At 63.8% G+C, this 55,429-nt stretch carries 56 protein-coding genes and 1 tRNA gene; 33 read left to right on the forward strand and 24 right to left on the reverse strand.

Annotated features, from left to right (window positions below):
* The first annotated feature begins 466 nt into the window (after positions 1-466).
* Entirely contained in the window at positions 467-1,516 is a 1,050-nt protein-coding gene (locus ACRECX_RS12515) for a beta family protein (protein ID WP_431559170.1), read from the forward strand.
* Here ACRECX_RS12515 and ACRECX_RS12520 read toward each other — a convergent pair.
* A complete protein-coding gene (locus ACRECX_RS12520) occupies positions 1,504-2,160 on the reverse strand; it encodes a sce7726 family protein (RefSeq protein ID WP_431559171.1) in 657 nt (218 codons plus the stop codon). The two genes, ACRECX_RS12515 and ACRECX_RS12520, sit on opposite strands and share 13 nt — an antisense overlap.
* 946 nt (positions 2,161-3,106) lie before the next feature.
* Here ACRECX_RS12520 and ACRECX_RS12525 point away from each other — a divergent pair.
* The 10 genes from ACRECX_RS12525 (at position 3,107) to ACRECX_RS12570 (ending at position 11,881) form a co-directional block, all read left to right on the forward strand.
* On the forward strand, positions 3,107-3,739 hold the full coding sequence (locus ACRECX_RS12525) for a hypothetical protein (RefSeq protein ID WP_431559172.1): 633 nt from the start codon (positions 3,107-3,109) through the stop codon (positions 3,737-3,739).
* A gap of 102 nt (positions 3,740-3,841) precedes the next feature.
* Positions 3,842-4,306, forward strand: a complete 465-nt coding sequence (locus ACRECX_RS12530) for an Ivy family c-type lysozyme inhibitor (RefSeq protein WP_431559173.1) — start codon at positions 3,842-3,844, stop codon at positions 4,304-4,306.
* A gap of 75 nt (positions 4,307-4,381) precedes the next feature.
* Positions 4,382-4,783 (forward strand): Ivy family c-type lysozyme inhibitor, encoded by a 402-nt coding sequence (locus tag ACRECX_RS12535; protein WP_431559174.1) that lies wholly within the window; start codon positions 4,382-4,384, stop codon positions 4,781-4,783.
* Positions 4,784-6,163: a TRAFs-binding domain-containing protein gene (locus ACRECX_RS12540; protein WP_431559175.1), complete on the forward strand. Its 1,380-nt coding sequence runs from the start codon at positions 4,784-4,786 to the stop codon at positions 6,161-6,163.
* 17 nt (positions 6,164-6,180) lie between these two features.
* Positions 6,181-7,179, forward strand: coding sequence for a zinc-dependent alcohol dehydrogenase family protein (locus ACRECX_RS12545; RefSeq protein WP_431559244.1), 999 nt, complete (start codon positions 6,181-6,183; stop codon positions 7,177-7,179).
* A gap of 487 nt (positions 7,180-7,666) precedes the next feature.
* The gene (locus ACRECX_RS12550) at positions 7,667-8,713 is read left to right on the forward strand and encodes a hypothetical protein (protein ID WP_431559176.1); all 1,047 of its coding nucleotides are present in this window, start codon (positions 7,667-7,669) and stop codon (positions 8,711-8,713) included.
* Positions 8,714-8,816: 103 nt separating this feature from the next.
* The gene (locus ACRECX_RS12555; protein WP_431559177.1) at positions 8,817-9,968 is read left to right on the forward strand and encodes a hypothetical protein; all 1,152 of its coding nucleotides are present in this window, start codon (positions 8,817-8,819) and stop codon (positions 9,966-9,968) included.
* A 123-nt stretch (positions 9,969-10,091) separates the two neighbouring features.
* On the forward strand, positions 10,092-10,694 hold the full coding sequence (locus ACRECX_RS12560) for a hypothetical protein (RefSeq protein WP_431559178.1): 603 nt from the start codon (positions 10,092-10,094) through the stop codon (positions 10,692-10,694).
* Positions 10,695-10,859: 165 nt separating this feature from the next.
* Positions 10,860-11,426 carry a hypothetical protein gene (locus tag ACRECX_RS12565; protein WP_431559179.1) on the forward strand — a complete coding sequence of 189 codons (567 nt, stop codon included), beginning with the start codon at positions 10,860-10,862 and terminating at the stop codon, positions 11,424-11,426.
* Entirely contained in the window at positions 11,414-11,881 is a 468-nt protein-coding gene (locus ACRECX_RS12570; protein ID WP_431559180.1) for a hypothetical protein, read from the forward strand. The genes ACRECX_RS12565 and ACRECX_RS12570 overlap by 13 nt, the downstream gene beginning before the upstream one ends.
* 125 nt (positions 11,882-12,006) lie before the next feature.
* Here the strand turns inward: ACRECX_RS12570 and ACRECX_RS12575 are convergent, their stop codons facing one another.
* Positions 12,007-12,219: a hypothetical protein gene (locus ACRECX_RS12575; protein ID WP_431559181.1), complete on the reverse strand. Its 213-nt coding sequence runs from the start codon at positions 12,217-12,219 to the stop codon at positions 12,007-12,009.
* Positions 12,220-12,368: 149 nt separating this feature from the next.
* On the opposite strand from ACRECX_RS12575, the gene adh reads away from it, so the two are divergent.
* The 4 genes from adh (at position 12,369) to ACRECX_RS12595 (ending at position 17,155) form a co-directional block, all read left to right on the forward strand.
* A complete protein-coding gene (adh, locus tag ACRECX_RS12580; RefSeq protein WP_431559182.1) occupies positions 12,369-13,889 on the forward strand; it encodes an aldehyde dehydrogenase in 1,521 nt (506 codons plus the stop codon).
* A gap of 251 nt (positions 13,890-14,140) precedes the next feature.
* Positions 14,141-15,637 carry an AAA family ATPase gene (locus ACRECX_RS12585; protein WP_431559183.1) on the forward strand — a complete coding sequence of 499 codons (1,497 nt, stop codon included), beginning with the start codon at positions 14,141-14,143 and terminating at the stop codon, positions 15,635-15,637.
* A 174-nt stretch (positions 15,638-15,811) separates the two neighbouring features.
* The gene (locus tag ACRECX_RS12590; protein ID WP_431559184.1) at positions 15,812-16,180 is read left to right on the forward strand and encodes a DUF779 domain-containing protein; all 369 of its coding nucleotides are present in this window, start codon (positions 15,812-15,814) and stop codon (positions 16,178-16,180) included.
* Positions 16,181-16,264: 84 nt separating this feature from the next.
* A complete protein-coding gene (locus ACRECX_RS12595) occupies positions 16,265-17,155 on the forward strand; it encodes a response regulator (RefSeq protein ID WP_431559185.1) in 891 nt (296 codons plus the stop codon).
* Between the two features lie 40 nt (positions 17,156-17,195).
* Here the strand turns inward: ACRECX_RS12595 and ACRECX_RS12600 are convergent, their stop codons facing one another.
* The 3 genes from ACRECX_RS12600 to ybaL form a co-directional block, all read right to left on the reverse strand.
* Positions 17,196-17,426, reverse strand: coding sequence for a hypothetical protein (locus tag ACRECX_RS12600; RefSeq protein ID WP_431559186.1), 231 nt, complete (start codon positions 17,424-17,426; stop codon positions 17,196-17,198).
* Positions 17,427-17,434: 8 nt separating this feature from the next.
* Positions 17,435-17,977, reverse strand: coding sequence for a hypothetical protein (locus ACRECX_RS12605; protein WP_431559187.1), 543 nt, complete (start codon positions 17,975-17,977; stop codon positions 17,435-17,437).
* A gap of 87 nt (positions 17,978-18,064) precedes the next feature.
* Positions 18,065-19,819 carry a YbaL family putative K(+) efflux transporter gene (gene ybaL / locus ACRECX_RS12610; RefSeq protein WP_431559188.1) on the reverse strand — a complete coding sequence of 585 codons (1,755 nt, stop codon included), beginning with the start codon at positions 19,817-19,819 and terminating at the stop codon, positions 18,065-18,067.
* 395 nt (positions 19,820-20,214) lie between these two features.
* Between ybaL and ACRECX_RS12615 the strand changes: the two genes are divergently transcribed.
* The 5 genes from ACRECX_RS12615 (at position 20,215) to ACRECX_RS12635 (ending at position 23,002) form a co-directional block, all read left to right on the forward strand.
* Positions 20,215-21,504 (forward strand): DEAD/DEAH box helicase, encoded by a 1,290-nt coding sequence (locus ACRECX_RS12615; RefSeq protein WP_431559189.1) that lies wholly within the window; start codon positions 20,215-20,217, stop codon positions 21,502-21,504.
* Positions 21,501-21,743 (forward strand): hypothetical protein, encoded by a 243-nt coding sequence (locus tag ACRECX_RS12620; protein ID WP_431559190.1) that lies wholly within the window; start codon positions 21,501-21,503, stop codon positions 21,741-21,743. Before ACRECX_RS12615 ends, ACRECX_RS12620 begins: the two co-directional genes overlap by 4 nt.
* 33 nt (positions 21,744-21,776) lie before the next feature.
* A complete protein-coding gene (locus ACRECX_RS12625) occupies positions 21,777-21,956 on the forward strand; it encodes a hypothetical protein (RefSeq protein WP_431559191.1) in 180 nt (59 codons plus the stop codon).
* 17 nt (positions 21,957-21,973) lie between these two features.
* Positions 21,974-22,216, forward strand: a complete 243-nt coding sequence (locus tag ACRECX_RS12630; protein ID WP_431559192.1) for a hypothetical protein — start codon at positions 21,974-21,976, stop codon at positions 22,214-22,216.
* A 162-nt stretch (positions 22,217-22,378) separates the two neighbouring features.
* Positions 22,379-23,002, forward strand: coding sequence for a hypothetical protein (locus ACRECX_RS12635; protein ID WP_431559193.1), 624 nt, complete (start codon positions 22,379-22,381; stop codon positions 23,000-23,002).
* 81 nt (positions 23,003-23,083) lie between these two features.
* Here ACRECX_RS12635 and ACRECX_RS12640 read toward each other — a convergent pair whose 3' ends face one another.
* The 6 genes from ACRECX_RS12640 to ACRECX_RS12665 form a co-directional block, all read right to left on the reverse strand.
* Positions 23,084-23,521: a hypothetical protein gene (locus ACRECX_RS12640; protein ID WP_431559194.1), complete on the reverse strand. Its 438-nt coding sequence runs from the start codon at positions 23,519-23,521 to the stop codon at positions 23,084-23,086.
* Between the two features lie 195 nt (positions 23,522-23,716).
* Positions 23,717-24,148, reverse strand: coding sequence for a hypothetical protein (locus tag ACRECX_RS12645; protein ID WP_431559195.1), 432 nt, complete (start codon positions 24,146-24,148; stop codon positions 23,717-23,719).
* Positions 24,149-24,344: 196 nt separating this feature from the next.
* Entirely contained in the window at positions 24,345-24,962 is a 618-nt protein-coding gene (locus ACRECX_RS12650; protein ID WP_431559196.1) for a sarcosine oxidase subunit gamma, read from the reverse strand.
* Positions 24,955-27,939 (reverse strand): sarcosine oxidase subunit alpha family protein, encoded by a 2,985-nt coding sequence (locus ACRECX_RS12655; RefSeq protein ID WP_431559197.1) that lies wholly within the window; start codon positions 27,937-27,939, stop codon positions 24,955-24,957. Before ACRECX_RS12655 ends, ACRECX_RS12650 begins: the two co-directional genes overlap by 8 nt.
* 2 nt (positions 27,940-27,941) lie before the next feature.
* Positions 27,942-28,205, reverse strand: coding sequence for a sarcosine oxidase subunit delta (locus ACRECX_RS12660; RefSeq protein ID WP_431559198.1), 264 nt, complete (start codon positions 28,203-28,205; stop codon positions 27,942-27,944).
* 9 nt (positions 28,206-28,214) lie between these two features.
* Entirely contained in the window at positions 28,215-29,465 is a 1,251-nt protein-coding gene (locus ACRECX_RS12665) for a sarcosine oxidase subunit beta family protein (protein ID WP_431559245.1), read from the reverse strand.
* Positions 29,466-29,533: 68 nt separating this feature from the next.
* Here ACRECX_RS12665 and ACRECX_RS12670 point away from each other — a divergent pair, with 68 nt between their 5' ends.
* The 6 genes from ACRECX_RS12670 to glnT (ACRECX_RS12695) all read left to right on the forward strand — a co-directional run bounded on the left by ACRECX_RS12670 (position 29,534) and on the right by glnT (ACRECX_RS12695) (position 35,635).
* Positions 29,534-30,481, forward strand: a complete 948-nt coding sequence (locus ACRECX_RS12670) for a GlxA family transcriptional regulator (protein WP_431559199.1) — start codon at positions 29,534-29,536, stop codon at positions 30,479-30,481.
* Between the two features lie 85 nt (positions 30,482-30,566).
* Complete coding sequence (locus ACRECX_RS12675) at positions 30,567-31,286, forward strand: helix-turn-helix domain-containing protein (RefSeq protein ID WP_431559200.1); 720 nt, start codon at positions 30,567-30,569, stop codon at positions 31,284-31,286.
* Between the two features lie 94 nt (positions 31,287-31,380).
* The gene (locus ACRECX_RS12680) at positions 31,381-32,271 is read left to right on the forward strand and encodes a class II glutamine amidotransferase (protein WP_431559201.1); all 891 of its coding nucleotides are present in this window, start codon (positions 31,381-31,383) and stop codon (positions 32,269-32,271) included.
* Between the two features lie 2 nt (positions 32,272-32,273).
* Positions 32,274-32,963, forward strand: a complete 690-nt coding sequence (locus ACRECX_RS12685; RefSeq protein WP_431559202.1) for a protein glxC — start codon at positions 32,274-32,276, stop codon at positions 32,961-32,963.
* Positions 32,963-34,291, forward strand: coding sequence for an FMN-binding glutamate synthase family protein (locus tag ACRECX_RS12690; RefSeq protein ID WP_431559203.1), 1,329 nt, complete (start codon positions 32,963-32,965; stop codon positions 34,289-34,291). The genes ACRECX_RS12685 and ACRECX_RS12690 overlap by 1 nt, the downstream gene beginning before the upstream one ends.
* 39 nt (positions 34,292-34,330) lie before the next feature.
* Entirely contained in the window at positions 34,331-35,635 is a 1,305-nt protein-coding gene (gene glnT, locus ACRECX_RS12695; RefSeq protein WP_431559204.1) for a type III glutamate--ammonia ligase, read from the forward strand.
* A gap of 111 nt (positions 35,636-35,746) precedes the next feature.
* On the opposite strand, the gene ACRECX_RS12700 is transcribed toward glnT (ACRECX_RS12695), so the two are convergent.
* Both ACRECX_RS12700 and ACRECX_RS12705 read right to left on the reverse strand, forming a co-directional pair.
* Complete coding sequence (locus ACRECX_RS12700) at positions 35,747-35,959, reverse strand: hypothetical protein (protein WP_431559205.1); 213 nt, start codon at positions 35,957-35,959, stop codon at positions 35,747-35,749.
* A 32-nt stretch (positions 35,960-35,991) separates the two neighbouring features.
* A complete protein-coding gene (locus ACRECX_RS12705; RefSeq protein WP_431559206.1) occupies positions 35,992-37,359 on the reverse strand; it encodes an ammonium transporter in 1,368 nt (455 codons plus the stop codon).
* Between the two features lie 342 nt (positions 37,360-37,701).
* Here ACRECX_RS12705 and ACRECX_RS12710 point away from each other — a divergent pair, with 342 nt between their 5' ends.
* The gene (locus ACRECX_RS12710; RefSeq protein WP_431559207.1) at positions 37,702-38,283 is read left to right on the forward strand and encodes a hypothetical protein; all 582 of its coding nucleotides are present in this window, start codon (positions 37,702-37,704) and stop codon (positions 38,281-38,283) included.
* Here the strand turns inward: ACRECX_RS12710 and ACRECX_RS12715 are convergent.
* From ACRECX_RS12715 to ACRECX_RS12740, 6 genes are read right to left on the reverse strand one after another with little or no spacing between them, the layout of a single operon-like run.
* On the reverse strand, positions 38,280-38,711 hold the full coding sequence (locus tag ACRECX_RS12715; protein ID WP_431559208.1) for a hypothetical protein: 432 nt from the start codon (positions 38,709-38,711) through the stop codon (positions 38,280-38,282). The two genes, ACRECX_RS12710 and ACRECX_RS12715, sit on opposite strands and share 4 nt — an antisense overlap.
* A gap of 12 nt (positions 38,712-38,723) precedes the next feature.
* Entirely contained in the window at positions 38,724-40,103 is a 1,380-nt protein-coding gene (locus ACRECX_RS12720) for an FMN-binding glutamate synthase family protein (RefSeq protein ID WP_431559209.1), read from the reverse strand.
* A 19-nt stretch (positions 40,104-40,122) separates the two neighbouring features.
* The gene (locus tag ACRECX_RS12725; RefSeq protein ID WP_431559210.1) at positions 40,123-40,995 is read right to left on the reverse strand and encodes a hypothetical protein; all 873 of its coding nucleotides are present in this window, start codon (positions 40,993-40,995) and stop codon (positions 40,123-40,125) included.
* Entirely contained in the window at positions 40,983-41,984 is a 1,002-nt protein-coding gene (locus ACRECX_RS12730; protein ID WP_431559211.1) for a hypothetical protein, read from the reverse strand. The genes ACRECX_RS12725 and ACRECX_RS12730 overlap by 13 nt, the downstream gene beginning before the upstream one ends.
* Positions 41,948-43,450, reverse strand: a complete 1,503-nt coding sequence (locus ACRECX_RS12735; protein WP_431559212.1) for a glutamine synthetase family protein — start codon at positions 43,448-43,450, stop codon at positions 41,948-41,950. The genes ACRECX_RS12730 and ACRECX_RS12735 overlap by 37 nt, the downstream gene beginning before the upstream one ends.
* An 18-nt stretch (positions 43,451-43,468) precedes the next feature.
* Entirely contained in the window at positions 43,469-44,815 is a 1,347-nt protein-coding gene (locus ACRECX_RS12740) for an NAD(P)/FAD-dependent oxidoreductase (RefSeq protein ID WP_431559213.1), read from the reverse strand.
* Between the two features lie 173 nt (positions 44,816-44,988).
* On the opposite strand from ACRECX_RS12740, the gene ACRECX_RS12745 reads away from it, so the two are divergent.
* From ACRECX_RS12745 to ACRECX_RS12760, 4 genes are all read left to right on the forward strand, one after another.
* Positions 44,989-45,735: a FadR/GntR family transcriptional regulator gene (locus tag ACRECX_RS12745; protein WP_431559214.1), complete on the forward strand. Its 747-nt coding sequence runs from the start codon at positions 44,989-44,991 to the stop codon at positions 45,733-45,735.
* A 102-nt stretch (positions 45,736-45,837) separates the two neighbouring features.
* Positions 45,838-47,193, forward strand: a complete 1,356-nt coding sequence (gene glnT / locus ACRECX_RS12750; protein ID WP_431559215.1) for a type III glutamate--ammonia ligase — start codon at positions 45,838-45,840, stop codon at positions 47,191-47,193.
* Positions 47,194-47,425: 232 nt separating this feature from the next.
* On the forward strand, positions 47,426-48,745 hold the full coding sequence (locus ACRECX_RS12755) for an ammonium transporter (protein ID WP_431559216.1): 1,320 nt from the start codon (positions 47,426-47,428) through the stop codon (positions 48,743-48,745).
* A 42-nt stretch (positions 48,746-48,787) separates the two neighbouring features.
* A complete protein-coding gene (locus ACRECX_RS12760; protein WP_431559217.1) occupies positions 48,788-48,955 on the forward strand; it encodes a hypothetical protein in 168 nt (55 codons plus the stop codon).
* Positions 48,956-49,113: 158 nt separating this feature from the next.
* Here ACRECX_RS12760 and ACRECX_RS12765 read toward each other — a convergent pair whose 3' ends face one another.
* Entirely contained in the window at positions 49,114-49,761 is a 648-nt protein-coding gene (locus ACRECX_RS12765; RefSeq protein ID WP_431559218.1) for an MEDS domain-containing protein, read from the reverse strand.
* A gap of 233 nt (positions 49,762-49,994) precedes the next feature.
* Positions 49,995-50,071, reverse strand: a tRNA-Arg gene (locus tag ACRECX_RS12770).
* 181 nt (positions 50,072-50,252) lie between these two features.
* Between ACRECX_RS12770 and ACRECX_RS12775 the strand changes: the two genes are divergently transcribed.
* A complete protein-coding gene (locus ACRECX_RS12775) occupies positions 50,253-50,621 on the forward strand; it encodes a hypothetical protein (protein ID WP_431559219.1) in 369 nt (122 codons plus the stop codon).
* A 9-nt stretch (positions 50,622-50,630) separates the two neighbouring features.
* On the opposite strand, the gene ACRECX_RS12780 is transcribed toward ACRECX_RS12775, so the two are convergent.
* The 3 genes from ACRECX_RS12780 to ACRECX_RS12790 form a co-directional block, all read right to left on the reverse strand.
* Positions 50,631-52,070: a sensor histidine kinase gene (locus tag ACRECX_RS12780; RefSeq protein WP_431559220.1), complete on the reverse strand. Its 1,440-nt coding sequence runs from the start codon at positions 52,068-52,070 to the stop codon at positions 50,631-50,633.
* Between the two features lie 110 nt (positions 52,071-52,180).
* Positions 52,181-53,605, reverse strand: coding sequence for a dihydrolipoyl dehydrogenase family protein (locus tag ACRECX_RS12785; protein ID WP_431559221.1), 1,425 nt, complete (start codon positions 53,603-53,605; stop codon positions 52,181-52,183).
* Positions 53,606-53,630: 25 nt separating this feature from the next.
* On the reverse strand, positions 53,631-54,422 hold the full coding sequence (locus ACRECX_RS12790; protein WP_431559222.1) for a TVP38/TMEM64 family protein: 792 nt from the start codon (positions 54,420-54,422) through the stop codon (positions 53,631-53,633).
* A gap of 278 nt (positions 54,423-54,700) precedes the next feature.
* Between ACRECX_RS12790 and ACRECX_RS12795 the strand changes: the two genes are divergently transcribed.
* Positions 54,701-55,414: a hypothetical protein gene (locus tag ACRECX_RS12795; protein WP_431559223.1), complete on the forward strand. Its 714-nt coding sequence runs from the start codon at positions 54,701-54,703 to the stop codon at positions 55,412-55,414.
* Positions 55,415-55,429: the final 15 nt, after the last annotated feature.

A 55,429-nucleotide genomic window follows, 5' to 3' on the forward strand; every position in this document is an offset into this window, starting at 1 on the left:
TTCCAGAGGGGGGTGGCGCGCCGAACGGCGCAGTCCGTAATGGTGTCGTGTCCTTGCGAGGACACGCGGGCGCCTTCCGGCGCGCCACTCGCGGCGTCTTACTCGGCATCGGGCCCCGCTTTCCGTTGGCCGGCGATGGGCTCCGGGCGGTCAGTCAGCTCCTGACAGGGGCCCGTGGTGGCCCCGGGGGGAGCCCCGATGCGGCCCGAGTGCCTCGCAGCGTACGAGGCCCGCAGGCGCCGCACCCCGTCCCGCCACTCAAGACGCCTCTAGAGCAACGCCCCTTCAGAAGGACGAGGTGGGAGCATTGTAGCGGGGAGAGAGGCGGAGGTCTAGGAATATTTTCCCGATAGGAGGCGAGGCCTATTTTCTAAGTATTGGGTGGTTGACAAGGAGCCTATGAGCAGCCATTTTAGAACGTATCATGAACATATGCGCCGGAGCATTTCGTGAACGGGGGTTCAGGATGCCGAAGAATTTCACCGACTATCAATACTATCCAGCCCTACGCTCCAGACTATGGGAGATGCGTGGCCACACGGAGCTCGATAAAGAAACAAAGTCAAAAATCATTCCAATAATCGCTTTAGCAAAGTACCAGAAAACAACCACTGCAGCAGCCGTAATTGAAACTGTAGCCAAGCTACTTGATGGCGGCCCATTCATTTTAGATGTCGAACCTTCGGTATATTACCGGTGCGACGACGCCCAAACGCTGTATGATCCTGATCAAGACTACGGTGCTTGGAGGAAACACGTTGCTAGCATACCCAATGTCATCCCATCCGTCCTGGTAAGAGCGAGTGGTGGCAAGCGTCCCATTATCCAACAAGCACTTAAGTTGGAGCAGAGCTTCGGCCAAATCGCGATCAGATCACGTAACCCCAGCAGCGATCTCGAGGTCTTATCGAACGTTCTTTCATCGATAGATGATGCGAAAAATCTGCTTGTCATACTGGACTATCAGTACGTGCGTGGAGCCTCGTCTGAGCTAGCCGACAAGGCGACCAACCTGATCGCCGGCCTTCGGGAAGTTAATAACGACGCGGTTATAGCACTAATAGGGTCCAGCTATCCTCAGGCGGCGGCGTCTTACGGTGACGCTGGGGCAACGCTCGAAATTTACGAGCGAAGCTTTCATGCGTCTGTCGCGTCAACGACAGACGTGATCTATGGCGATTATGCCTCTATTCATCCAATTGCCTTCGCGCCGCAGAAAAGCCTTTACGTCCCACGCATCGACTATCCCACGGCTACAACCTGGACGTTCAGGCGCTACCGCGACGATGACGGTGGATGGAAGAAGTGCGCTCAGGAGATAACAGACCTGCCTCAGTGGGATAAAGCTTTAGTGGAACAGTCGTGGGGTGCACAAAAAATCGCGGCCGCGAAAGCAGGTGACCTCACAGGTATGGGAGCACCGGGACCTTGGATTGCGGCACGCGTGAACATGCACATTTTACGTCAACTCGATTTTGATCCTGGCATTCCGAATGATGAAGATCAGGACGAGTAGCTACCCCAAGCTGACTTTCGCAGACTCGCCATTGCTATACTCGTGCCGACACACGATCTCGCCGATAAAAAGCGGTCATAAGTACGGGAGTGTCGCCGCTTGATCGCCTCTATCGCCGCAATTCGTAGAGATGCAAGCGGTAGCTCGGAAACAATAACCTCCAAGGTTTGGCGGTGGCCGCATGCGCGGCTGGTCAATCCCTGAGACTTCGCTACGCGCCCCAAGTCAGCAGTTGACATGTGCCGCAGCGCGGCCTCTCTCCCGAGTGAAGCAAGCCTGATCGGACGAACCCGGCGAATAGAGACAGCTCCCTCTTCTACAGACGCAGTGAATACGCCAACGCCATCTTCGATGCTGGCCAAGACGTTTTGCACGTGCTTAGGAGCCACAACAACAGCAACACCTTCAAACCAACGGGTGAAGCTGTCGATTTGTCCAGGCAGCCGGGCCAAGCTATCGGCCTCCGACTTGATCTCGTATGCAACAAGTTGCCCGTTCGCATGCACCAGGTCCGCGCGACGGCGCCAGCCCGGTACCAGCATCTCATTCACGATGACCGACGCGTCGTCAACCGCACCAGTCTCAAACAGATCGTCGATTAGAGCGGCCTTTATTCCGACCTCTCGTAGAGCGTAACGACTCATGTCGTTCCACGCGCCAATTCCATTGGTGATCTCTCCTCAAGCAATGCCTACTGGCTGTCTGCCTGATTTGCGATTACCCGTTTATTAAGAATAGGTCAATTTTCCTTACCTATCCCGCCGCTGGCGGACCCGGATTGCGCTGCGCTTATCCGGGCTACACAAAAAAGGGAGCCCGGCGGGGGCGCCGGGCTCGCAAGGATACTCCTTAAGGCTACTCTTAAGGCCTCGGCGCAGGTCGGAGGGATGGGATGAGCGCTGGCGCCGCTGCCAGAAAACCGAACGCCGGGCGATGCGGATGGTTCCGGGCGCAACCCCCGGTTTTCCCCCGCCCCGCCGTCACGGCAAGCGGAACGCTTGGAAGGAAGCCCGGCCCACGGGGGGAGGAGCCGGGCTTCCGCACTCATTTCCAGACAAGCACCGGTAAGGGGGGGTTGGGGGGGACTTTTCCCGGTGCCGAGGGTCTTAACGTGACGCGACGGCGATTGTTCCGCCGGCGGTGCAACGATAGATCCTGCCTGCCAGCCCCTAGAAAGAAGCCCCGGTCACCGATCGGGGACCAGGGCTTGGCAGGGCATTATCAGGAGCCGGCACGCTAGCGGCTTCTCGTGACAGATTTGCAACAAGACCGCGGCAAGTCGCGTTGGCAGATTTGCCCGTCGCGAGGGGGACACATTTCGCCGCTTCACTCATTCCCGGATGGGCGCATGGGAGCGGCGGCCGTTCCACGATCGAGGACGGGCGCGCGCCTCTCTTCCTCGCCCACCGACCCCCAAAGGAAAGGACCAGCTCGGACTTTGCATCCGGGCAGACGTTAACCTTTGGCGTCGCGAAAATGGACGGCGGTCAAGCCTTCTTTAACCCGGCCCGGGCTATGCATGACCTGGACAGGGCCAAGCGCCACTAGCGTCTGCCCGGCAGCCACTTCCACGAGATGCAAGGGGGAAGCATGCGCGTTGCGGTCGGTTCGGACGTTTCGAGGGATTCCAGACAGGCAGAGTTGGACCGGCATCTCGAAGCGATGTCGTTGTTCGTCGAGCGCGCGAGCGGCCAAGAGTGCGGCGCGCGGCGCTGCACCATGATCCTGCGCGCGGCAGACTCGGCACCGGCGCGCGCTCTGATCGCCATGAAGGATACGCTGGTTGGCGCGCGGGTCGGCGCACAAGCGATCCTCGCCAAGCTCGAGCCACAGGACGACCTCCGCCAGTTGTTCGCCGCGTTGTCGGAGCTTTCGCCGGAGGAGCCCGCGAGCCGGCTGATCCGCTGGGCGCGCAACCCCCGCCTGCTCAACGCCCATGAGCAAGCGACCTATGGCAGCTCCATGTGCTGGTCGGGCGACGCCATGCGGCGCGACGCCGACAAGCGCAACCCGCTCGTGCTGTTCGATCTGGAGTCGGCCGACGCGGCAGAGCTGGCGCGGCTGTCGTTCCAGGCGCTGTGGGGCGTCTCGGCGCCAGTGCCGGCGCGGCACCTCGTGGCGCGCGCGCACGCCAAGCCGTCGGGCGCCTATGAGCAGGCGCCAGAGGCGCCTGTGGCGGCGCTCCGCCGGAGCTTTCAGGGCTGGCCCCTCGTCCGCCACTAGGCGCAGCCGTTATAATATCGTCATCTTGCTCGCCTAGGCGAAGCCGGCGCAGCCTGGGGATGCGAGACGTTCGCCTCGCCCAAGACTGACGGAGTTTTTTGGATGCTCGCCAGATCGTTGCTCGTCCTGCTGCTGGCCGCGGCGGCGCCTGCCCTCGCCGAGGAGCCACCAAAGGAGCCGGTCCCCGCCGGGGAGCAGGCGAAGGCGCCGGAAGCTGCCGCTGAGAAGCCAAAGGGCCCGGTTCTCGCCGAGCTGATGAAGCAGTCGGGCTATGTCTACGCCTGGCAAAGCATGGTGGCGGGAGAGACCCTGCCGCAATGGGTCGGCGACTACGTCAAGACCCTGGACGGGCCGCCGATCCCGACGATCTCGGTGCCGCTCGACGGCGAGACCTACACGCTCGGGTTCACCTGCAAAGCCAACGCATGCGAGACCGATCAGCTCTATGTGCTGTTCGGGCCCGGGGCGCGGGATGCCTGGGGACTCCTGGTCGGCGGCGGCGGCCTCATCTGGCTCGGCAAGCCGGACGAGCGCATCCAACAGGCCATCCTGAGCGTCCTCGAATAGGTTCGCACTTCGGCCGTCGCCGGAACGGCGCTTGTGATACCGTCCTGTCCTCACTTCGACGACGGAGTCACGTCAATGCTCGCCAGATTGCTGCTTGCTTTTGTGATTTTTGGCGCCGCGCCGGCGCTGGCGCAGAATGAAGGTCCTTATCTCTTCGATCTCCTCGGCGACGGCGCCTATCGCGCCGCGTGGAACGGCATGCTCAACGGCGAGGCGGTGCCCGATTGGGTCGCGGCCTACGCCGAGGATTTCGACGGCCCGTCGTCGCCGTCGACCAAGGTCAGCGTCGGCGGGGAACCCTACACGCTCGCCTGGGTGTGCAAGGCGCATGATTGCGGCGACAACCAGCTCTACGTGCTGTTCGCGCCGGCCGGGCGGCAGGCCTGGGGGCTTTTGATCAGCGGCGGCGATCAGCGCCAGTGGCTCGGCAATCCCGACGCCGCCGTACAAGCGGCGATCCTGAGCGGCGTGCAGTAAATGACGATGGACGACACGGATCAGCTCGCGCCGCTCTGCTTCGTGCTGATGCCGTTCGGCAAGAAGCTCGACGCGGCGGCGCGGCTGACCAATTTCGATTCCGTATATAGCCAAGTCATCGCGCCGGCGATCGACCGCGCGGGGCTTGAGCCGATCCGCGCCGACGAGGAGAAGATCGGCGGCACCATCCACAAGCCGATGTTCGAGCGGCTGATGCTGTGCCACTACGCCGTCGCCGACATCACCGGCGCCAATCCCAACGTGTTCTACGAGCTTGGCATTCGCCACGCGATGCGGCCGCGTTCCACGGTGATCGTGTTCGCCGAGGGAACGGTGCTGCCGTTCGACATCGCGCTGGTGCGCGGCATCGCCTACAGGACCGACCAGAGCGGCGAGCCGGTCGACGCGGAGACGACCATCGCGGCGATCGCCAAGCAATTGATCGCGGCGCGCGGCAACCCGCTCGACGACAGCCCGATCTTCCAGCTGGTCGACGGCGTGCCGCGCTGGGAAGTGGACCACGCCAGCACTGACATTTTCCGCAAGAGCCACGATTACACGAAGAAGTACAAGGACCGGCTGGCGGTGGCGCGGGCGCAGAAGGATAAGGCGGCCGGCGAGGTCCAGAAGATCGCGGTGGAGCTATCCTCGGCCAATCTGCTTGAGATCGAGACCGGGGTCATGGTCGATCTGTTCCTGTCGCTGCGCGAGGTCAAAGCCCACGGCGCGATGATCGCGCTTTACGGGCGCATGCCGGCGCCACTGCAACGCGCCAAGATGATGCGCGAGCAGCTCGCCTTCGCCCTGAACCGCGAGGGCCGCTCGGCCGAGGCGGAGACCGTCCTGCGCGAGGTGATCGCCGAATTCGGGGCGTCGAGCGAGACCAACGGGCTGCTTGGCCGGGTGTACAAGGACCGCTGGGACAAGGCCAAAAAGGACGACCTGCCTGAGGCGCCCGCCCTGCTCAGAAGCGCCGTCGACACCTATCTCGCCGGCTTCGAGGCCGATTGGCGTGACGCCTATCCCGGCGTCAACGCCGTGACCTTGATGGAGATGATGGCGAAGCCGGACCCGCGCCAGGCGGCGATCCTGCCGGTGGTGCGCTACTCGGCGCGCCGCAAGATCGCCCGCGATCCGGACTATTGGGACCATGCGACCCTGCTCGAACTTGCCGTGCTGGCGCGCGACGCCGACGACGCGGGGGAGAAGCTCGGCGAGGCGCTCGCGGTGGCGCGGGCGCCGTGGGAGCTCGAGACCACTTCACGCAATCTCGGCCTGATCCGCGAGATGCGGGAAGGCCGCGGCGAGGACGCCGGCTGGATCGGCAAATTGGAAAAGACGCTGCTCGACCGCGCGGCCAAGCTCGCCGGCGCGGCCTGACGATGCCGCCTTTGACCATGCAGGCCATGGTGCTGGAAGCGGCGGGGCGGCCCCTCAAGGCGGTGGAGCTGAAGGTGCCAGAGCCGGGACCAGACCAAATCCTCCTCAAGGTACTGGCCTGCGGCGTGTGCCGCACGGACCTGCACATCGTCGACGGCGAGCTGTCCGATCCGAAGCTGCCGCTCGTGCTAGGGCACGAGATCGTCGGGCGGGTGGAGGCACTGGGCGCGAACGTGGAAGGCTTCGCTGTTGGCGACCGGGTGGGCGTGCCGTGGCTCGGCTATACCGACGGCACCTGCCGCCATTGCCGCGAGGAGCACGAGAATCTCTGCGATCACCCGCGCTTCACCGGCTACCAGATCGACGGCGGCTATGCGGGCTGGACGGTGGCCGACGCACGCTATTGCTTCACGCTGCCGGAGGGCTATTCGGACGCCGAGGCCGCGCCGCTCTTGTGCGCTGGGCTGATCGGCTATCGCTCACTGAAGATGGCGGAGGAGGCTCTCACAGGCGAGACCAAGCGGCTCGGCATTTATGGCTTCGGCGCGGCGGCACACATTGTGGCACAGGTAGCGCGGGCAAAAGGGTATGAGGTCTTTGCCTTTACCAGCCCCGGTGACACGGCGGCGCAGGAGTTTGCCCGCGAGCTCGGGGCGGTGTGGGCCGGAGGGTCCGACGAGATGCCGCCACAAGAGCTCGACGCCGCCATCATCTTCGCGCCGGTGGGGACGCTCGTGCCGGCGGCGCTCCGCGCGTCACGCAAAGGCGGAGTCGTGGTATGCGGCGGCATCCATATGAGCGACATCCCGGCCTTCCCCTACGACATCCTGTGGGAGGAGCGGGTGCTGCGCTCTGTGGCCAATCTCACCCGCGACGACGCGCGCGAATTCCTGGCGCTGGCGCCCACCATCCCAGTAGAGACGCGGGTGGTGCGGATGAAGCTATCCGAGGCGAACGAAGCGCTTCAGCGCTTGCGCCGGGGCGAATTGACCGGCGCGGCGGTGCTGATCCCGTGACGGCTAAGGCCGGGGCTCGTCCCGGGAAGTTCTCTATGACATAACCCCGATGAACTAAGGGGCTACCATAGGAACGAACGTCGCGATCCAATCAGGGCGTCGCAAGGCAAAGCCTTACCTCGAGGGCAAGTGGGCGAGCTATTACGTCGTTCTTCAAGGAGATTTCCTGAACGCGGTCAAATCGGCAGGGCCCCCAGAATCAGTAGCAGCGCGCGAGGCCGACGGTCGAAGGCGCGTCGCCTACAACCGCCTCGCAGGCTAACCGCCGCCACGATCCGTCTTGAGCGAAGCGCGGTTGTGTAGGATAGTCTTGCACCACAACAGCCCGTCGTGAGCTACGCGGCCCATGGTCCACCCTCGACGCCCTCTTGGTCTCTGGCACCGCCTGTGGCGCCTCACCTTATTCCCACTCATCGGCACACTCGCCATACTTCCCGCAACGGCCAACATCGTTGGCGAGGAGAACCGGCGCTATCTCACGCCCGAGGTGGCGGCCGAGCTCGGCCTGACGCCGGAGGAATACGAGCAGGCGCTCGCCTGTAACGTCGTGGTCGATTGCCCCGACAAAAAAAACCCAACGTCAGGCGCCATCGCCGGCGAGGCGGGCAAGATCGCGACCGGGAGTCATCTCTTCATGAACCCCGAGGGCAAGCCGCATCCTCACCGAGCGGGTTGCCGCATCCACAATTTCAAATATCCAAGGGATTTCATCGAGGTCTCGGTCGACGCTGCCGAACTGGCGCTGAGAAAAAGCTGGAAGGCGGATATGACGCAGGATGGCCTCTCTGCGACGCCGAAGAAGCGGCCCAAGGGCTGTACGAAGCCCTATCCTCTAGACGAGACCGAAACGGTGCTCGAGCCCGGCCATGAGGTCTTGGTCATCTCCGCTCATCCGGAAGGCATGTTGGGTGAGGACGGCTTGCCGATTGCCCCGAGGTACGATCTGCCGGTGGCCCAACTGTGTCACATAAAGAGGGCTATAAGGCCATCCAATCCGAAGCCCACAGTCTACTATACGGATTGCGACGGTGGCAATGGCGCTTCCGGAGGGCTTCTGTTTGCTGATATGGGTGGACGCCGTTACCCGAAGGCCGTCGTTAGCAGAGGCGGTCCGGCAGACGTCGATGGCGAGGATTACAGCGAGGAGCGGGGCAGCGGCACTGCCTTCGTGGCGATCGACTTTGACTTTCTCGACTTGGTCATGGGCCGTCCTATCCGTAGTGCCATCCCGGACACCTCCGCCGCCGCGGTTTCCGAATCACCTCACCCCGCGTTTTCGATCTCTCAGATGATCATCGACTACCGCGGTCCAGGGAATCCTCCGGAGGTCGGACGCATCGTAAAGACGGACAAAAGCTCGTGGTGGGATCCGGGACAAAACAAGCGATACAAGGAGAGCATCGACTCCGGCTCAATCATTCTCACCGAAGAAAGCATCGGAACAAAACTGAAGATCGACACGAACGAAAATCGCATCTTCAAGGCCACCGGTAGCGGCTGGGAAGTTCTCTATGACATAACCCCGATGAACTAAGGGGCTACCATAGGATTAAGATATGAGAGGTTCGCACGAAGGCCACAACAGCTCGCAAGTATTTGAGGTCATGTCAGCGAGTGGCTCAGCGGCGTTGGCTTTTATGCCGACCCGCTACGTTCTCGCTGCGGCTCTGATGGTGGTCGGCGTTCTGCCGGTGGCGGCCAACATCGTCGGCGAGGAGAGCCGGCGCTATCTCACGCCCGAGGTCGCCGCCGAGCTCGGCCTGACGCCGGAGGAATACGAGCAAGCTCTCGCCTGTAACGTCGTGGTCGATTGCCCCGACAAAGTACGCCCATTGTCAGGCACCATCGCCGGCGAGGCGGGCAAGATCGCGACCACGAGTCATCTCTTCATGAACCGCGAGGGCAAGCCGTATCCTCACCGAGCGGGTTGCCGCATCTACAATTTCAAATATCCAAGGGAGTTCATCGAGGTCTCGGTCGATGCGGCCGAACTGGCGCTGAGAAAAAGCTGGAAGGCGGATGCAACGCAGGACGGCCTCTCGGCGACGCCGAAGAAGCGGCCCAAGGGTTGTACGAAGCCCTATCCTCTAGACGAGACCGAAACGGTGCTCGAGCCCGGCCAGGAGGTCTTGGTCATCTCCGCTTATCCGGAAGGCATGTTGGGTGAGGACGGCTTGCCGATTGCCCCGAGGTACGATCTGCCGGTGGCCCAACTGTGTCACATAAAGAGGGCTATAAGGCCATCCAATCCGAAGCCCACAGTCTACTATACGGATTGCGACGGTGGCAATGGCGCTTCCGGAGGGCTTCTGTTTGCTGATATGGGTGGACGCCGTTACCCGAAGGCCGTCGTTAGCAGAGGCGGTCCGGCAGACGTCGATGGCGAGGATTACAGCGAGGAGCGGGGCAGCGGCACTGCCTTCGTGGCGATCGACTTTGACTTTCTCGACTTGGTCATGGGCCGTCCTATCCGTAGTGCCATCCCGGACACCTCCGCCGCCGCGGTTTCCGAATCACCTCACCCCGCGTTTTCGATCTCTCAGATGATCATCGACTACCGCGGTCCAGGGAATCCTCCGGAGGTCGGACGCATCGTAAAGACGGACAAAAGCTCGTGGTGGGATCCGGGACAAAACAAGCGATACAAGGAGAGCATCGACTCCGGCTCAATCATTCTCACCGAAGAAAGCATCGGAACAAAACTGAAGATCGACACGAACGAAAATCGCATCTTCAAGGCCACCGGTAGCGGCTGGGAAGTTCTCTATGACATAACCCCGATGAACTAAGGGGCTACCATAGGATTAAGATATGAGAGGTTCGCACGAAGGCCACAACAGCTCGAGGCATTTGAGATCATGTCCAGTGAGTGGCGCTGGACCTTTGTCATCACCAACACCGATTGAATAGCGATGCGATACGGTCTCACATCGATTGCGGCGGCGTTGGGATTCTTGGTTTTGGCGGTATGGCCCATAAATGCACTCGTGATCGGCGAGCTCGACTACCGCACCGAGGAGGAATACGCCAAGGAGCACGGGCTCAGCCTCGACGAGGTACGCGGGCGCTACGCCGCGACGGGCGTCGTTGAGTGCGGGGGAAAAGCTGTTGGATCAGCGCAGTTGACCGCGTGGGGTGACGTCGTGACGACGGCCGCGCATATTTTTGTAAATCCCGATAACTGCGCGAAGTGGCCGTTTTCGATTCTACGTAAGACCTATTGGGTCATGCTGCACGGCGAGTTTCTACAAGCGGTGAAGGCGGCCTCAGGAGCAGAAGGCGAGTTCATCGAATATAGTGTCCGGGGTGACACCATACAGTCAGGGATCTTGGAAAAGACCAGTTCCGGCTGGCTCCACAACGGAAAAGGCCATTTCGCGGAAATGGCTAGCAATGATGGAATGTTAATTCTCAAGGAAGTTGGTGGAGATACTCAGTTTGAAATCCATCTTGACCAGAGAACAATCGTACGCGCGGCGCGGTCACTCGCAGACATTCGAGATTATTTCCGGTGAGTGATATTACGGGACCGCTGGAGCTTTGGGTTGGCCGACCAACGCGGCCTTAGACTGAGTTATGGGGCTGATGTATCGGTACCTCCCAACTGCCAGAGATCCGCTGTCCATCATTGGGAGCGCCGACACCGTCTGCGGGGCGCGCCGATGACATCGCATCGATCAATGAGTGAATTGGAGCCAGACCGCATGACAGGGTGCAGCCGTTTTCCGGCAATAACCATCCCTCGGCTACCCAGCGGCTTACTTCGAGTTGCTGCCCTTGGCCTTGCCATCGGTTCGACCCCGATCGTTCCCTTGACTGCTCATATCGTTGATGGAGCCGACAGTCGCACCGAACAGCAGTTCGCCGAAGAACACGGGTTAAGTTTGGAAGAGGTTCAGCGGCTCTTTGCCGCTACTGGGAAACTCGAATGCAACGGAAAAACATTATCCACGGCTCAGCTCACTGTATGGAACGACGTAATAACCGCCGCCGGACATGCCCTGTGGAATGACGAGTGTCAGAGACTATCTGAGCCAGAGCAATGTACGTTTCAGCTCAGCGGGCGAAAGCCGGTGCGCGTCTCTGAATTGATTGCGACAGGGTTGCGATGTCCCGACAAATTCTATCGAACGGACGATTGGCTAGTCTTGAAACTTGAGCAAGCCGTCGAGGATGTAAAGCCCTACCAAATTGCCAACAGGCGGAGAATGAGTCTGCCCCGCGAGGATGGGCAGTGTTTGCCTTAGCTGAGGAGTTTAGCGCCGGACGCGAGAAGGTTATTGCCGAATGTAATATCTTTAATAGAACTGCACATCCTCTCCTTTGGGGCACGGACTGCGATGCTTCGGCGGGAGCCTCTGGTGGCGCGTTGCTCGATACAAATGTTACAGAACCAGCGATACTGGCGATCTTGGTAGCAACCAGCAATAGCGAGAAAGGTATCGTGGAGCCGAAGCAGCAGGGTCGGCCTGACCGCAAACGCTTTGACTACTCCCACGGAGCTACCTACTTCGTGCCCCTCAGATTCTATTTCGTGCGGGCTGTGCTCGATGCACACGGCGCACCAGGGGCAAAGGTTCCGGGGGAAGACGGGACCAGCGGTGAGGAAAAGACTAACGACGATCCGCCTGCCCCCGAACGAAAACTTCCTCGAGAGCCGCTGCCCGCGCGCATTGAACCCGACGATCAAATCGAGCTTTGAGCCATGTCGACCCTCCGGGGATATTGACGCGGGTGGTGCCGATGAAGCTTGCGGACGCCAATGAAGCGCTACAGCGCTTGCGCAAAGGTGAATTGACCGGCGCGGCGGTTCTCATCCCGTGACGGCTAAGGCCGGGGCTGGTCCCGGTCCTTGCCGATCTCGATGTCGACGCCCTTGTCCTTGGTGATCTCGCCGGAGAAGCCGGGCACGTCGATCTTCACCACCTCCTGCTGCTGGCGGTAGTAGAGATAGCCGAGAACACCAAGGCCGATCAGGGCGATGGCGAGCAGAACGACGAGCACCGCGTTGGGCCCGCTCTGTGTGCGTTCACCAGCCATGACAACTCCTCCCAGGTAATTGCCTGGAAATGAACGCCCTCGCGCCGGTCCGGTTCCAGGGGCGGCAAGTCCCCCTTGACCCAGGTCAATGCCGGGGATCAGATTGATGAGAAATAACCATAAGTGACAGTCCCTAAGGGAGGAGTTCCATGCTGCACCAGGTCATCGAGACCCTGAATTCGCGGGCGGCCTTGCGGCCCCGCTACGACAACTTCATCGGCGGCGACTGGGTCGCCCCGGTGGACGGACGATATTTCGACAATATCAGCCCCATCACCGGCAAGCCGGTGTGCCAGATCGCCCGCTCGCAGGCGGCCGACGTCGAGCTTGCGCTCGACGCCGCGCATAAGGCGCGCGAGGGGTGGGGCAAGATGGCGCCAGCCCAGCGCGCCGCCATCCTCAACAAGATCGCCGACCGCATGGAGGAAAATCTCGAGCTGATCGCCGCGGTCGAGACCATCGACAACGGCAAGCCGATCCGCGAGACGCGGCTCGCCGACATCCCCCTCGCCATCGACCACTTCCGCTATTTCGCCGCGTGCGTGCGCGCCCAGGAAGGCACGCTTGGCGAGCTCGATCACGACACGGTCGCCTATCACTATCACGAGCCGCTCGGCGTGGTCGGTCAGATCATCCCGTGGAACTTCCCGATCCTGATGGCGGCGTGGAAGCTTGCACCGGCACTTGCGGCCGGCAACTGCGTGGTGCTGAAGCCGGCCGAGCAGACGCCCATGTCGATCATGGTGCTGATGGATCTCGTCGGCGATCTGCTGCCGCCCGGCGTGCTCAACATCGTCAACGGCTTCGGCGTGGAAGCCGGCAAGCCGCTCGCCCAGAACAAGCGCATCGCCAAGATCGCCTTTACCGGAGAGACCACGACCGGCCGTCTGATCATGCAATATGCTACTGAGAACCTGATCCCAGTGACGCTGGAGCTCGGCGGCAAGTCGCCGAACATCTTCTTCGCCGACGTCATGCAAGAGGACGACGACTTCTTCGACAAGACGCTCGAAGGCTTCACCATGTTCGCGCTGAATCAGGGCGAGGTCTGCACCTGCCCGTCGCGGGCGCTGGTGCAGAAGTCGATCTACGACCGCTTCATGGAGAAGGCGATCAAGCGCGTCGAGAAGGTGAAGCAGGGCAACCCGCTTGACGCCGACACCATGATCGGGGCGCAGGCCTCCAACGATCAGCTGGAGAAGATCCTGTCGTATGTCGACATCGGCCAGAAGGAAGGCGCCAAGCTCTTGACTGGCGGCGAGCGCAACAAGCTGAACGGCGACCTCGCCGAGGGCTACTACATGCAGCCCACGGTGTTCCAGGGCCACAACAAGATGCGCATCTTCCAGGAGGAAATCTTCGGCCCGGTGCTGTCGGTCACCACCTTCGAGGACGAGGACGAGGCGCTCGAGATCGCCAACGACACGCTGTACGGCCTCGGCGCCGGCGTGTGGACTCGCGACATCAACCGGGCCTACCGGTTCGGCCGCGGCATCCAGGCCGGCCGAGTGTGGACCAACTGCTACCACCTCTATCCGGCTCACGCGGCGTTCGGCGGTTATAAGAAGTCGGGCATCGGGCGTGAAAACCACAAGATGATGCTCGACCACTACCAGCAGACCAAGAACGTGCTGGTGAGCTATAGCCCGAAGGCGATGGGCTTCTTCTAGGCGCGGCGTCTTAAACTGTTTGACCTCGTCATCGCCGGGCTCGACCCGGCATGGCGAGGAGGATAAGCTGAGCCCCCACCCGGCGCGTGCTCTTGACATGAACGCGGCATAGGGACCATTACCTCTGGGGCATCCCTGAGTGATGGAACCTGCAATCCTCACGATCCCCACGTCGACGTTCCTATTCTTCTTCTTCCTGTCTTTTAGCTTGCGATGCTCGCGTACAGAGACTTGCTCGCCACAGAGCAAAAATGGAGGAACGAGAGTTGAGGATTTTGCTGGTCCGCCTGGATCACTTTCGACGTTTCACCCAACTGGAGATAAGAGATATCCCGGACACGGTTCGACTCGTGGTGCTTGCTGGACCAAATGGCTCGGGGAAATCGTCTTTATTTGATGCGTTCGCCCTCTGGCACCAAATTAACGCGCACCACAGCTGGAAGGGCGACCTCAGCTATTATTCCAAACTTTCGAACCTGCAACTTGAAATCCAGAAGCGAACAAAAGTTGCGGTTTATCCAGGTTCGGACCCCCTGCGGAAGGAGGCCTTCTATTTTCGCACGGCATACCGCAATGATCCCGAGTTTACGCTGAACCGTCTGGACCGAGTGGGACCCGCCGTCGATGAGTTTCGCTTTCGTCGCATGATCGAAGGGGACGCAACGGTAACTCAAAATTATCAGCGACTTGCCTCTCAAGCTTTTGAAGACGTTTTTGACCGGGAGTCGCCCACAACCACCATCGGGGACTTTCGCGAGCGCGTGGTCGGCAACATCAGGGATTCGATCAAGAGACTCTTTCCTGATCTAATTTTAAACAGCCTAGGCAATCCGCTCGATCACGGAACATTCAGGTTCGACAAAGGCGGCTCGAAGGCTTTTGAGTATAAGAACCTATCTGGAGGGGAAAAGGCTGCCTTCGACCTAATCCTCGACGTCATTGTAAAAAGGGATGTTTACGGGGATGCAGTCTATTGCATCGATGAACCTGACGCTCACATGAACAGCCGACTTCAAGGAGCCCTACTTGAAGAACTCTATAACCTCGTTCCTGGCGCTTCGCAGTTGTGGGTAGCCACCCACTCCATTGGCATGATGAGCAAGGCTCGAGACCTTTACGCGAAATTTCCCGGAACCGTAGCCTTTCTGGATTTTGGTGATCACGACTTCGACAAACCGGTAATTATTACTCCCTCGCGGCCAACACGCCAATTTTGGGAGCGGGTGCTGGCCGTTGCATTGGATGACCTCGCCAACCTAGTAGCGCCCAGAGAAGTCGTGATCTGCGAAGGCAATCCCGGAGGGGCAATACCCGGCAAAAACGCTGAACACGATGCGACCGTCTTCAACACGATATTCGGGGAAGAGATGCCGGATGTGAAATTCATAGCCGGCGGAAACGCCAAGGATGTAGCGGCCGATAGGTTAGGATTCGTGGCCGCGCTACCCAAAATGGCCTCTGGGATTAGAGTGCGGAGATTGATTGATCGAGATGATCACGCTCCAGCAGACGTTTCCAAGATGGCTTCCGAGGGGATCACTACGTTAAGCCGCCGCAATATCGAGTCTTATCTCTATGACGATGAAGTTTTGAACGCGTTGTGCACCTCGGTGGGAAAAGCAAGCGAAGCTGCAACCCTGATCGCGGAGAAGCAAAGGGCGATTACCGCAAGCGTCGGGCGAGGCAATGCACCCGACGACATCAAATCCGCCGCCGGACAATCTATTCGGAGGCGAGGCGAATCTTAAAGCTGACAGCTGTCGGTAACGATCAGATGGCGTTTGCTCGTAGCACGTTGGCGCCCTTAGTGAAGCCGGGCACAGGCGTTTATGAGCAGCTTAAGATAGATATCTTCGGCATAGCCTAGATAGCGATGAACAAGCTGGAGTATGCTGTGGCGTTGGTCCGCTATGGAGGCCTTGATGGTTGAGCGAGTGCTGGCGACGGAGGCGACGCTCGAATTGATCGAGCGGCTGAAAGAGAAGCATGGGCCGCTGATGTTCCATCAGTCTGGCGGCTGCTGCGACGGCTCGGCGCCGATGTGCTACGTCCATGGCGAGTTCAAGGTCGGCGGCAACGACGTCTATCTCGGCGACATCGGCGGCTGCCCGATGTACATGGACGCCGACCAGTTCGAATATTGGAAGCACACGCAGCTCACCATCGACGTGGTGCCGGGCCGCGGCCACGGCTTCACCCTGGAGGCGCCCGAGGGCCTGCGCTTCCTCACGCGCAGCCGCGTGTTCACCGACGAGGAGGTCGACGAACTGGCGGCCGCCACTCAGAATTAACGAACCCTTAAGCGGCTTTGGCAGCACCGTGTTAGCAATTCCCGCATAGAATTTTGACACAGAAATCAAATCGATAGCCATCCGATGCCGACGGCCCCCACGCCTGCCAATCCGCGGCAAAGTCCGCAAGCGCTCGCAGGTAAGTCCGTACTGATCGCCGACGATGACCCGGTCTTGCTGCGGGCACTGGAGAATCGTTTCCGTTCACTCGGTCTGCGGGTCGAAACCACGGGCGATGGCCTCCGTACGCTGCTTGCGGTCGCGAAGGGAAAGCCTGATCTTCTGATCCTCGACCTCAATCTGCCGGATGTCGACGGCTTCAGAGTGGTCGAACGCCTTACAGACACCAAATTTCCGCCTCTTCCGGTCATAGTGCTCACCGGGACGGAAGACGACGCGGCGATTCAGCGGTGTGAGGACCTTGGCGTTCTCTACGTTCACAAGGACGCGGATGTCTGGCCAGCACTTCTTTCGGCGATCCAGCAGATCTTCGACCAGAAGAAGGTCGTGGACAATGTCCCCGATACAATCAGGGACGAGTTGCCCGCCCGGACGCCCCGCATTCTTCTGGTCGACGACTCCCGGACCGTACTGAAGGCCCTCACCAGCGGACTGGAGAAGTACGAGCTCGACATCGTGCAGGCATCGAGCGGAATGCAAGGCTACTGGTTGACCCTAAAGGAACGGCCAGATTTGGTAATCACGGATCACAACATGGAGCAGGGCAGCGGACACTACCTTCTCAGCCGGATCAAGAGCACGCCTTCGACACGGCATATCCCCGTGATCGTGTTCACAGCTGAGGCATTAACGGAAGGGCTGCGCCACTCTATCCAGCGTGACCTCAAGGGGCGAGGCCAAGCCGCAGCCTTCCTCACCAAGCCTATAAACGTTGCCGCGCTAGCCGATGTGATCGGGCAGTACGTGCCACTGCGCCGCAGGCCCAGCACAACGCCCAGGTCCACCTTCGGCTAGCCCTTCGCCGCACGAACGTGCCAAGGCCTTTTAGCCGCGGCTAGTCGGTGAAGAAGCGGCGCAGGCGGCCCACCTCGCGCTGAAACGCGCGCTTCGCCGATTTCGTCCGCGATGTAGCTTTTGCCGGCTGGGGGCCGGGCTTGGCCGCGGACAGGTCTGGCTTCGGATCGGGCGCCGGCACCGTCTCGGTCGCCGGCGTGGTCGAGCCCGTCGCTTCAGGGTCCGCGGCGGCGGTTTCGGAGTGTTGCTTGCAGGCTTCGCCCTCCGGCACCCCGTCCTCTACGGACGGCGTGCCGGGGCCACAAAAGGGTTGGTTTCAACGGCCCTTTCGTTCTTGGCAACACATTCCTCGAGACGGTCGAGCGCCGCCCCGCTCTTGTCGAGCGGCACGCGGATGGTGGCGCCCGCCGCAACCACATCGAGGGCGCTTGCCGCGCGCAGGCCCGAGGCAAACTTGTCGTCGCCGATCTCGGTGGAGACGGAGCTTGCCTCGGCCGCGACCTCCATGTCGAAATTCCTCGGGCCGAGTTTCATGGTCACCGGATATTGCTTGCCGGATTCGAGCTTCCAGTTCGGCGAGGTGAGCAGGAGCGTAAGCCCCTCCCCTTTGCGCACGAATGTCACGACGACGTCGTCATCGAGCTTGCGGCTGATAGTGCAGCGATCGAAATTGTCGGCCTTGTAGGTCGCCTCGATTTCCCATGGGCCGATGCTCTCGGTCTTGGCTTCCTCGCCCTCAACCGCTGCGACCGACGGCGCGAAGGCAAGCACCGACGCGGCGGACACGAGGAGCCCGAGGGTTGGGCCGGTCTGGTTGCGCATGATTCCCTCCTGCGAAGGGCTGGCTAGCGATGGGTCCTCCACCCCCAAATCAACGCCGATTCGCCAAATGCGTTCCAGGCCTAACTCTCACGCGTCGGGTTCCAAAGCCGGAACATGCTCGCCGGCGCCCGGCTTGGTGGGCGAGCGCACCGACCCCACGTCCTCGATCATCGCCTTGGCGATCTCATGCTCGCCCATGACCACAAGGTTGGCGCCGAGCTTGATGAGATGGTCGATCTCCGCTTCCGAATGCGCCCGGGCAATGATCGGCAAGGTCGGGTTGAGCGCGCGTGTCTGCTCGACCACCTGCCCGCCCTCGAACGCGTTGGGGATGGCCACCAGCAGGCAGCGGGCTTCGCCCACGTTCGCGGCCTGAATAATCTCGGGATCGGCGGCGTTGCCGCTCACCGCTTCGATGCCCTGCTCCCGCAGTTGCGCCACGTCGTCGGCGTTGTCCTCGATGATGAAGACCGGCGTGCCACGCTCGCGCAGCGCATTGCTGATGAACTTGCCGACGCGGCCATGGCCGATGAGGACGACGTGATCCTTCAGCGCCGTCGGGCGGATCGGCTCGCGCGCCGGCATTTCCTCCTCTTCCTCCTTCTCGGCCACGCTCGGCGACGCCGCCTCGGCGGCTTCGGCGGCGGCTCGTTCACGCCAGGCGTAATAGGCATCAAGGGCGGCGAACAGCAGCGGGTTGAGCAGGATGGAGATGATGGCACCGGCGAGGATAAGGTCGCGGCCCTCGCCCGGAAGTATGCCGAGCCGCATGCCGAGATTGGCGAGGATGAAGGAGAACTCGCCGATCTGCGCCAGCGAGGCGGCGATGGTGAGCGCCGTGGTGCGCCCGTGGCCGAACAGGCGCACGACGACATAGGCGGCGGCCGATTTGGCGATGACGATGATGAACACGGTGGCGAGCACTGCCAGCGGCGCCTCGGGAATGATCGTCGGGTCGAACAACATGCCGACCGAAACGAAGAACAGCACGGCGAAGGCGTCGCGCAACGGCAGCGACTCGGTCGCCGCCTGCTGGCTCAGTTGCGACTCGCTCAGCATCATGCCGGCGAAGAAGGCGCCGAGCGCCAGCGACACGCCGAACAGCTCGGCGGCGAGGAAGGCGAAGCCAAGGGCGATGGAGAGCACGGCCAGGCGGAACAGCTCGCGGCTCCCGGTGTGCGCCACATAGTGCAGCAGCATGGGGATCAGCTTCTTGCCGATAAGCAGCATGGCGGCGACGAAGATGGCGAACTTGCCGAGCACACTCGCCACCTGGCGTACGATCTCCATAGCGTCGGGCGCGGGCGCGCCCTCGCGGAACAGTCCGGTGAGCCCCGGCAGGACGACGAGGGCGAGCACCATGGCGATGTCCTGCACGATCAGCCAGCCGACGGTGATGCGCCCGCGTTCGGTCTCCACCAGCCGGCGCTCCTGCAGAAGGCGCAAGAGCACGACGGTGCTGGCCACCGACAAGGCCAGGCCGAAGATGAAGCCGGCGCCGGGGCTCCAGCCGAGCCCCCAGCCGACTGCCATGCCGAGGGGGGTTGCCACGAGGCCTTGCGCCACGGCGCCAGGGATGGCGATGGCCCTGACCGACAACAGGTCCTTGAGCGAGAAATGCAGGCCGACGCCGAACAGGAGGAGGATGACACCGACTTCGGCCAGCTGGTTGGCGATGTTCTGGTCGGCGATGAAGCCGGGGGTAAACGGCCCAATGAGAATGCCTGCGACCAGATAGCCGACGAGCGGCGGCAGCTTGAGGCGGTGCGCGACGACGCCGAGGCTGAAGGCGAGCACGAGGCCAATCGTCAGGGTGGAAACGAGCGGCGGTACGTGCAGCATTTGGAAGCCTCGGCTAGAGTCCGGCACGGACGCTCGGAGGTCCGCGACCTCTACCGTGACAATGAATTGTCGCGCCGACAATCCCTCCGTGCCACCAGGGATAGCGAAACGTGGTCGCGACCGCCTGAAGGGCGCCCTGAGGGCACGGCGGCGCCATAGGGCGTTTACGCCGTTCGGTATCTTTCCTTGACAGCCGGGGACCCAGTCTCCATGTTGCGGGCACATCGATTGCTCGCGATCGCGCGTAGCTGCCGCAAGAAGCGGCACCTCTCATCCGAGACAATTTCCCGATTTTCGTCTGCCCCCAGACAGCGCGTGGGGTGAGGCAAACGTCCTCACGATTCGCGCGTGCCATGCGTGCGCGCCCCGTGTCCGGCGGTAAGGAACATTAATAAGTGACCTCTTCTTTCGATTCGCTCGGCCTCGTCGAGCCGCTGCGGCGTGCGCTTAACGCCGAGAAGTACCTCAAGCCTACCCCCATCCAGGTGCAGGCCATTCCCGTCCTCCTCGAGGGCAACGACCTGCTCGGCGTGGCCGAGACCGGCACCGGCAAGACGGCGGCGTTCTCGCTCCCCCTCCTGCACCGCCTGTCGCGCCAGCCCGGGCCGCGCGTCCCCGGCGCGCCGCGCGCCTTGATCCTGGCGCCGACCCGCGAGCTGGCCCGCCAGATCGGCGAGCGCATCGACGCCTACGGGCGCCACCTCAGCCTGCGCGGGGCCGTGATCTTCGGCGGCGTCGGCCAAGGACAGCAGGTCAAGGCGCTCAGGGCGGGCGTGGACATTCTGGTCGCGACACCAGGCCGGCTGCTCGACCTCTGCGGCCAGCGCCACGTCCGATTGGACAAGGTTTCCATCCTCGTGCTGGACGAGGCCGACCGCATGCTCGACATGGGGTTCATCCACGACGTGCGGAAGATCGTCGGGCTGTGCGGCAAGGAGCGCCAAACCCTCCTGTTCTCGGCGACCATGCCGCCGCCGATCGCCAAGCTCGCCCACGACATCCTGCGCGAGCCGGTGCGCATCGACGTGTCTCCCGTCAAGGTCGCGGTCGAACGCATCGAGCAGCGCGTCTACTTCGTCGGCGCCAAGGACAAGCGGACATTACTCACCGAGCTGATCAAGGACCCCGCCATGGGACGGGTGCTCGTGTTCACGCGCACCAAGCGGGGCGCCGACCGCGTCTGCCGGTTTCTCGTCCAGGCCGGCATCGCCGCCGATGCGCTGCACGGCAACAAGGCGCAGAACGCACGCGTGCGGGCCCTTGACGGCTTCCGTAACGGCAAGGTGCGCGCGCTCGTCGCTACCGACATCGCCGCGCGGGGTATCGATGTTCCCGGCATTTCTCACGTCATCAACTACGAGCTGCCGAACGAGCCGGAGAGCTATGTGCACCGGATCGGGCGCACCGCCCGCGCCGGCGCGGGAGGAGCCGCCTTATCTCTCTGCGATAACAGCGAGCGAGCCTACCTTACGGCGATCGAGCGCCTAATGCGCGCCCGGGTGGATGTAGCCGAGCACCGCCTTGCTGAAACGCTCGACGAGCCTGTGGCGCGGGCGCCGGCACGAATTGCCCCCGCCCGTCCTGCCGACAAGCGGCGGAGACGGCAGCGTAGCCGGCGGCCGGCCCGGGCAGCTACGTCCAATTCCTTTCGCGAGATCCTCGATCACCTGGAGGCGCGCCAATGAGCAAGACGACCTCACGTGTTTCCGCAGCGCGGCGCAACGCCGAGACCATCCTCAATCAAGGCCAGAAGCGGCAAGAGAGCTTCAAGCTTGAGCAGAAGCTTGCGCACGACGCCATGATGCAGAAGACGGCACGTTTGCGCGAGCTTCGCCTGGCCAAGGAGGCCGCCGACAGGGAAGCCGCCGCATCCGCGCCGGTCACCCCGAAGACCCGCAAGCCGCGGCGATCCAAGCAAACCTAGCCTTAGGATCGCCAAGGAGAGAGGAGAGCGCAAATGGCGTTCAAACCCAACTACAACTTCCAGAAGGCCGAGCGGAACCGGGCCAAGGCCCAGAAGAAGCAGGAAAAGCTGCAGCGTCTCCAAGAGGAGACCGCCAAGCGCAAGGCAGCGCGCGGCGACGAACCCGACGCCAGCGGCTCGCCTGCCGCCGATAAGAGTTCCGACGATGCCTAGCCGAAGGTTGAAGCGTTATGGCTAAGAAGCAACAGGCCCGACCGAGCGGCTTCGTGTTGTTCGATGTGATCTACGAGGACGGCACGCAGACATCCAACCGGAAGGTGCCCGTAACCGAGCTTGGCGGCTTGGATGGCGATGCGCCCGCCCGCACCTTCGTCGAGATCCAGGACCGCAAGATCGCCGAAATGTCCGGGAGCGCCCGAGGCCGGATCAAGTCGATTGCCCGGTCGCGCAGGCCCCGACCCAGCGCCGGCTAGACACCCCTCCCAAGCGCGAAGTGCCGTAATCCGTTGCCGGAATGTACCCTTCCGCGACGTTCGGGCGGCCAGTTCCCTTGCGCCCGGCGTCGACTATAGTGTGGCCACCGCCCCATGCGGCGGCTCCGTATTCAAATCAACTCTGTCCTGGGAGGTAGGTACATGCAGGTTCTCTTCGCCGCCGTGAAGGGGATGTTGGCGTTAGGCGTGGCGATGATCTTCGCCGACGAGGCAAGGGCTCAGATTCCGATCGAGGAAGAGGCCGGGGTCATCCAAATGACCGGCACGGTCGAGGCCATCGAAATCCCTGAACGCTTGATCACCGTGGTCGGTCCCGGCGGCAACACCATCGTCGCCGTAATCAGCCCCGACGTGAAGGACATCAAGGTCATCAAGCTCAAGGAGACGGTCACCATCAGCTACACCCAGGAAGTTGCCGTGGCGCTGCGCAAGGCAGACGGCCCGCCCCAGACCAAAGAGCAAGACCTGGTCGCGGCGGAAGAGTCCGGCATGGACATGAACGCGCCGACCGTCGCCGAGCAGGACTGGACCGAACTCACCCCCTCGGGCGGCGCGAGCGAGCTGACTACCATCGAGGTCACCGACACGATCAGCGCCATCAACCGCAACAAGCGCACCGTGACGTTCGCCGGCACCGGCGGCAAGACCCGCACCATCGTGGTCCCGCCGAACGTGCCTGGCTTCGACTCGCTCGAAGTCGGCGACATGGTGGTGCTCGAGGTGACGCGCGCCGTCGTCGTCAACATCCAGGTGAAGCGCGCCTAGCGGAATTTGCTTTCGTCGCAATAAGCGAGGGCAGGAGTCGTCCTCCTGCCCTCATAGCTTGCCGTTCAACAATTCTCAGAACTACATCGTCGAAGCGCCAACCACCTCGTGGTCGGTGATGACGCATTGCCAGGCGCCGACCGTCGGGAAGTCGCGCAGATCCTGACGCTGCTCGAGGAACTGCATGGCCGCGAGATAGCCGCCATGGCCCATGCAGGCGCTTGGCGACATGAGGTCGGCGAGAAACTCCATGGGCACAGGCACGTCGATGCAGCCCAGGGCGATGAGCGCCGCCTTGCGCTCATCGAGCGTCAAGGCCTTCTCGTTGTCGTAGACCTTGCCGTGACCGGTGGGCTCGAGCGGAATCTCGGCGCGATGGCAAGCCTTGACGATGAGCTGCACGTAAACGGTCTTGTCCTTGTCTTCGCCCATCCTGGTCGGCTGCGACGGGTCGCCAGCGGCGGCAGGGGCACAAATCGCGAAGCTCAGCGCGAGGGCGGCGATCGAATTGCGAGTCATGGCGGCGTCCCACATTCCAAGAGCGAGCCGGCCGCGCTCCTCGTTGCCTTCAACAAGCGGCCGGCCGGGGCCGCCATCAGGTACCAACAATCCTATACAGCTTTGCGAAGCGCCGCGACCGGCGCGTTTTGGCGCGACAGGGCCAGCTCCCGCTGAATCGGGCGTGTTCACGCGCTTGTGACCCTCGTGGCAGAGCTACATCGTCGCCGCGCCGACCACCTCATAGTCGGTCACCATGCACTGCCATGCGCCGACGGCGGGGAAGTCGGCGAGATCCTGCCGCCCCTGCAAGAAGCGCATGGCGGCGACATAGCCGGCGTGCCCGCGGCACGCCGTCTCGCTCATGTCCGCGACATGCTCCATGGGAATTGGGACGTCGATGCAGCCCATCTCAGTGAGAGCCGCTTTGCGCTCCTCAAGTGTCTTGGGCGCCTCGTCGTTATAGATTTTTCCCTGGTTGGTAGGCTCGAGCGGCACCTCTGCTTGCGGGCAAGCCTTGATAATAATCTGCAGATAGGTCGACCCGTCGCCGCCAGAACTCCATTCCTTGTGGGCGACTCGATCCACGGCCCACGACGGAAGTGACAATCCGGCGACGGCAAATGCGGCAAGCAACGGACGTATCATGGCGACGCCCCATGTTCCTGAGTGCGCACCGGCCCGCGCTCTGATTGATGCGTGTCTGAACGACAGACCGGCGCCGCTCAGGAACTTCCTGCTAATGGCCCGTCGCAAAACTTGCGGGCCTGCTACCAAACGCGGCAGGGTCGTAAAGGTTGCGCGTTGCCCGATGAACTGGGCATGAGGAGATGCGGCGCTGTGGTTAAGTCGAGTTGCGCGACGCGACTTGGTAACCGAATTCCGCCGCTGACGATGTGAGCCAGCGCCAGAAGCTCGGCGCGACACTGCGGAAGATGGCGATGTCATAGCTTTGCGTGTCGTCCAGCTGCCAGATCTGCACGCCCATATGCGAGATGGTGCTGGTGGCGGCGCTACCGGGCGGAAAGGCGCGTGGGTCGAGGTCGATGGCGAGCCCCTTGGCGAGCACGTCGCGCGCGCGCGGCCCGCTTAATCCGATCACTGCTCTCCCGCCGCTCTGATCGGAGATCGATGCGAGGCCCGCGAGCTTCGCGGCAAGATCCTCGGCGAGGGTTTCGTTGCCAAGCGTTTCGGACACGGCGAGCCATTGGCCAGGGCCCGTGCCGATGAAGCTCACGTCCTTGCCTCGCGTCACGGTAGAGGTCAGCGGCAGCTCGACGCCATAGGCCTCGCGTACGCTCGCCTTCAAGCCGTCGTCCTGGCCTTTCCGGCAGGCGACGGTGGCGACGCCGAGGCCAACACGTTCGCCGATGACGACCCCCGGCTCGCCGTCGGTCCGACCGTAACGGCCGGGAAGTGCAAGCCCGTGCAGCGCGGACATGGCGGGAAGCGGGCTAGACACGGAGGCGCGCTCCTTCAGGATCGATGAAGCAGGGCGGGCAGACCTCGACCAGAACTTCGGTGTTCCGCAAAGGATCGCACGCTTTGACCACCTCGCCGTGGCGCTCTGGCCCGCGCGACAGCGTCGCCAGCGCGATCCAGCGGCCATGCTCGGGCGAATAGGCCATGGAGGTCACGTAGCCCTGATCGTTGGCGGCGACCGGGTCGGCGTCCTTCGGCACGAGATGCGCGCCGGCACGGACGCGGGCGCCCGCCTCGATGGGCCGCAAGCCGACCAGCGACGGGCGCGACGGCTCGTTCAGCGCGGCGCGCTCGCCCATGAACCGGCCGATGAAGTCCTTCTTCTTCGACACCATCCGGCCCATGCCGAGATCGTGCGCCGTGGTCTGGCCATTCAACTCGGGGCCCGCGGGGTGGCCCTTCTCGATGCGGAGCACGCCGAGCGGCTCGGTGCCGTAGGGCGCGATGCCATGCGGCGCCCCCGCTTCCATGATGGCGCGGATCATGGCGTCGCCGAAGCGCGCCGGCACGCCGATCTCGTAGGCAAGCTCGCCGGAGAAGGAGAGGCGATAAAGCCGCGCCGGAACGCCGCCGCACACGATGAACTCCCCGCAAGACATGTAGGGGAATGCTTCGTTGGAAATATCCTGCCCGGGGGCGAGCAGCGCTTCGATGACCTTGCGCGCGTTCGGGCCGGCGACGGCATATTGCGCCCATTGCTCGGTGACCGAGACGGTCTGCACGTCGAGCTCTGGCCACAGCACCTGCTGGCAGAACTCGAGGTGCTGCATCACCTTGACCGCGTTCACGGTGGTGGTGGTCATGAAATAGCGATCCTCGGCGAGGCGCGCGGTGGTGCCGTCGTCCATGGCGAAGCCGTCCTCGCGCAGCATGATGCCATAGCGGGCCTTGCCGACGGGCAAGGTCGAGAAGGTGTTGGCGTAGACGCGATCGAGGAAGACGCCCGCGTCCGGCCCCTGCACGTCGATCTTGCCCAAGGTCGACACGTCGCACACGCCGACCTTGGTCCGCACCGTCGCCACCTCGCGGTTCACCGCATCTTGCGGGCTCTCGCCCGGGCGCGGGTAATAGAGCGCGCGCATCCAGGCGCCGGTCTCGACGAACACTGCGCCCTGCTCGACCGCCCAGGCATGAGACGGCGCCAGGCGCGAGGGGCGGAAATCGGGCCCGACATGATGGCCGGCGAGCGCGGCGATGGCGACCGGCGTGTAAGGCGGGCGGAAGGTGGTGGTGCCCACGGCGCCGATATAGCGCCCGGTGAAATTGGCAAGCACCGCCGCGCCGTTGAGGTTCGAGGTCTTGCCCTGGTCGGTGGCCATGCCGAGGGTGGTGTAGCGCTTGACGTGCTCCGGAATGCGGAAGCCCTCGCGCGCGGCGAGCTTGACATCGGAGGCAGTGACGTCGTTCTGGAAATCGACGAAGGCCTTGCCGCGGCTCTCCTCCACCTGCCAGAGCGGGGTCGCCGGTGCGGGCGTCTCTGTAGGTACTGCGCGTGTCTTCCTCTTCTTCGGCGAGAAGCCGCAGGCTTTGGCGGCCTCGGCGCCGGCGACCTCTCCTCTCGCAAGGCACGCGTCGAGATCGAACTTGCCGGCCGCGGCGCCAGCCACGCTCATGCCGGGGGGGAGATCGCCGGGGACGAGCGCCGACAGCGCATGGTCCCAGACCGGTTTGCCGTTGAGGTGCGTGGTGAGATTAATGGCCGGGTTCCAGCCGCCCGACATGGCGAGAACGCTGCAATCGAGCTTCACGGTCGCGCCGCTCATGTCCCTGACGGCGACAGCCTTGATGCCGTGAGCACCGCGCACGCCGTCGATGACCGCGCCGGCGAAGTAGCGCGCCTTGGCCTCCTCAGCGGCCGCTTGCGCGGCCTTCGAGCCATCGCGGCGCGGATCGACAAGGGCCTTGACCTCAATGCCGGCGGCGCCGAGATCGGCGGCAGCGCGGAACGCATCGTCGTTGTCGGCGAAGATCACCGCGTGATGGCCGGGCGCGGCGCCAAAGCGGTTGACGTAAGCGCGCACGGCGCCGGCCAGCATCACGCCGGGGCGGTCGTTGTCGCCGAACAATAGAGGCCGCTCATGCGCGCCGGCGCACAGCACGGCGCGCTTCGCCACGATGCGCCACAGGCGCTGGCGCGGCTCGTGCGGCGGCGGTACCGGCACATGGTCGTTGACCCGCTCGAGCGCGGCATAGGTGCCGCCGTCATAGACGCCGAACACGGTGGTGCGGCGCATGATGCGGCAGTCGGGAAGGCTCTCAAGCTCGGCCTCGGCTGCCTTGGCCCACTCGGCGGCGGGCGTGCCGTCGACCTCGTCGCGCTCTGCGAGAAGCCGGCCGCCGAGGCGGAAGTCTTCCTCGCAGAGGATCACCCGTGCGCCGGCCCTGCCCGCAGCAAGCGCGGCGGAGAGGCCGGCGGCGCCGCCACCGATCGCCAGCACGTCGCAGAAGGCGTTCGCCTTCTCGTAATGGTCGGGATCGCGCCCGGAGGCGGTACGGCCGAGGCCGGCGGCGCGGCGGATCATCGGCTCGTAGACCTTCTCCCAGAAGGAGGGCGGCCACATGAAGGTCTTGTAGTAGAAGCCGGCGCCGAAGATCGGCGATGCGAGCTGATTGACGGCGAGGAGATCGTATTTCAGCGACGGCCAGCGGTTCTGGCTCGCGGCGTTGAGGCCCTCGTAGAGCTCGATCGTGGTGGCGCGGGTGTTGGGCTCGCGGCGCGCGCCGGTTCTGAGCTCGACCAGGGCATTGGGCTCCTCGGAGCCCGCGGTGAGGATGCCGCGCGGGCGATGATATTTGAACGAGCGGCCGACGAGCCTGATGCCATTGGCGAGCAGCGCCGAGGCGAGTGTGTCGCCGGGGTGGCCGGTGTAGCGCACGCCATCGAAATTGAAGCCGACGACCTTCTTGCGGTCGACGAGGCCCTTGTCGCGGAGCCGGTTCACTTGCGGGGGCGCCATGGTCAAGCCCCCTCGCGCGCGAACTCGACGGCGACGATCTCGTGGGTGCGCGTGTCGCGCGTCACAACGAGCCAGGAGTGACAGCCGGCACCGTGATACCAGTGCTCCTTGTGGAGGCCGGCGGGATTGTCGCGGAAATAGACGTAGTCGGCCCAGGCCTCCGCCGCCGACGCGTCGAGGCTTTCGGGCCGCGTCACCGTGGCGTCGCCGCGATAGGTGAACTCTTCAAGCGCGCGCTCGCCGCAATAGGGGCATTTGATCCGCATGCGTTTGCCTCAGTGCAGGTTCGGTTGCGCGCCCATGCCCTTCTCGTCGATGACGCGGCCTTGCGCGAAGCGATCGAGACGGTAGGCGGCGGCGTAAGGGTGGGCCTCGCCGGTGGCGATGAGATGGGCGAAGCACCAGCCGGCAGCGGGCGTCGCCTTGAAGCCGCCATAGCACCAGCCGGCGTTGAGATAGAGCCCGTCGATGGAGGTTGTGTCGATGATCGGCGAGCCGTCCATGGTCATGTCGAGGAGCCCGCCCCAGGAGCGCAGGATGCGCAGGCGGCCGATCACCGGCATCAGCGCCATGCCGCCCTCAGCGACGTCCTCGATGACCGGCAAATTGCCGCGCTGGGCGTAGGAGTTGTAGCCCTCGATGTCGCCGCCGAAGACGAGGCCGCCTTTGTCGGACTGGCTGACATAGAAATGCCCGGCGCCGAAGGTCATGACCACGTCGATGAACGGCTTGACGCCCTCGGTGACGAAGGCCTGCACGGCGTGGCTCTCGATGGGGAGGCGCAAGCCGGCCATCTGCGCGACCCGGGTCGAATTGCCGGCGACCGACAGCGCCACCTTCTTGGCGCCGATGAAGCCCTTCTCGGTCTCGACGCCCACGACGCGGCCGCCCTCGATGCGGAAGCCGGTGGCGGCGCAATTCTGGATGATATCGACGCCGCGAGAGTCGGCTGCGCGCGCATAACCCCAGGCGACGGCGTCGTGGCGCACGGTGCCGCCGCGCGCCTGGAACAGGCCGCCGCGCACGGGGAAGCGCGCATTGTCGAAATCGACGAAGGGCACGAGCGCCGTCACCTGCTCGCGATCGAGCAGCTCGGCATCGACCCCGTGGAGCCGCATGGCGTTGCCGCGCCGCGCATAGGCGTCGCGCTGGGGATCGGAGTGGAACACGTTGAGCACGCCGCGCTGGCTGACCATGGCATTGTAGTTGAGGTCCTGCTCGAGCCCCTCCCACAGCTTCATCGACCATTCGTAGAACGGTAGGTTGCCGGGAAGCAGGTAGTTGGAGCGGACGATGGTGGTGTTGCGCCCGACATTGCCGGAGCCGAGATAGGACTTCTCGATCACGGCGACGTTGGTGATGCCGTGCTGCTTGGCGAGGTAGTGCGCGGTGGCGAGGCCGTGGCCGCCGCCGCCGACGATGACCACGTCGTAGCGCGGCTTGGGCTCGGGCTCGCGCCACACCGGCTTCCAGTTGCGGTTGCCGGTGAGCGCGTTGGCGAGGAGACTTACGGCGGAATAGCGCATGGGGGCATTGTGCGCCGGATGTCCGTCATGGATTGACATTCCACGCCGCCTACTTGACATTTTGCGTCATGGAACATCCCCGGACCGTCGGCTTCCTGCTCGTGCCCGGCTTCGCGCTGATGTCCTACGCCGCGGCGATGGAGCCGCTGCGCGCCGCCAATCTCTTGTCAGGCAAGACGCTCTATCGCTGGTGGCACGCGGGGCCGACCGGCGAGCCGGTGACGGCCTCGAACGGGGTCGCCATCATTCCCGATTGCGGCACTGGCACCGAGCGCGCCGCCGACATGGTATTCGTGTGCGCCGGGGGAAATCCGGCGACCTTCAACGACAAGCGCAGCTTTGCGTGGCTCAGACGGCTTGCACGGAAGGGCACGACCATCGGCGGCATTTCCGGCGGACCTTATATCCTGGCGCGCGCAGGCCTGCTCGATGAGCGCCGCGCCACGCTCCACTGGGAGCATCTGCCGGCGTTCCGCGAAGCGTTCCCCGACGTCGCCGTGGTGCCGTCGCTATTCGAAATCGACGGCAACCGCATCACCTGCTCCGGCGGCATTTCGGCGCTCGACATGATGGTGGCGCTGATCGAGCGCGACCACGGGCGCCAGCTCGCCGCCGCGGTCGGCGACTGGTTCCTGCACACGCATATCCGCGAAGGCTTCGGACCGCAGCGCATGGATCTGCGTTACCGGCTCGGCGTCGCCGACGAGAAGCTGTTGCGGGTGCTCGGCGCCATGGAGATGAGCCTGGAAAGTCCACTGCCGCGGGCGACGCTGGCCCGCCAAGCCGGCATCTCACTCCGCCAGCTCGAGCGGCTGTTCCACCGCCATGTCGGGCACGGCATTCACCAGCATTACCGCTGGCTGAGGCTGGAGCGCGCGCGCCAGCTGTTGCGGGAGACGACGTTGCCGGTGCTCGACGTGGCGCTCGCCACCGGCTTTGCCTCATCGAGCCAGTTCGCGCGCGCCTATCGCACGGCGTTCGGCGAGCCGCCGAGCCGCACGCGGCTCAGCGCTTAGGCGGGGTTACTGGACCTCGGTAGGCCGGACGGATCGTGATAGGTTGCTTGCGCTTTCGGCGAAGATTTGCCCATAAGGAGGCTCGATGGCGACGACGCGGCTCACTTCCAAGGAACTTCGGGCGCGCGCCAAAGAACGGCAGCGCTCAACCGCGACGCGCGCCAAGCCGAACAAGGACGGCCGCGCGCCGCGGCCGGAGGTCTACGCCACCGGGTCCAACGCGCCGACCACCGGTGAGCTCAACCTCGAAATCTCCATCGGCCGGCGCGTGCGGCTCCTGCGCCAGCGCTTGCAGCTCACGGCGACCGAGCTTGCGGCAGAGGCGGGTCTCTCCCCCGGCATGTTGTCGAAGATCGAGAACGGCGGCACCTCGCCGTCGCTATCGACCTTGCGCGCGCTCGCCCGCGCCCTCAACGTGCCGATGACGAGCTTCTTCGCCGATTTCGAAGAGCGGCGCGATTGCTCCTACGTGGTCGCCGGGCAAGGCGTGTTGATCGAGCGCCGCGGCAGCAAGGCGGGTCACCGCTACGAGCTGCTCGGTCATTCGATCTCCGGCGATATCGTGGTGGAGCCGTATCTGATCACCTTGAGCGAGGACGCGGAACCCTACGCGCAGTTCCAGCATGACGGCGTGGAGTTCATCTACATGCTGTCGGGCAAGGTCATTTACCGGCACGCCGACAAGCTCTATCCGATGGCGCCGGGGGACGCGCTGTTCTTCGACGCGGGCGCGCCGCATGGGCCGGAAGAGCTGATCAAGCGGCCCATGACCTATCTCTCCATCATTATTTACCCCCGCCCCTAGATTTTCCCTATAGGAAACTTTATTTCACGTGGGTTGACGAGACCCACGGCGCCGTAGCATGGTGAACGGCGCCTGAACCGGAGTTTTTTCAGCCATGTGCGGCATCGTTGGACTGTTTCTCAAAGACCCTGCGCTCGAACCAGAGCTTGGGCGGCTGACCGCCGCCATGCTTGCCACCATGTCGGACCGCGGGCCCGACAGCGCGGGCTTCGCCGTCTATGGCGCCGGCGAGAGAGGCCAGACCAAGCTCACCTTGCGCGGGACTTCAGCCTCGGCCATCGAGGACACGGTGGCCGAGATCGAGGGCGCATTCCCCGGCGTGCGGGTCACCTTGCACGACACCCATGCAGTGATCGCCCTGCCGGACCAGGAGGTCGAGGCCCTGATCAAATGGCTCGAGCGCGAAGCGCCAGGGACCGAGATCGTCGGTCGCGGCAAGCGCATGGAGCTCTACAAGGAGGTGGGCCTGCCCACGACCGTGGCCGAGCGCTTCGACCTCGCCGCGATGCGCGGCACGCACGCCATCGGCCATACCCGCATGGCGACGGAGTCGGCCGTGACCACCGACGGCGCCCATCCCTACTCGACGGGCAAGGATCAGTGCCTCGTGCATAACGGCTCGCTGTCGAATCACAACAATCTGCGCAGGACGCTGAAGCGCGAGGGCCTCAAGTTCGAGACCGAGAACGACACGGAGGTGGCGGCCGGCTATCTCACCTGGCGCATGCGCGAGGGCCTGTCGCTCGGCGACGCGCTGAAGGTGAGCCTCGACGACCTCGACGGCTTCTACACCTTCGTGGTCGGCACCGAGAACGGCTTCGGCGTGCTGCGCGACGGCATCGCCTGCAAGCCGGCGGTGATGGCCGAGACCGACCAGTACGTGGCCTTCGGCTCCGAGTATCGCGTGCTCGCCGGCCTTCCCGGCATCGAGACGGCGCGCGTGTGGGAGCCGGAGCCCGCCACCGTCTATTTCTGGGAACGCTAGACATGCCCGAGATCGATCTCGGCGCCACGCCGCTCAGGGAGCTCAATGCGGCGCTGCACCGCCTCACGCCCGAGACCAATGAGAGCCACTGGATCATCGACAATCCAGCCGGCCGCCATGCGATCGCCGCGGGCCTCGACGTGCCGGTCACCGTCGAGGTCAACGGCCCCGTCGGCTATTACTGCGCCGGCATGAACAAGCTCGCCACGGTTCTCGTCCATGGCAGCGCCGGCGTCGGCGTGGCCGAAAACATGATGAGCGGCTTCGTGCATGTGTCCGGCGACGCCAGCCAGTCGGCCGGCGCGACGGGCCGCGGCGGGCTACTCCGCATCGACGGCAACGCTTCGTCGCGCTGCGGCATCTCCATGAAGGGCATCGACATCGTGGTGAGGGGCTCGGTCGGCCATATGAGCGCGTTCATGGCGCAGGCCGGCAACCTCGTCGTGTTCGGCGACGCCGGCGACTCGCTCGGCGATTCGATCTACGAGGCGCGCCTGTTCGTGCGCGGCAGCGTTAAAAGTCTCGGCGCCGACTGTATCGAGAAGGAGATGCGCGACGAGCACCGGCGCGCCGTCCATCACGTGCTATCTCGCGCGGGGTTCGACGGGGAGGTCGATCCGCGTGAGTTCAAGCGATACGGTTCGGCCCGGAAGCTCTACAATTTTAACGTCGATCATGCGGGGGACTATTGATGGACGCGACGCCACGAACCACGCCACGTTCATCCGCGACATTCGACGAATACAGCCTTTCGGAGATCAGACGCGCCGCGGCGAGCGGCATCTACGATATCCGCGGCGCCGGCGCGAAGCGGAGGTTGCCGCATTTCGACGATCTGCTGTTCCTCGGCGCCTCCGTGAGCCGCTATCCGCTGGAAGGCTATCGTGAGAAATGCGCCACGGACGTGTGGCTCGGCACGCGGTTCGCCGAGAAGCCGATCCATCTCAAGATTCCCATCACCATCGCCGGCATGAGCTTCGGCTCGCTGTCGGCGCAGGCCAAGGAAGCCTTGGGGCGCGGCGCTTCCAAGGTCGGCACGTCGACCACGACCGGCGACGGCGGCATGACCGAAGAGGAACGGCACCATTCGACCATCCTCGTCTACCAACTGCTCCCGTCGCGCTACGGCATGAACCCCGACGACCTCAGGCGCGCCGACGCGATCGAGATCGTGGTCGGCCAAGGCGCCAAGCCCGGCGGCGGCGGCATGCTGCTTGGGCAAAAGATTTCCGACCGGGTGGCCGAGATGCGCACGCTGCCCAAGGGCATCGACCAGCGCTCGGCCTGCCGTCATCCCGACTGGACCGGGCCGGACGACCTCGAGATCAAGATCGAGGAACTGCGCGAAATCACCGATTGGCAGAAGCCGATCTACATCAAGATCGGCGCGTCGCGGCCCTATTACGACACGGCGCTCGCGGTGAAGGCCGGCGCCGACGTCATCGTGCTCGACGGCATGCAAGGCGGCACGGCGGCGACGCAGGAAGTATTCATCGAGCATGTCGGGCTGCCCATTCTCGGCGCCATCCGCCCGGCGGTGCAGGCGCTGCAGGAGCTCGGCATGCATCGCAAGGTGCAGCTCATCGTCTCCGGCGGCATCAGGAACGGCGCCGACGTCGCCAAGGCGATCGCGCTCGGCGCCGACGCCGTGTCGATCGGCACGGCGGCGCTCGTGGCGCTCGGCGACAACGACCCGGCGCTCGAGGAGGAGTATCAGAAGCTCGGCACCACGGCCGGCTGCTACGACGACTGGCACGAGGGCCGCGATCCGGCCGGCATCACCACGCAGGACCCGGTGCTCGCCGCGCGGCTCGACCCGGTGCTCGCCGGACGGCGGCTCGCCAATTATCTCTCGGTGATGACGCTCGAGGCGCAGACCATCGCGCGCGCCTGCGGCAAGAGCCACGTGCTCAATCTCGAGCCGGAGGATCTCGTCGCGCTGACGGTGGAGGCGGCGGCGATGGCCCGCGTGCCGCTCGCCGGCACCGACTGGATTCCCGGGTCGAAGTCTGACGGATAGGGCGAGGCTTGGAAGGTAAGCTTAGCGAAGGGGAGCACCATGGCGGTTGATCTTGCAGTCGAGGCCCGCGAGCGCGGGATCAAGTATTTCCTGATTTCCTATGTCGACCTGTTCGGCACGCTCCGGGCCAAGCTTGCGCCGGCCGCCGCGATCCGCGACATGGCCAAGGAAGGCGCGGGCTTCGCCGGCTTCGCCAGCTGGCTCGACATGACCCCGGCCGATCCCGACGTGCTCGCCATCCCCGATCCCGACAGCCTGATCCAGATCCCCTGGAAGCCGGAAGTGGGCTGGCTCGCCGCCGATCCCTACATGGGCGGCAAGCTGGTCGGCCAGGCGCCACGAAACATCCTGAAGAAGGTGCTGAAGAGAGCCGAGGACGCCGGCTACACGCTGAAGACCGGGGTCGAATGCGAGTATTTTCTCGTCAGTCCCGACGGGTCGGAGATCAGCGATCCCGCCGATATCCAAGCCAAGCCCTGCTACGACCAGACGGCGCTGATGCGCCGCTACGACGTGATCAGTGAGATTTGCGATTCCATGCTCGAGCTCGGCTGGGGCCCCTACCAGAACGACCACGAGGACGCCAACGGCCAGTTCGAGATGAATTGGGCATTCGACGACGCGCTCAAGACGGCCGACCGCATGGCATTCTTCAAATACATGGTGAAGGCGATCGCCGAGAAGCATGGTTTGCGCGCGACGTTCATGCCGAAGCCGTTCGCCCATCTCACCGGCAACGGCTGCCACGTCCATGTGTCGCTGTGGAAGGGGAACAAGAACTTGTTCGACGACGGCAAGGATGCGTTGGGCCTGTCGAAGGAGGCCTACAACTTCATCGGCGGCCTGATGAACGCGGCGAGCGATATCTGCTCGATCACCAACCCGACGGTCAATTCCTATAAGCGCATCAACGCGCCGGTGACCTTGTCGGGCGCCACCTGGTCACCGAACACGGTGACCTATGCCGGCAACAACCGCACGCACATGATCCGCATCCCCGGCAGTGGCCGGTTCGAATTTCGTCTCGCCGATGGCGCGACCAACCCCTACCTCCTGCCGGCCGCCGTGCTCGCCGCCGGGCTCGACGGCCTCTCCAAGGGCACCGATCCTGGCAAGCCGCTTGACATCAACATGTACGCGGAAGGGCACAAGGCGCCCCCCGGCACCAAAAAGCTGCCGCTTAATTTGCTCGACGCGCTGCGGCTCACGGCGAAGTCGGAGCTGCTGCGGCGGGAGCTCGGCGACGAGTTCGTGGACTCCTACGTCAAGCTCAAGACGAAGGACTGGGACGAATATTCGCGCCAGCTGACTCCCTGGGAGCGGGCCACCACGCTCGACTGCTAGGCGGCCGCCCGGCCGTCGGGCTCACCATTCGCGATCCTGTGCGCCTGACCTGAAGCAAAAGAGGCGCCGGCTCAAACGCCGGCGCCCCTCTGGAGGGTCAGACTTTGAAGGTCAGACCGGATGATCGTCGAGAGCCTTCTTGATGGCCTCTTTGCTGCCGAATTTCTTGATGTCATCGGCGTAGTCGGCGTTCTCCTCGCGGATCTGCACGATATGCCAGAGGATCCAGAGCGCGATGGCCACGAGAACCATGATGACCTCGAGCCCCATCCAGGGATAGACCGGGCCGACATCGGCCAGATCAACTGCCCAAGTGTTACCCATTTTCATTCTCCTTCATGCGATCTCGTTAAGCCCTAGACCAGCGCCTTCTCGGCACGCCGGACGTCCTCACGCGCTTCCTCCTCCTCGTGCAGAGTCTTGAAGTCGAGACCCATGAGCTCAACCTCCCGCGGCACGCGCAGGAGCCCGGCGCCGTCGAGGATCTTGGAGACGATCCACGCTGGCACGAAGCCGAGGACGAAGAACATGATGAACGCACCGATCGTGTTGCCGAGCGGATTCACCTCGGCGTAGCCTTCATACGGTGAGGACGGATAGCCCCACAGTACGAAGCCGGCGACGATCAGGCCGATGATGCCGGCATAGCCGTGAACGGCCACGGCGCCGACCGCATCGTCGATCTTGAACTGGCGCTCCACCCAGTAGTGCAGCTTATAGATCAGCCAGGTGCCGAGGCCGCCGATGATGAAGGCCTGGATCGGATGGTAGAGGTCATTACCGGCCGATGCCGTGATGAGGCCGGCAAGTCCGCCCGAATAGGTCCAGAACGGATCGCCCTTGGAGACGATGTAGCCGACCATCAAGCCGCCCGACAGCGACATCAGGAAGTTGACCGTGATGGCGCCCAATGTCGTCGGCGTGAGATAGATGGTCGTCGCCGTCCAGGTGGTACCCGTGATCTCCCCCGCGATGGTCTCGGGCGAGATGATCGGCACGTTACACGCTGCGTAGAAGCCCCAGAAGCCGGTATAGATGAGGAACAACCCGATCGTCACCAGCCAGGGATTGTGCGGAACAAACACGCGCGGCGTACCGTCCGCCGCGAAGCGGCCGAGCCGTGGTCCGAGCACGACGAGCACGCCAAGCGCGGTGCCGCCGGCGATGGCATGGATGACGCCCGAAGCGTACGCGTCGTGATAGCCGAGCAGCTTCACCATCCAACCATCAAAGTGCCAACCCCAGGCCGCGTCGATGATCCAGGTCACCGACCCGATCATCACGGCGATGATCCAGAACGCGCCCGAGCGGATACGCTCGATCACCGCGCCGGAGACGATCGACGCCGCCGTCCATGAGAACAGCAGGAAGGCCGCCCAGAATACCCCGGTGATGCGGTCGCTGAGATTGGTCGCCATCTTCGGAGACCAAGGCGCGTATTGGTTGGCGCCGGTCGCCCCATCGAGAATGAGGCCCTTGCCCTCGTAGATGAACGGCCCGTTCGGGAATGCCCAATAGATCCACCAGCCGAAGAAGAAGAAGGTGATGGTGACCAAGGGGATCAGCATCGTGTTCTTCATCAGGGTGTGGAGATGATTGCGGCGCCGGCTGGCGCCGACCTCATACATGCAGAATCCCACATGGATGAGGAACATGATGACGACCGTCACCCAGTAGTAGAACTCGGTGAAGACCGTCGTTAGTGCGGTTAAGTTGTCGCCCATTAGATAACCCCCCTATTCTCAATGCCGGTGGGATGCAGCTCCCCGCGGCGCGATGGACGATTCAGCTACGTCGTCGCTTCCCTTCTTGCCAACGCGGGGACCCGAGGCCCTCGCGGCTATCGCCACAGCGTCCTTGCCGAAATTTCTCCCATCGTACCCGGATGCTAGGCGGTGCCCCTGGTGTCGTCAACCGACATGAAATCCGTTTTCCTCTAAGGAAATTTCTGGTCCAACTAACCCGTGCCGGGCGGCTTGAGGCCGCACCCCCGCGCCCGCAGCCCCTGAACCGGTTTTCGCGGCCCGAATTTGACGAACGGCCCCGCGACGGGGCAGTGAAAGGTGATGAGCAAGGCTGAACGCAAGAAACTCAGGGACAAATTCCTGCTCTGGCAATGCCGGCTTCGGCAGATCGCCATGCGCGAGGACGGTGGCCGCCCCGCTCCGGGCATGTGTCCGCGTGTTCTGGACGCTTCCGGCGCCGAGCTCGCGCCGCGGATTATCGTGCTCATCCTGCCCAAGGCGCCCGCGGAGAGCACCGCCTTCTTCCGCTTCCAGTTGATGAAGTCTCCCGACCCGCGGGAGCGCTACGAGAAGGCGCTGCACTATTTGCAGGCCGACTACTTCCAGGAGCCCGAGGGGTTCAGCGACGTGATGGTGGCGACCCTGTCGCACGACGCGCCGCTCGCCACGCAGATTCTCACCGCCAAGCGCTGCACTCTTGTCTTTGCGCAAGGGCGGCACGGCTATCGCGTGCCGTGCAAGGCCAAGGCGCTCAAGGAGGACGACGCGGCCCGCGAGGCCGCGATCTGGCATAACCGGGTGTTCAATCCTGCACTGCCCGATGCGGTGCATGTCGTTGCCTTTGAACCCGATTGGGCTTCGGCCCGTGCCGAGCACGGACGCGAAGAAACGATGTCTCCCTAGAACTTGCGATAGGCCTTGTTCAGCTCCTTGAGCGGGTGGTTGGGCGAGGTCTGGAAGCGGACCAGCAGCTCTCGCGCCAGCATGTCACGGTCTTGTTGGTTGTCCGGGAGCTTCATCGTCTTCGGAATGCGCACCCAGCCATTGATGTTGCGGTCGAAGATGGCGGGCTGGCCCGCCTCGTAGCCCATATGCACGTCCTCGAGCCAGTTGAGGTCGTCCCAGCCCATGAACTCCAAATAATCCTTCAGGAACGGAGTCAGCCGGTTGTAGTCGGGCAACAGATTGACGTCGTAACGATAGCCGATGTGCTGGCCGATCGCCTGCTCGCGCGCGGTGTCGAGGCCGGCGGCATCCTTGATGTACTTATCGACGTCGTCGCTGGCTTTCGGCTTTCGTGGGTCCTTGCCGTTCTTGCCGCTCTTCATCATCGTCTCGCTCCCTCACCCGAGCTTGTGATAGTTCTCGACGCCGATGGTGACGTCGGTGCCAGCGAGCGGCACTTGCGCCATGGCCGAGGCTTCCATGGTCAGCGCCGCGAGGTCTTCCGGCTCGAGGCTGTGGATGTCAGTCTTCCCGCAGGCGCGGGCCAGCATCTGCGCCTCCAAGGTCAGGGTATGCAGGAAGTTGTAGACGCGCTCCGCCGCCTCGTCGGGATCGAGGCGCTTCCGGAGCTCGGGGTCTTGCGTGGCGACGCCGACAGGACAGCGGCCCGTGTGGCAGTGATAGCAATAGCCTGCCGGCACGCCCATCTCCGCCTCGAAGTCGGACTCCGGGATTTCCTTGTTGCAGTTGAGCGCCATCAGTACCGAATGGCCGATGGCAATGGCGTCGGCGCCAAGGGCAAGCGCCTTGGCCACGTCGCCCCCGTTCCTGATGCCGCCGGCATAGACAAGGGTGATCTCGCCGCGCTTGCCGAGCTCGTCGATGGCGCGGCGCGCCTGGCGGATGGCGGCGATGCCGGGGACGCCGGTATCCTCCGTGGCGATATGCGGACCGGCGCCGGTGCCGCCCTCCATGCCGTCGATATAGATGGAATCAGGCCCGCACTTCACGGCCATGCGCACGTCGTCATAGACGCGGGCGGCGCCGAGCTTGAGCTGGATGGGGATCTCCCAGTTCGTCGCCTCGCGGACCTCCTCGATCTTGAGAGCGAGATCGTCGGGACCGAGCCAGTCGGGATGACGCGCCGGCGAGCGCTGGTCGATCCCGGCCGGGAGCGAGCGCATCTCGGCGACCTGGTCGGTGACCTTCTGGCCCATGAGATGGCCACCTAGGCCCACCTTGCAGCCCTGACCGATGAAGAACTCGCAGGCATCGGCGAGGCGCAGATGGTGCGGGTTGAAGCCGTACCGCGACTGGATGCACTGATAGAACCACTTGATGGAGTAGCGGCGCTCGTCGGGGATCATGCCGCCTTCGCCGGAGCAGGTGGCGGAGCCGGCCATGGTGGCGCCGCGGGCAAGCGCGATCTTGGCCTCATAGGACAGCGCGCCGAAGCTCATGCCGGTCACATAGACCGGGATGTCGAGCACCATGGGCCGCTTGGCCTTGGGGCCGATCACCGTCTTGGTGTCGCATTTCTCGCGATAGCCCTCGATGACGAAGCGGGTCAGGGTGCCCGGTAGGAAGGTGAGATCGTCCCAATGGGGAATCTTCTTGAACAGCGAGAAGCCGCGCATGCGGTAGCGGCCAAGCTCGGACTTCACATGGATGTCGTTGATGACATCCGGGGTGAAGATCCGGCTCTTGCCGAGGATGAAGCGGCTCGCCTCGGCCGGCGCCTTGATCCCGTTTCCGCCGTTCTTGGTCTTCTTTGCCATCAGCCCAGCCTCATCTCTCCTAGAGCACCATTTTCTTTTCGGTCGGCTCCAGATTGTCGTAGTTCCACAATTGCTTGCCGGCGACGATCTTGCGGAACGCGCCGATGCCGCCCTTGGGCATGACATCGTACATGCGGAGCTTGTTCTCGAGCCATTTGCGGTCGAGGTCGGTCACCTCGCCCCACACCGCATCGACGCCCAGGCTCTGCGGCTCGCCGGCGATGTAGATGGTGCCGTCATACATGGAGTCGCCGAGATTCTTGCCGGCGTTGCCGCAGATCACCATGCGCCCGCGCTGCATCATGAAGCCGGTGAAGGCGCCGGTGTTGCCGCCGACGATGATGTTGCCGCCCTTCATGTCGATGCCGGTGCGCGAGCCGACGTCGCCCTTGCAGACGAGGTCGCCACCTCTGATCGCCGCGCCGAACTGCGAGCCGGCGTTCTTCTCGATGAGGATGGTGCCGCTCATCATGTTCTCTGCGCAGGACCAGCCGACGCGGCCGGAGATGCGGACATTGGGGCCGTCGATTAGGCCGCAGCCGAAATAGCCGAGCGAGCCGTCGATGATGAGATTGAGCCGGTTGAGAATGCCGACGGCGAGCGAGTGCTTGGCGCCGGGGTTCTTGATGACGATGGTGCCGTAACCGTCGGCCATCAATTCGCGAATGCGGAGATTGACCTCCTTCGCCGGCATGTTTGAGGCGTCGATCTCGGCCCGCTTGTTGAAGTCGACGTCGAAGGCGTCCGGCAGCAGGAAGCCGTGATGCGCCTCATCGAGGTTGATGTCGAAAAACTTCTGGATCGAGCGACCTTTGAGCTGCTCGTTATGCAGCCCCATCTCGTAGGAGAGGCGCTCCTGCTCGGATGGGGCGGATCGCGTCAGCGCTGCCATACGCGCACCTCCTCGTCATAGGGGTCCGACGTGTCGATCTCTCGCGGCACGATGGCGCGGATGGCCACCTCCTCGGAGGCAAGCGCGACGAGATCGTCGCTTTCGTAGAGCACCATGGGCTTTGCCGCCATGGTGTCCTTGGCGAGCCCCAGCTCCTTGTCGGTGGCGACGAGGTAGGTGAACACGCCGTCGATCTCCTTGATCGAAGATTTCAGCGAATCCTCCAAGGTCGCGCCCTGCTCAAGATTGTTGGCGGTGTAGACGGCAAGCAGCTCGGAATCGCAGTTCGACATGAACCGGTGGCCAAGGCGCTCCATCTCACGGCGCATGATCCAGTAATTGGTGATCTGGCCGTTATGGACAACGGCGATGTCGTTGTAGGGATAGGCCCAATAAGGATGCGCCGAGCGGATGTCGACGTCGGACTCGGTCGCCATGCGAGTGTGGCCAATGCCGTGGGTACCCTTGAAGGCGGCGAGGCCGTATTGCTCGGCGACACGGCTCGCGTCACCGAGATCCTTGATCAGCTCGAGCGCGCTGCCGAAGGACAGGACCTCGGCGCCGTCGATCTGCTCGATATCGGCGGCGAGACGCTTGGTGTCGCCGGCATAGCGAAGCTGGTAGCGGAACGCGTAAGGTGTCGCCTCGTTGACCTTGATGGTCACGGCGCCGATCTCGGCGAGCTTCTCGTCGACTTGCGCCTGGCGTTCCCTGATCTTCGGGCGGATGTGGGGGTCCTTGGCGAAATCCTCCTGCTCGGCGAGCTTGAGGCGCATGACGTAGTAGTCCGGGGTCGAGACGCCATACATGGCGAACCCGGTCGAGTCCGGACCCCGATGCCTCAAGCTCTTGAGCATCGCCGTCATCTCCTGGCCGACGCTGGTGGCGCCGCCACGATGAATCACTCCGGCAATCCCGCACATATTGTTCGCTTCCTCCTTGGTGCCGCCGTTTACGGCAGGCAGTCGAGATAGGTCTTGAGGTCCCATTCGGTGACGGTGTGGTTGAAGCGCTCCCACTCGTCCCGCTTATACTCGTCGTAAAGGCGATACATCTCGCCGGGCATTGCCGCGCGAATGACGTCGTCCTTCTCGAGCGCGTTGAGGGCGTCGCCCAAGGTCATCGGCAGCTTCTTCACCTGCTTGCCGGCCTCCATGGCCTGATAGATGTTACGCTCTTCCGGCGCGCCGGGGTCGAGATTGTTCCTGAGGCCGTCGTCCATGGCCTTGAGCAGGGCTGCGGCCATGAGATGCGGGTTCACCATGGAGTCCACGGCGCGGTATTCGAAGCGGCCCGGGGCCGAGACGCGCAAGCCCGTGGTGCGGTTCTGGAAGCCCCAGTCGGAGAACACCGGCGCCCAGAAGCCCGTATCCCACAGGCGGCGGTAGGAGTTCACCGTCGAGCAGCCGATAGCGGTCAGCGCGCCGAGATGCTTGACGATGCCGCCGATGGCTTGGAGACCGAGCTTGCCGGGCAGCTGCACGTCGTCGGTGTCCGGCATGAAGGTATTGTCGCCGCCGCGGCGGTACATGTAATTCTGCGGCATGCCAGGCAGCCGGTCGGGATCGTTGCCGAGGGTCTTCACCTCTTCGTCGCCGCCACGCCACAGCGAAATGTTGTGGTGGCAGCCGTTGGCGGACACGCTCATGAACGGCTTGCACATGAAGCAGGCGATGATGCCGAACTCGCGCGCCACTTGGGCGCAAATCTGCCGGTAGGTGGCGAGCCGGTCGGCGGTGCGTAGCGCGTCGTCGTAGGTGAAGTTGAGCTCGAGCTGGCCGGGCGAATCCTCGTGGTCGCCCTGGATCATGTCGAGGCCCATCTCGCGGCAATAGTCGATGACGCGCAAGTAGACGGGCCGCAAGCTCTCGAACTGGTCGATATGGTAGCAGTAAGGATTGGAATAGCCGCCGTCAGGCTGGCCGCTGGCGTCCTTTTTGAGCCACATCATCTCCGGCTCGGTGCCGTGCCGAAGCTCGAGCCCGTGGTCCTGCTTGAACTGGTCGTGGATGCGGCGGAGATTGCCGCGCGCGTCCGCGGAGAGGAAGGCGCCCGGCTCTTTGCGCTCCTCGCGATTGCGGAACAAGGTGCACCAAAGTCGCGCCACTCGCCTGTCCCACGGGAGCTGCATGAAGGTCTCAGGCTCGGGAATGCCGACGAGCTCGGCCGCCTCGGGGCCGTAGCCGAGATAGTCTCCGTGCCGGTTGAGAAACAGGTTCATGGTGGCGCCGTAGACAAGCTGGAAGCCCTTCTTGGCCACGCTCTCCCAGTGGTCGGCCGGAATGCCCTTGCCCATGATGCGGCCGGTGACCGACACGAACTGCAAATAGAGATAGTCGATGCCGAGCTCGTCGATCTTGCGGCGGACCTCTTTGACCAGCTCCTGCCGCTGCGGATCGTCGACGAAGCGTTCGATGTCCATAGGTTTACTGTCAGCGGATGCGGCGTAGTTCATGTCATACCCCTTTTACTGTCAGCTCCATGGAAACGGGCTGTGGGAGGTCGGATGCAGCTCGCCCTTCTCGAACCGCGCGAAGCGGAACGGCTCGAGCAGCGCGCTCTTCTCTCCCATCAACTCTTGGGCCACGAGCTTGCCGACACCGATCATTTTGTACCCATGATTGGAATCCGCAATCATATAAACGTTCTCGCGGAAGGTATCGAAAACCGGGAAATTGTCGGGCGTGAAGCAGCCGAGACCGCCTGATTTCTCGTCTTTCCGGTAGTTGGGCATTTGGCCCTCGAAGCGCTTCTGGCAGTGGGCAAGCGCCGAGCACCACATGTCGATGAAATCCTCTCCGACGACAAAGTCGGGGGATTCAGGGCCATAGGGGTCGACAGCCACCCGGTCCGGGTCCTGGTCGATCTTGTAGGGAGAGGCTCCGCCCTGAATCCCCCCGAAATTGAAGTCCGGCTTGTAGTAGATGCCCCAGAGCTTGTCGGTGATCAGCCGCCCGTCGCGGTTCGAGTAGAGCGGCGCGTCGGTGTCCACGTGCAGCACCGGGGGGAAGCGGCCGTCATTGGTCCGATGGAGGTTGGGGTCGACGCCGAGCGTGCCCTCTTCGAGGCACCAGAATTTCCACATCGGCACGTTGGGATGCACCTTGCCGGTCAGGTCCTTGACAGTGATCGCCTTCGGCAGTTCGAGCAGGTTCCAGATCCTGTTCACCCAGGGGCCGACGCCGACCACCACGGTCTCGCAGGCGATGTGGCCCTGATTGGTATTGAGCCCGGTGATGGCGCCCGAGTTCGAGCCAAACTCGAAGTCGAGCACCTCGACGGCAGGCAGGATGCGCACGCCTTCGGCCTCGGCCTTGGCGGCCAGCCCCAGCATGCTCGCCATGTTGTTGGCGTAGCCGCCGCGCTTCTCGTGCAGCACCGAGGTGATGCCTTGTGCCTGCCAATCGTCGAACAGGCCCTTCATGTATTTGGCGGAGTCCTCGGCGCCCTCGACAAACACCGACTCGTAGCCGATGGCCTTTTGCTGCTCGTAGATGGAGGCGACGTCCCGCTGCATGCATTCGGGGCTGATCTGCATGTAGCCGACGGGATGATAGGCGTAGGCCTTGGGGTCGCTCTCCCAGACCTCGACGGAGTGGGCCATGAGTTCGCGCATGGCCGGCTGGAAATAGTTGTTGCGGACGACGCCGCAGGCGATGCCCGATGCGCCGGCACCCACCGCCGTCTTATCCACAACTATGATGTCCGCGCCGGAGCCCCGCCCGCTCGCCCGGAGCATTTGTGCAAGGTGGTAGGCGGTGCTTAGGCCGTGAACACCGGCGCCGATGATGGCGTATTTGGCAGCATGAGGGATTGTCATTTGGGACCCATTTGGTATAGGGAATTGGTCCCAAAGTGGTCCGCAATGGTAGACTTTTGCGGTGGAATCGTGGACATTGGCCCTTACCCAGTCTCAACCGAGGCCATTAAGAGCAAATTGCGGACCGATTGTAAACCAATTTCTCCAATCGGGCCCAAAGTGGGCTCACATCGATGAGCGAAACCTTGACGCAGCAGCAACGCAACGACGCAGCCGACTCCGTTCTGGCAGCTCTGGAGAAGCCGAGCCGGGGCGTCGGCGCGATCTCCGCCTATCTCCAGCGCGCCATCGAGACCGGCGCCTACAGCGAAGGCGAACGGCTGCCGCCTGAGCGGCAGCTTGCCGCGACGTTCAAGGCGGCGCGGAGCACCGTGCGGCGCGCGCTCGACCAACTGGAAAAGGCGGGGCTGGTGTCGCGGCGCCTTGGCAGCGGGACCTTCGTCGGCTCGACCTTGGCGGCCGGGCAGCGCAGCGCCGACCTCGCCGATCAGGTTAGCCCGCTGCAACTCATCGAGGCGCGGCTCGCGGTCGAGCCCTTCACCACCAGGCTCGCGGTGCTGCACGCCACGCGGCGAACCTTGGACGAGATGGAATCGGTGCTGGCGCATGCGGAAGCCTCGACCAACGACAAGGACACTTTCTCCAAGTGGGACGGCGAGTTTCATCTGCTCATCGCCCGCGCCTCGGCCAATCCGCTCCTGCTCAACATCTATCGTCAGATCAATCACGTGCGGCTGCACGCGCAATGGGACGCGATGAAGGAGAAAATCCTGACCCCCGACGTGATTGCCGACTACAACCGGCAGCATCGCGGCATCTTCACCGCGCTGCATGTGCGCGACGCGCAGCTCGCCCAGACCCTGATCACCGAGCACCTGGAAAAGGCGCGCGACGATCTCGTCAAGGCGAACAGCCCCTAGGCTTGAGGCTGCGACTTTATCTGCGGGAAAAAATATTTAACGGCGCAAGCGGCTGGGCTAGCATCCTCACGCAGTGAAGGCTGTCAGTATCCGGGTGCCGCTATGCTCAAGCCGACCAAAGACCTCAACACACTCCGCGAGCAGCTCCAAGCGGCGGGCGTCGAGTTCCTCATGGCGAGCTTCTCCGACATGCATGGCGTGTCGAAGACCAAGATGGTGCCGCTCGCTCATCTCGATCACATGATGGCCGGCTCGGAGCTCTATACCGGCGCCGCGCTCGACGGCGTGCCGCAGGACGTGAGCGACGAGGAGGTCTCGGCGCGGCCAGATCCCGCCTCCTGCATCGTGCTGCCCTGGCAGAAGAACGTCGCCTGGTTTGCCAGCAATCTGTGGTGCGAGGGCAAGCCGTTCGAGGCGTGCAGCCGCAACATCCTGGCGCGCGCAACCAAAAGGGCCGCCGACCTAGGCTATTTCATGAATCTCGGGCTCGAACCCGAGTTCTATGTGCTGAAGGACACCGAAGCGGGCCCCCAACCAGTCTCCGACCGCGATACGCTGGACAAGCCCTGCTACGACGGTTACGGCGCGCTCGACAATCTGCACTGGCTCGGCGAGCTGGTCGACGCCCTCGATGCGCTCGGCTGGGACGTCTATTCGTTCGACCATGAGGACGGCAACGGCCAGTTCGAGCTCGACTTCCGCTACGCCGACGCCATGACCATGGCCGACCGCTTCGTGTTCCTCCGGATGATGGCCAACGCCATCGCCAGGAAGCACGGCTATTTCGCCTCGTGGATGCCGAAGCCGTTCGCCAACCGCACCGGCTCCGGCGCTCATTACAACATGTCGCTCGCGAGCCTCGACACCGGGGACAATCTCTTCGTCGACCGCAACGACCCGCGCGGCTGCGGCCTGTCCAAGCTCGGTTATCAGTTCGTCGCGGGCGTTCTAAGACATTTGCCGGCGATCAGCGCCGTGGTGTCGCCCACGGTGAACAGCTACAAGCGGCTCATCAAGCAAGGCTCGATGTCGGGCTCCACCTGGGCGCCGGTGTTCATATGCTACGGCAATAACAACCGGACCAACGCCTTACGCATTCCGCTCGGCGGAGGGCGCGTCGAGCTCCGCGCCGCGGACTCTGCGAACAATCCCTATCTCGGCGCGGCCATGGTGCTGAGTGCGGGGCTGGAAGGCATTCGCGAGGGGCTCGATCCTGGCGAGCCGCACACCGAGAACATGTACACCAAGCCGGACGCCGAGCTGAAGGCGATGGGCATCAAGCTCCTGCCGCGGAACCTTGAAGAGGCGATCGACGCCTTCGAGGCGGATCCGCTTTCCCGCGAGGTGATAGGCGAGAGCATGTTCAAGGCCTATGCGAGCTTCCGCCGGAGCGAGTGGGACGCCTATCACAACGCCGTCTCCGATTGGGAGCGTGCGCGCTATCTGAAATTCTTCTGAGCGCGGCGCGCTCGAAGCGCCGCTCCATAGCAGTTCGCCGCGCAATTAGGCAGACTCCCCGTGGCTTTCGCTGCACCGCACAAGCAAACGCTTGATTCAGCGGACTCTCCGCGCATGGCACGGCTCTTGCGACGGTAAAGTTAGTTTCCTGTGGGGAAACGACAATTCCAGCTCGGAGCGTGGCGTCCGGCAGCGCCGGCCGACCATGGTCTGTCGGATGGGGAGCTGATCCATGGAAGAACAAATCGCAGAACTCACCAAGACGGGCGGCATGCTTGGCACCGTCGACGTGGAAATCTTTTACTGGTGGTGCACGGCCATCATGATTTGCATTCACGCGGGCTTTCTCGCCTACGAGATGGGCGCCTCCCGCGCGAAAAACGTCCTCGCCTCCGGCGTGAAGAACATTCTCGCCTTCGCCTTCATCGTTCCGACCTTCTTCTTCTTCGGCTGGTGGATCTATCTTGCCTTTCCGAGCGGCATCATTCCCGGCGAATCCGGCAATGCCGGCCTGCCCTGGGCGGTGGAGATGGGCCCGAACCTCGCCGACAATGCAAGCGGCGTGTTCTGGGCGGCGTTCGTGCTGTTCGCCGCGACCACGGCATCGATCTTCTCCGGCGCCGTCATCGAACGCATCCGAGTGTCGGCCTTCGTGATCTTGGCGATCCTGCTCGGCTCGGTGGCCTGGATCCTCGCCGCGTCATGGGGCTGGCACCCCGACGGGTGGCTGGTAAAGGACTGGGGCTATCACGACGTTGGCTGCGCCGGCCTGATCCACGTGGTCGCCGGCTTCTTCGCGCTCGGCGTGCTGCTCAATCTCGGACCGCGTATCGGCCGCTACAACGCCGACGGCTCGCTCAACGAATTGCTGCCGCACAACGTGCCGATGGTGCTGATCGGGCTGATGCTGATCATCGTCGGCTTCTTCGGGTTCCTCGGCGCGTGCCTGATCTTCAACCCGGGCGCCCAGTGGACCAACATCTACGGCCAGCCCGCGACCCTGTCGTCCTACGCGTTCAACACGCTGATGTGCTTCTCCGGGGGCATCATCGGCGCCTGGGCGATGACGCGTGACCCGTTCTGGATGATGTCCGGCGCGCTTGCCGGCATTTTCGTCGCCGCCGCGGGCCTCGACGTGTGGTACCCGCCGCTCGCCTTCCTGCTCGGCATTGTCGGCGGCGTCATCATCAAGCCAGGCAACGATTTCCTGGCGCGCATGGGCGTGGACGACTCGGTGGGCGCCGTCTCGGTGCACGGCTTCTCCGGCATCATCGGCGTCCTGGCGGTGGGCATCCTCGCCACCGGCTACCCCAATGTGGGCGACGCGCCGCCGACCTCGTTCATCGGCCAGTTCGTCGGCCTCATCGTCATGCTGCTGTGTGGCTTCATCCCCGGCTATCTCGCCTCGTTCGCGCTGAAGTCCTTCGGGCTCCTCAGAGTACCGGACAAGGCGCAGGAGATCGGCCTCGACGCGGCCGAGATCCCCGCCAAGGCCTATCCGGAGGCTGCGGTCGGCAGCAAGAGCATGCCAATGCCTCAGCCGGCGGAATAGACGGCCGTTTCAACCCGGCGACGACTTGGAAAGGAGACAAAGATGGGTAGTCCGATCACGACCTGGGAAGGGGCGGCCGCCTACTTCACCTTCGCCGACAAGCCGGCCATTCTTTACGCTATCCTTGCGGCTGCGGTCATCGTGACGTTCGGAACGATCGTCATGGCGACCATGCACGAGGACGAGGCCTACAAGAAGCTCGCGAAATAGCGGAAGCGTACCCCTCCGCGCTGGCGAGCCTTGTCAGTCCGTTCGCGGGCTGGCAAGGCTTCGCTGCGACTGGGCGGTGATTGACCGTGCCACGCTGAGCATCGGCTAGTCGTCGTGGATGCGGTGCTCATACGGGCACCGGCGAGTGACGCGCGGAGCTAATGGCGCCGGCGCTCGAACTCCGGCACCAGCTCCTCGGGCGGCACGTAGTGCGGGTTTTCCTGCACGAAGCCGTCGGCCAGGATGTATGGATGGGCGCGGGCGACATCCTCGAGCACGGACGCGGGGAAGCGCGAGACGTCGTAGGCGCAGACCGCGGCATCGCTATAAAGCGGCAGGATAAAGTTGGCGCGGCTCTCGTAGAGTGCCAACTCCTCGGCGCCGGGCGCTCCGGTAAGCGCCCATTCCATGTTCGCCCAGCCTCTTGTCCGCGCGAAGCCGCGCTGGAGTCCGGTGTTGATGGCTTCCTGCAAGTAAACAAGCATCTCTTCGGCGTCGAACCGTCCGTCGCGCAGATAAGTGTTTTCCCAGATCTCGATTTCGAGTTGGCCGCTCCGCTGCGCGGCCTCCACGTTGACACCCGCAAGCTTCAATCTCTTGATCCGATCGGCGCGCTCGTTTGCATCGACCAGCGACACGACGCGCTCACCGGCTTCCAGCCCTTCGCTGAGAAATGGCACGAGCGCCGCGTATTGCTCTTCGGCGCTGCTATAGAAAGCGCATACGTGGCAAGGACAGACCAACGCCGATCCCGCCAGGTGGACCGTGCTGGTGGCGGCTATTGCGCTCCTTCGCCGGCGCGCCATTCCTTCAAGCCCTTCCGGGGTGTCTCTCGCTAGCCTCGCTCATCTTAGCGCCCCGTCCGGAGCTTGCTGCATCTTTTCTGACGCGCGATAGGTCTGGGCGGCGGCGAGGAGATGCCATCTGATTTTCCGGCAGCCGGTAGCTGCTCGCCGGCGGGCCCGCCCCTTGCCGGCGCGAAGCTCCCGGAGGGCGGATGATCGCCGGGAAGCGCTTGATAGCTAAGTCGTTGATTTAATGGCGCGCCCGAAAGGATTCGAACCTCTGACCCCCAGATTCGTAGTCTGGTGCTCTATCCAACTGAGCTACGGGCGCTTAAGCCAAAACCCCGCCAAGCGTGGGGCGGGATTGGCGGAAACGAGGCACGCCGGATGTTGCGGCAACTCGGTCCCGACTACCTAATGCCTCAAGGGGCCCAAGGCAAGACTCGGGAACTCCCCTGCTTTTGCCCGGGTTTCATCTATATATAACAGCATCAACCTGGGAGAAGCACGCCATGACTCTAGACCATATTGTTCACAAGGCAGCCGCCGCATTAGGGGCTGCCGTCCTCGCCGTCGCCATGTCAACCGGCGCCGGCTTCGCCGCCAGCGATTATGTCGGCAAGTACAAGACCGAGGATACGCAAGGCAAGCCGATGGAGATCACCCTCTCCGAAGACGGCGCTGCCGCAGGGACGCGCGAGGGCGAGATCCTGGAAGGCAAGTGGAAGGAGAACAAGAAGGGCACAGCGGTGATCAAATGGGCGGGGCAGGAGGGCTGGATCACCAAGCTCAGCAAGGACGGCGATAAGTACTTCAAGGTCGCCTACCAGAAGGGCAAGAAGGACGAGGCCACCAAATCTGAGGCGGAGAAAGTCGAGTAGCCGGCCCTCTCAAGCGCGGCGCCGCCGTGCCCGCTCCAGGTCCACGACGATGTCGGGAATGGTGACGCGGAAGGTGGCGCCGCCCTCATTGCTCACGAGCGCGATCTGGCCGCCATGGGCCTGAACGAGCTCGGCGGCGATGGCAAGGCCAAGGCCTGAGCCGCCCTTGCGCGCCACGCTCTGAAACGCCTGGAACAGGCGCGCCCGCGCCTTTTCCGGCACGCCAGGGCCGTCGTCGGCGACGTCGATGATGGCGACTGCGCCCTCGCGGCGGGCAATCACCATAATCTTGCCGGCGCGGCTCTCACTCTCCAGCGCCTGCACGGCGTTACGGCACAGATTGCTCAGCACGCGGTAGAGCTGGTCGCGGTCGGCGTCGACCTCGAGCTGATCCTCGATGTCGAGGCGCCAGCCGATGGCATCGTCGCGCGGCAGGCCGAGGCTATCACCGACCTCCGTCACCAGCGGCGCAAGCTCGAAGCGCATGCGCCGCGGCGGGCTCTCTTTGGCTTGGCCGAAATCGAGCGTCTCGACGCACAGCCTGATGGCGCGATCGAGCGAGGCGATCAGCTTCGGCACGAGGCGCTGCACGGTGGGATCCTTGACGGCAGCCAAGCGGTCGGACAGGAGCTGCGCGCTCGACAGCATGTTGCGCAAATCATGACTGATCTTGCTCACGGCGAGGCCGAGCGCCGCAAGCCGCGTCTTCTGCGACAAGGTCTCCGACAGCTCCTGCTGCATGGCGGACAGCTCGCGCTCGGCGGTGCCGATCTCGTCGCGTCGTGCCGAGGGCGTGATGACCCTGGTTGGATCCTCCGGCTTCTCGGCGAAGCGCACCATGTTCCAGGTTAGCTTGGTCATGGGCTTCACCAGCAGCGCGTCGAGCGAGAGATAGACGAGGGTCGCGGTGATGATGGAGATGAGGATCGACAGCCCCAGGATGTCGAGGCCGTAGCGGATCATGGCGGCCTTCAACGGCCCCTCCTCCATGACCACGTCGATCATTTCGCCGTGGTGGAAGCCGGGCTCGCCGATGACGCGGATGACGCGGCCGTCCGGCGCGACATAGACCATGAGCGCGTCGGCGATGAGCTTCGGCCACGACGCGTCGCGCAAATCGTAGGCCGCGTCGATCTCGGCCGGCATGTCCATCTCGATGACGAGCACGCGGGCGTCGGCCCGCTTCACGGCGATGGCCTTCACCTTGGCGCTGTCGAGAAGCTCGTCGCGCAGCATGGCGGGCAGTTGGCCGCCGGGCGCGGCTTCTGCCGCGAGCGAAGCAATTTGCGCCGCAGCCAGTCGCTCCATCAACCATTGGCGGCGGAAATTGGAAACCGACGGCACGAACACGAGCACCTCGGCCACCATGACGAAGAGGATGGTGAGCAGCAGGAGCTTGGCCGACAGCCCCGGCATGTAGCGGGAGAGCTGCTCCCTCTCAGGCGTCATCTCTGGATCTTTGTCCATTGCCAAGCAATAGTTACGGCGGAGCTATGCCCGCGGATGCATCCGGGCGCATCTTACCAGAAAAGCGGGCAAATTTCCGAAGGCCGAGGCCGTCAACCCAGGCGGCGCAACAAGCCGATGATAGTGCGGAGCCAACCCTTCGCCAGGGTGGGCTGATAGTAGGCGTAGGCCACCCGCTTCGAGAGTTCCGACAGGGTCGGATAGGGCAGGACCAGCGAGATGAGGTCGCCGATCTTGATGTCCTTGGCCATGGCCATGACCCAGAGCTGAAGCAGTTCGCCCGCCTCGGCCCCCACAATGGTACAGCCGAGAATGGTGCCGTCCTTCTTGGTGATGACCTTGATGAAGCCGTCGGTCTCGCGCTCGCATTGGGCGCGGTCGTTGTCGGCGTAGGGCCAGCGGAAGATGCGGATGCGGCGATACCGCTTGTGCGCCTCGTCCTCGGTGAGGCCGATCTGAGCGAGCTCCGGCGAGGTGTAGATAACGCGCGGAATAGTGGCGGCGCTGACGTCGGGCTTCAGGCGGAACAGCGCGTTCCTGATGACGATGCCGGCGTGATAGTTGGCGAGATGGGTGAATTGCTGGCCGCCGATCGAATCGCCGATGGCGTAGACGCGGCGGTTGGTGGTCTTGAGCTGCTCGTTGACCTTGATGCCGTCGTCGGTATGGGCGATGCCGGCGCGGTCGAGACTGAGCTGCTTCAGGTTCGGCTTGCGGCCCGTGGCCACCAGGAGGTGCGTGCCCTTGATAATGACGCTCTCGCCGTCCTTGTGGAAGTGCACGGCGACGCCCTGCACCGACGGCTCGATGCGCTCGACCCGCGTGTTGGGGTAGAGAACGACCTCGGTATCCTCCAGGCGCTTGAGCAGGACCCTGGCGGCCTCTTGATCCTCCTTGGCGAGGAAATTGGCCATGTCGAAGATGGTGACGTGGGCGCCGAGCATGCGATGGGCCTGGCCGAGCTCGAGCCCGATCGGGCCGCCGCCCAAGACGATCAGGTGCTGGATGCGCTCGCTGACGTCGAAGATGGTCTCGTTGGTGAAATAGGGCACCTCGTCGAGGCCGGGGACGGGCGGGATCGTCGGCGAGGAGCCGGTGGCGATGACGAAGCGGCGGGCGCGAACCAAGACGCGGCCGGCCTCCACGGTGAATTTGTCGAGAAAGCTCGCCTGCGCCTGGATCACGCGGACGCCGAGCCCGGTGAAGCGCTCGATGGAATCGTTGGGGGCGATGGCGGCGATGGCGCGGTGGACGTGATCGTGGACGCCGCGATGATCGATCTGCGCCTCGAGCACCTCGATGCCGAAAGTGGAGGCGGTACGGACGGCGTCGGCGCGCTTGCCCGCGGCGAGTAGCGCCTTGGACGGGACGCAGCCATAGTTGAGGCAATCGCCGCCCATCAGGCCCTTCTCGATGAGCACCACGGGCACGCCGAACTGCGCCGCCGCCGCGGCAACCGAAAGGCCGCCTGAGCCCCCACCGATGACGCAGAGGTCGGGCTTCAGCACCTCTTCCATGATCGCCTAGTCCCCCATAACCGCCTCAGGCCGGCCGCCGCCTGAACCATTTTACCGCGACCGGAATGAGCGCGACGAGCCCAAGCGCCACCAGCCCGGCAATAAGCTCCGGCGTCAGCAACAGGCTGGGATCGAGCCCATATGGGCACGACTCTTGGCCCCCCTCTCCCGCCTTGGCAAGGCAGGATTGGTGGGCAGCTTGCTGCGCTTCGATCACGCTGTCGAGCCCGCTTCCCGCCAAGGAGAAGGCAAAGGTTCCCGGAATGATGCCAAGGACGGTGGCCAGGACATAGGTCGCGAACGGCACGCCGAGCAGACCCGGCGCAAGGTTGACGAGCCAGAATGGAAAAATCGGCACGAGACGCAGGAACAGGAGATAGCTGAAGGCATTCTCGCGAAAGCCCTCGGCGAAGCGCTTCAAGGCGGGACCGGCGCGCGCGACTAGCACGTCCCGCAAGGCGCTCCTGGCGATGAGGAACACCACCGTGGCGCCGATCGTGGCTCCGATGAGCGAAGCCGCGCCGCCAATGAGCCAGCCGAACAGAAAGCCACCGGCAATGGTGAGGACGGCGCCCCCCGGCAATGACAGCGCCACGATGGCGGCGTAGAGCGCGATGAAGACCGAAAGCGCGAGCAGCAGGTTGCCTTCGATTTGGGCACGCAGGGCGAAGCGGTGTGTCGCCAGCTGCTCCAGAGTGAGGTAGCGGTGCCAGCCCATGGCGACGACGAAGCCGGCAACGGCGAAGAGCAGAAGGAGGGGCCAGAGCCGCTTGAGCCAGATTGCGGCGCCGCGCGCTATGTCCGACACGGTATCCATGCTCAAGGGTCCTCCCTGACTGCCTGGTGCCAACACATAGGCAGCCGCCCTCGCCGCCGGGAACGGTTTTTCGCGCCAATGTGATGCGCCGTCACTCAACGTGATGCAAAAGGTGCCTGTTGGCGCAGCTGGGCGGTCTGGCATGCGTTGCGGACTGGCTTAGCCTGGGCGACGTCATCGCCCAGCGTCGGGAGGGAGCTTATACTGATTAACCGACTTTTGCCCGCCGGGACAACAGCCGGGCGGGAGGGGAGTGCAAGATGAGGCGAAGGGACGCAATGACTGGCTGGGCTCTGGTCGCTTACGCAGGCGCGGTCCTCCTCGCCGGACCAGCGAGTGCGGCATGCCCAACGCCGCTTGCCGACGCCACGCGCCTCATCCTCGTCACCACCGCGACGATGAACGGCGCTGACGCCACCTTGCAGACTTTCGAGCGCACTTCGCTGGCCGACTCCTGGCGGCAGCGAAGCGGACCGCAGGCGGCTGTGGTCGGCAAGACGGGGCTCGGCTGGGGGCTCACTTATCGCGGCGAAGCAAAGGCCGGCGAACCAATCAAGATAGAAGGCGATGGCCGGTCGCCAGCCGGCATCTTCGCGCTAGGCCCGGCCTTTGGCTTCGCACCGTCGGATTTGCCAGGCTATCTCGAGATCGAGAGGGGCGTGCAGATCTGCGTCGACGATCCCACCTCGCCCCATTACAGCCAGATCGTCACGCAGGAGGAGGCGGGAAAGGGCGTGAGCGGCGAGAGTATGGGCGCCATCCCGCTCTATAAGCGCGGGATCGTGGTCGACTACCCGACGAGCGGAGGGGCCAAGTCCGGCTCCTGCATCTTCGTTCATATTTGGCGGGGCCGGGGACAAGGCACGGTCGGCTGCGTCGCGGCGCCCGAGGCGACCGTGGCGGATCTGCAAGCCTGGGCGGGCAGTGGCGGGGCCGTCATCGCCATACTCCCGGACGGGGCAATCGACCGCTTTTCCGGCTGCCTCCCCTGACCCGCAAGACCGCGG

Origin of the sequence: Methyloceanibacter sp. (assembly GCF_050726195.1) — a bacterium.
Classification (GTDB): domain Bacteria; phylum Pseudomonadota; class Alphaproteobacteria; order Rhizobiales; family Methyloligellaceae; genus Methyloceanibacter.

Coding starts and splice junctions, on each gene's coding strand:
- ACRECX_RS12630 (WP_431559192.1), top strand. CDS start 21,974: ATGGCTAAGAAGCAACAGGCCCGACCGAGCGGCTTCGTGTTGTTCGAT.
- adh (WP_431559182.1), top strand. CDS start 12,369: ATGCTGCACCAGGTCATCGAGACCCTGAATTCGCGGGCGGCCTTGCGG.
- ACRECX_RS12545 (WP_431559244.1), top strand. CDS start 6,181: ATGCAGGCCATGGTGCTGGAAGCGGCGGGGCGGCCCCTCAAGGCGGTG.
- ACRECX_RS12520 (WP_431559171.1), bottom strand. CDS start 2,160: ATGAGTCGTTACGCTCTACGAGAGGTCGGAATAAAGGCCGCTCTAATC.
- ACRECX_RS12700 (WP_431559205.1), bottom strand. CDS start 35,959: ATGGGTAACACTTGGGCAGTTGATCTGGCCGATGTCGGCCCGGTCTAT.
- ACRECX_RS12660 (WP_431559198.1), bottom strand. CDS start 28,205: ATGCGGATCAAATGCCCCTATTGCGGCGAGCGCGCGCTTGAAGAGTTC.
- ACRECX_RS12575 (WP_431559181.1), bottom strand. CDS start 12,219: ATGGCTGGTGAACGCACACAGAGCGGGCCCAACGCGGTGCTCGTCGTT.
- ACRECX_RS12530 (WP_431559173.1), top strand. CDS start 3,842: ATGCTCGCCAGATCGTTGCTCGTCCTGCTGCTGGCCGCGGCGGCGCCT.
- ACRECX_RS12585 (WP_431559183.1), top strand. CDS start 14,141: ATGGAGGAACGAGAGTTGAGGATTTTGCTGGTCCGCCTGGATCACTTT.
- ACRECX_RS12705 (WP_431559206.1), bottom strand. CDS start 37,359: ATGGGCGACAACTTAACCGCACTAACGACGGTCTTCACCGAGTTCTAC.
- ACRECX_RS12765 (WP_431559218.1), bottom strand. CDS start 49,761: ATGGCGCGCCGGCGAAGGAGCGCAATAGCCGCCACCAGCACGGTCCAC.
- ACRECX_RS12560 (WP_431559178.1), top strand. CDS start 10,092: ATGCGATACGGTCTCACATCGATTGCGGCGGCGTTGGGATTCTTGGTT.
- ACRECX_RS12540 (WP_431559175.1), top strand. CDS start 4,784: ATGACGATGGACGACACGGATCAGCTCGCGCCGCTCTGCTTCGTGCTG.
- glnT (WP_431559204.1), top strand. CDS start 34,331: ATGGCGGTTGATCTTGCAGTCGAGGCCCGCGAGCGCGGGATCAAGTAT.
- ACRECX_RS12620 (WP_431559190.1), top strand. CDS start 21,501: ATGAGCAAGACGACCTCACGTGTTTCCGCAGCGCGGCGCAACGCCGAG.
- ACRECX_RS12785 (WP_431559221.1), bottom strand. CDS start 53,605: ATGGAAGAGGTGCTGAAGCCCGACCTCTGCGTCATCGGTGGGGGCTCA.
- ACRECX_RS12555 (WP_431559177.1), top strand. CDS start 8,817: ATGCCGACCCGCTACGTTCTCGCTGCGGCTCTGATGGTGGTCGGCGTT.
- ACRECX_RS12605 (WP_431559187.1), bottom strand. CDS start 17,977: ATGCGCAACCAGACCGGCCCAACCCTCGGGCTCCTCGTGTCCGCCGCG.
- ACRECX_RS12645 (WP_431559195.1), bottom strand. CDS start 24,148: ATGATACGTCCGTTGCTTGCCGCATTTGCCGTCGCCGGATTGTCACTT.
- ACRECX_RS12710 (WP_431559207.1), top strand. CDS start 37,702: ATGAGCAAGGCTGAACGCAAGAAACTCAGGGACAAATTCCTGCTCTGG.
- ACRECX_RS12715 (WP_431559208.1), bottom strand. CDS start 38,711: ATGATGAAGAGCGGCAAGAACGGCAAGGACCCACGAAAGCCGAAAGCC.
- ACRECX_RS12780 (WP_431559220.1), bottom strand. CDS start 52,070: ATGACGCCTGAGAGGGAGCAGCTCTCCCGCTACATGCCGGGGCTGTCG.
- ACRECX_RS12675 (WP_431559200.1), top strand. CDS start 30,567: ATGGCGACGACGCGGCTCACTTCCAAGGAACTTCGGGCGCGCGCCAAA.
- ACRECX_RS12590 (WP_431559184.1), top strand. CDS start 15,812: ATGGTTGAGCGAGTGCTGGCGACGGAGGCGACGCTCGAATTGATCGAG.
- ACRECX_RS12685 (WP_431559202.1), top strand. CDS start 32,274: ATGCCCGAGATCGATCTCGGCGCCACGCCGCTCAGGGAGCTCAATGCG.
- ACRECX_RS12595 (WP_431559185.1), top strand. CDS start 16,265: ATGCCGACGGCCCCCACGCCTGCCAATCCGCGGCAAAGTCCGCAAGCG.
- ACRECX_RS12760 (WP_431559217.1), top strand. CDS start 48,788: ATGGGTAGTCCGATCACGACCTGGGAAGGGGCGGCCGCCTACTTCACC.
- ACRECX_RS12775 (WP_431559219.1), top strand. CDS start 50,253: ATGACTCTAGACCATATTGTTCACAAGGCAGCCGCCGCATTAGGGGCT.
- ACRECX_RS12755 (WP_431559216.1), top strand. CDS start 47,426: ATGGAAGAACAAATCGCAGAACTCACCAAGACGGGCGGCATGCTTGGC.
- ACRECX_RS12795 (WP_431559223.1), top strand. CDS start 54,701: ATGACTGGCTGGGCTCTGGTCGCTTACGCAGGCGCGGTCCTCCTCGCC.
- ACRECX_RS12535 (WP_431559174.1), top strand. CDS start 4,382: ATGCTCGCCAGATTGCTGCTTGCTTTTGTGATTTTTGGCGCCGCGCCG.
- ACRECX_RS12720 (WP_431559209.1), bottom strand. CDS start 40,103: ATGGCAAAGAAGACCAAGAACGGCGGAAACGGGATCAAGGCGCCGGCC.
- ACRECX_RS12665 (WP_431559245.1), bottom strand. CDS start 29,465: ATGCGCTATTCCGCCGTAAGTCTCCTCGCCAACGCGCTCACCGGCAAC.
- ybaL (WP_431559188.1), bottom strand. CDS start 19,819: ATGCTGCACGTACCGCCGCTCGTTTCCACCCTGACGATTGGCCTCGTG.
- glnT (WP_431559215.1), top strand. CDS start 45,838: ATGCTCAAGCCGACCAAAGACCTCAACACACTCCGCGAGCAGCTCCAA.
- ACRECX_RS12565 (WP_431559179.1), top strand. CDS start 10,860: ATGAGTGAATTGGAGCCAGACCGCATGACAGGGTGCAGCCGTTTTCCG.
- ACRECX_RS12745 (WP_431559214.1), top strand. CDS start 44,989: ATGAGCGAAACCTTGACGCAGCAGCAACGCAACGACGCAGCCGACTCC.
- ACRECX_RS12735 (WP_431559212.1), bottom strand. CDS start 43,450: ATGAACTACGCCGCATCCGCTGACAGTAAACCTATGGACATCGAACGC.
- ACRECX_RS12680 (WP_431559201.1), top strand. CDS start 31,381: ATGTGCGGCATCGTTGGACTGTTTCTCAAAGACCCTGCGCTCGAACCA.
- ACRECX_RS12740 (WP_431559213.1), bottom strand. CDS start 44,815: ATGACAATCCCTCATGCTGCCAAATACGCCATCATCGGCGCCGGTGTT.
- ACRECX_RS12525 (WP_431559172.1), top strand. CDS start 3,107: ATGCGCGTTGCGGTCGGTTCGGACGTTTCGAGGGATTCCAGACAGGCA.
- ACRECX_RS12625 (WP_431559191.1), top strand. CDS start 21,777: ATGGCGTTCAAACCCAACTACAACTTCCAGAAGGCCGAGCGGAACCGG.
- ACRECX_RS12515 (WP_431559170.1), top strand. CDS start 467: ATGCCGAAGAATTTCACCGACTATCAATACTATCCAGCCCTACGCTCC.
- ACRECX_RS12725 (WP_431559210.1), bottom strand. CDS start 40,995: ATGGCAGCGCTGACGCGATCCGCCCCATCCGAGCAGGAGCGCCTCTCC.
- ACRECX_RS12635 (WP_431559193.1), top strand. CDS start 22,379: ATGCAGGTTCTCTTCGCCGCCGTGAAGGGGATGTTGGCGTTAGGCGTG.
- ACRECX_RS12655 (WP_431559197.1), bottom strand. CDS start 27,939: ATGGCGCCCCCGCAAGTGAACCGGCTCCGCGACAAGGGCCTCGTCGAC.
- ACRECX_RS12690 (WP_431559203.1), top strand. CDS start 32,963: ATGGACGCGACGCCACGAACCACGCCACGTTCATCCGCGACATTCGAC.
- ACRECX_RS12640 (WP_431559194.1), bottom strand. CDS start 23,521: ATGACTCGCAATTCGATCGCCGCCCTCGCGCTGAGCTTCGCGATTTGT.
- ACRECX_RS12730 (WP_431559211.1), bottom strand. CDS start 41,984: ATGGGACCTCAAGACCTATCTCGACTGCCTGCCGTAAACGGCGGCACC.
- ACRECX_RS12790 (WP_431559222.1), bottom strand. CDS start 54,422: ATGGATACCGTGTCGGACATAGCGCGCGGCGCCGCAATCTGGCTCAAG.
- ACRECX_RS12670 (WP_431559199.1), top strand. CDS start 29,534: ATGGAACATCCCCGGACCGTCGGCTTCCTGCTCGTGCCCGGCTTCGCG.